58 protein-coding genes, 2 rRNA genes and 1 pseudogene (1 of these 61 running past the window's edge) are annotated in these 57,671 nt (G+C 41.2%); 58 read left to right on the plus strand and 3 right to left on the minus strand.

What is annotated here, in order from left to right:
* The 12 genes from G6554_RS16535 to rsmI all read left to right on the plus strand — a co-directional run.
* Positions 1–109: ribosomal RNA gene (locus G6554_RS16535) — 23S ribosomal RNA — on the plus strand; the annotation flags it as partial.
* A 71-nt stretch (positions 110–180) separates the two neighbouring features.
* Positions 181–297 (plus strand): 5S ribosomal RNA (gene rrf, locus G6554_RS16540).
* 209 nt (positions 298–506) lie between these two features.
* On the plus strand, positions 507–725 hold the full coding sequence (locus G6554_RS16545; RefSeq protein ID WP_166243815.1) for a sigma factor G inhibitor Gin: 219 nt from the start codon (positions 507–509) through the stop codon (positions 723–725).
* Between the two features lie 272 nt (positions 726–997).
* On the plus strand, positions 998–2,437 hold the full coding sequence (locus G6554_RS16550) for an aminotransferase class I/II-fold pyridoxal phosphate-dependent enzyme (protein WP_166243817.1): 1,440 nt from the start codon (positions 998–1,000) through the stop codon (positions 2,435–2,437).
* A gap of 28 nt (positions 2,438–2,465) precedes the next feature.
* Positions 2,466–3,101, plus strand: a complete 636-nt coding sequence (gene tmk, locus G6554_RS16555) for a dTMP kinase (RefSeq protein ID WP_166243819.1) — start codon at positions 2,466–2,468, stop codon at positions 3,099–3,101.
* Positions 3,102–3,201: 100 nt separating this feature from the next.
* Positions 3,202–3,531, plus strand: coding sequence for a cyclic-di-AMP receptor (locus G6554_RS16560; RefSeq protein ID WP_166243821.1), 330 nt, complete (start codon positions 3,202–3,204; stop codon positions 3,529–3,531).
* Positions 3,532–3,567: 36 nt separating this feature from the next.
* Positions 3,568–4,575 carry a DNA polymerase III subunit delta' gene (holB, locus tag G6554_RS16565; RefSeq protein WP_166243823.1) on the plus strand — a complete coding sequence of 336 codons (1,008 nt, stop codon included), beginning with the start codon at positions 3,568–3,570 and terminating at the stop codon, positions 4,573–4,575.
* Positions 4,568–5,395 carry a PSP1 domain-containing protein gene (locus G6554_RS16570; RefSeq protein WP_166243825.1) on the plus strand — a complete coding sequence of 276 codons (828 nt, stop codon included), beginning with the start codon at positions 4,568–4,570 and terminating at the stop codon, positions 5,393–5,395. Before holB ends, G6554_RS16570 begins: the two co-directional genes overlap by 8 nt.
* 12 nt (positions 5,396–5,407) lie before the next feature.
* On the plus strand, positions 5,408–5,791 hold the full coding sequence (gene yabA, locus G6554_RS16575) for a DNA replication initiation control protein YabA (RefSeq protein ID WP_166243827.1): 384 nt from the start codon (positions 5,408–5,410) through the stop codon (positions 5,789–5,791).
* A gap of 56 nt (positions 5,792–5,847) precedes the next feature.
* Positions 5,848–6,591: a methyltransferase gene (locus G6554_RS16580; protein WP_166243829.1), complete on the plus strand. Its 744-nt coding sequence runs from the start codon at positions 5,848–5,850 to the stop codon at positions 6,589–6,591.
* A complete protein-coding gene (locus G6554_RS16585; protein ID WP_166243831.1) occupies positions 6,578–6,865 on the plus strand; it encodes a GIY-YIG nuclease family protein in 288 nt (95 codons plus the stop codon). The genes G6554_RS16580 and G6554_RS16585 overlap by 14 nt, the downstream gene beginning before the upstream one ends.
* The gene (rsmI, locus tag G6554_RS16590) at positions 6,843–7,724 is read left to right on the plus strand and encodes a 16S rRNA (cytidine(1402)-2'-O)-methyltransferase (RefSeq protein WP_166243833.1); all 882 of its coding nucleotides are present in this window, start codon (positions 6,843–6,845) and stop codon (positions 7,722–7,724) included. Before G6554_RS16585 ends, rsmI begins: the two co-directional genes overlap by 23 nt.
* A gap of 37 nt (positions 7,725–7,761) precedes the next feature.
* Here rsmI and G6554_RS16595 read toward each other — a convergent pair whose 3' ends face one another.
* Positions 7,762–8,046: an AbrB/MazE/SpoVT family DNA-binding domain-containing protein gene (locus G6554_RS16595; RefSeq protein WP_166243835.1), complete on the minus strand. Its 285-nt coding sequence runs from the start codon at positions 8,044–8,046 to the stop codon at positions 7,762–7,764.
* Between the two features lie 470 nt (positions 8,047–8,516).
* On the opposite strand from G6554_RS16595, the gene metG reads away from it, so the two are divergent.
* The 19 genes from metG to spoVT all read left to right on the plus strand — a co-directional run bounded on the left by metG (position 8,517) and on the right by spoVT (position 28,117).
* Entirely contained in the window at positions 8,517–10,472 is a 1,956-nt protein-coding gene (gene metG, locus G6554_RS16600; protein WP_166243837.1) for a methionine--tRNA ligase, read from the plus strand.
* 204 nt (positions 10,473–10,676) lie between these two features.
* Positions 10,677–11,447, plus strand: coding sequence for a TatD family hydrolase (locus G6554_RS16605; RefSeq protein ID WP_166243839.1), 771 nt, complete (start codon positions 10,677–10,679; stop codon positions 11,445–11,447).
* A 232-nt stretch (positions 11,448–11,679) separates the two neighbouring features.
* Positions 11,680–12,861 carry a G5 and 3D domain-containing protein gene (locus G6554_RS16610; protein ID WP_166243919.1) on the plus strand — a complete coding sequence of 394 codons (1,182 nt, stop codon included), beginning with the start codon at positions 11,680–11,682 and terminating at the stop codon, positions 12,859–12,861.
* 385 nt (positions 12,862–13,246) lie between these two features.
* Complete coding sequence (gene rnmV, locus G6554_RS16615) at positions 13,247–13,807, plus strand: ribonuclease M5 (RefSeq protein WP_166243842.1); 561 nt, start codon at positions 13,247–13,249, stop codon at positions 13,805–13,807.
* Positions 13,800–14,678, plus strand: coding sequence for a 16S rRNA (adenine(1518)-N(6)/adenine(1519)-N(6))-dimethyltransferase RsmA (gene rsmA, locus G6554_RS16620; RefSeq protein ID WP_166243844.1), 879 nt, complete (start codon positions 13,800–13,802; stop codon positions 14,676–14,678). Before rnmV ends, rsmA begins: the two co-directional genes overlap by 8 nt.
* Before the next feature lie 136 nt (positions 14,679–14,814).
* Positions 14,815–15,714, plus strand: a complete 900-nt coding sequence (yabG, locus tag G6554_RS16625; RefSeq protein ID WP_166243921.1) for a sporulation peptidase YabG — start codon at positions 14,815–14,817, stop codon at positions 15,712–15,714.
* A gap of 204 nt (positions 15,715–15,918) precedes the next feature.
* Positions 15,919–16,182 (plus strand): biofilm formation stimulator Veg, encoded by a 264-nt coding sequence (gene veg / locus G6554_RS16630; RefSeq protein ID WP_007084178.1) that lies wholly within the window; start codon positions 15,919–15,921, stop codon positions 16,180–16,182.
* Positions 16,183–16,310: 128 nt separating this feature from the next.
* A complete protein-coding gene (locus G6554_RS16635; protein WP_166243846.1) occupies positions 16,311–16,496 on the plus strand; it encodes a small, acid-soluble spore protein, alpha/beta type in 186 nt (61 codons plus the stop codon).
* A gap of 250 nt (positions 16,497–16,746) precedes the next feature.
* Complete coding sequence (gene ispE / locus G6554_RS16640) at positions 16,747–17,616, plus strand: 4-(cytidine 5'-diphospho)-2-C-methyl-D-erythritol kinase (RefSeq protein WP_166243848.1); 870 nt, start codon at positions 16,747–16,749, stop codon at positions 17,614–17,616.
* Between the two features lie 55 nt (positions 17,617–17,671).
* Positions 17,672–18,499: a pur operon repressor gene (gene purR, locus G6554_RS16645; protein WP_166243850.1), complete on the plus strand. Its 828-nt coding sequence runs from the start codon at positions 17,672–17,674 to the stop codon at positions 18,497–18,499.
* 1 nt (position 18,500) lies between these two features.
* The gene (gene ridA / locus G6554_RS16650; RefSeq protein WP_166243852.1) at positions 18,501–18,875 is read left to right on the plus strand and encodes a 2-iminobutanoate/2-iminopropanoate deaminase; all 375 of its coding nucleotides are present in this window, start codon (positions 18,501–18,503) and stop codon (positions 18,873–18,875) included.
* A gap of 179 nt (positions 18,876–19,054) precedes the next feature.
* Positions 19,055–19,345, plus strand: a complete 291-nt coding sequence (spoVG, locus tag G6554_RS16655; protein WP_007084183.1) for a septation regulator SpoVG — start codon at positions 19,055–19,057, stop codon at positions 19,343–19,345.
* A gap of 195 nt (positions 19,346–19,540) precedes the next feature.
* Positions 19,541–20,914 (plus strand): bifunctional UDP-N-acetylglucosamine diphosphorylase/glucosamine-1-phosphate N-acetyltransferase GlmU, encoded by a 1,374-nt coding sequence (glmU, locus tag G6554_RS16660; protein WP_166243854.1) that lies wholly within the window; start codon positions 19,541–19,543, stop codon positions 20,912–20,914.
* A 22-nt stretch (positions 20,915–20,936) separates the two neighbouring features.
* Entirely contained in the window at positions 20,937–21,893 is a 957-nt protein-coding gene (locus G6554_RS16665) for a ribose-phosphate diphosphokinase (RefSeq protein WP_166243856.1), read from the plus strand.
* 95 nt (positions 21,894–21,988) lie between these two features.
* On the plus strand, positions 21,989–22,618 hold the full coding sequence (locus tag G6554_RS16670; RefSeq protein WP_166243858.1) for a 50S ribosomal protein L25/general stress protein Ctc: 630 nt from the start codon (positions 21,989–21,991) through the stop codon (positions 22,616–22,618).
* Positions 22,619–22,756: 138 nt separating this feature from the next.
* A complete protein-coding gene (gene pth / locus G6554_RS16675) occupies positions 22,757–23,317 on the plus strand; it encodes an aminoacyl-tRNA hydrolase (protein WP_166243923.1) in 561 nt (186 codons plus the stop codon).
* Between the two features lie 146 nt (positions 23,318–23,463).
* The gene (gene fin, locus G6554_RS16680; protein WP_166243860.1) at positions 23,464–23,694 is read left to right on the plus strand and encodes an anti-sigma-F factor Fin; all 231 of its coding nucleotides are present in this window, start codon (positions 23,464–23,466) and stop codon (positions 23,692–23,694) included.
* A gap of 90 nt (positions 23,695–23,784) precedes the next feature.
* Positions 23,785–27,321 (plus strand): transcription-repair coupling factor, encoded by a 3,537-nt coding sequence (gene mfd / locus G6554_RS16685; RefSeq protein WP_166243862.1) that lies wholly within the window; start codon positions 23,785–23,787, stop codon positions 27,319–27,321.
* A 259-nt stretch (positions 27,322–27,580) separates the two neighbouring features.
* The gene (gene spoVT, locus G6554_RS16690; RefSeq protein ID WP_166243864.1) at positions 27,581–28,117 is read left to right on the plus strand and encodes a stage V sporulation protein T; all 537 of its coding nucleotides are present in this window, start codon (positions 27,581–27,583) and stop codon (positions 28,115–28,117) included.
* 40 nt (positions 28,118–28,157) lie between these two features.
* Here spoVT and G6554_RS16695 read toward each other — a convergent pair whose 3' ends face one another.
* Both G6554_RS16695 and G6554_RS16700 read right to left on the minus strand, forming a co-directional pair.
* Positions 28,158–29,315, minus strand: coding sequence for a pyridoxal-phosphate-dependent aminotransferase family protein (locus G6554_RS16695; protein ID WP_166243866.1), 1,158 nt, complete (start codon positions 29,313–29,315; stop codon positions 28,158–28,160).
* A 141-nt stretch (positions 29,316–29,456) separates the two neighbouring features.
* A complete protein-coding gene (locus G6554_RS16700; protein WP_166243868.1) occupies positions 29,457–31,154 on the minus strand; it encodes an L-lactate permease in 1,698 nt (565 codons plus the stop codon).
* Between the two features lie 300 nt (positions 31,155–31,454).
* Between G6554_RS16700 and G6554_RS16705 the strand changes: the two genes are divergently transcribed.
* From G6554_RS16705 to lysS, 27 genes and pseudogenes are all read left to right on the plus strand, one after another.
* Positions 31,455–32,192, plus strand: coding sequence for a FadR/GntR family transcriptional regulator (locus tag G6554_RS16705; protein WP_166243870.1), 738 nt, complete (start codon positions 31,455–31,457; stop codon positions 32,190–32,192).
* Positions 32,193–32,396: 204 nt separating this feature from the next.
* Positions 32,397–33,113 carry a (Fe-S)-binding protein gene (locus G6554_RS16710; protein ID WP_166243872.1) on the plus strand — a complete coding sequence of 239 codons (717 nt, stop codon included), beginning with the start codon at positions 32,397–32,399 and terminating at the stop codon, positions 33,111–33,113.
* Positions 33,114–33,150: 37 nt separating this feature from the next.
* Positions 33,151–34,588, plus strand: a pseudogene (locus tag G6554_RS16715) (LutB/LldF family L-lactate oxidation iron-sulfur protein); the annotation flags it as partial.
* Positions 34,581–35,300 carry a LutC/YkgG family protein gene (locus G6554_RS16720; protein WP_166243876.1) on the plus strand — a complete coding sequence of 240 codons (720 nt, stop codon included), beginning with the start codon at positions 34,581–34,583 and terminating at the stop codon, positions 35,298–35,300. The pseudogene G6554_RS16715 and the gene G6554_RS16720, both read left to right, overlap by 8 nt.
* A gap of 104 nt (positions 35,301–35,404) precedes the next feature.
* On the plus strand, positions 35,405–37,027 hold the full coding sequence (locus tag G6554_RS16725; RefSeq protein ID WP_347564323.1) for a putative polysaccharide biosynthesis protein: 1,623 nt from the start codon (positions 35,405–35,407) through the stop codon (positions 37,025–37,027).
* 4 nt (positions 37,028–37,031) lie between these two features.
* Positions 37,032–38,507 carry a bifunctional methyltransferase/pyrophosphohydrolase YabN gene (gene yabN, locus G6554_RS16730; protein ID WP_166243878.1) on the plus strand — a complete coding sequence of 492 codons (1,476 nt, stop codon included), beginning with the start codon at positions 37,032–37,034 and terminating at the stop codon, positions 38,505–38,507.
* Positions 38,508–38,606: 99 nt separating this feature from the next.
* Entirely contained in the window at positions 38,607–38,873 is a 267-nt protein-coding gene (locus G6554_RS16735; RefSeq protein WP_166243880.1) for an RNA-binding S4 domain-containing protein, read from the plus strand.
* 72 nt (positions 38,874–38,945) lie between these two features.
* Positions 38,946–39,248 (plus strand): sporulation protein YabP, encoded by a 303-nt coding sequence (gene yabP, locus G6554_RS16740; RefSeq protein ID WP_166243882.1) that lies wholly within the window; start codon positions 38,946–38,948, stop codon positions 39,246–39,248.
* Entirely contained in the window at positions 39,245–39,877 is a 633-nt protein-coding gene (gene yabQ, locus G6554_RS16745; protein ID WP_166243884.1) for a spore cortex biosynthesis protein YabQ, read from the plus strand. The genes yabP and yabQ overlap by 4 nt, the downstream gene beginning before the upstream one ends.
* A 13-nt stretch (positions 39,878–39,890) precedes the next feature.
* Positions 39,891–40,274, plus strand: coding sequence for an FtsB family cell division protein (locus G6554_RS16750; protein ID WP_166243886.1), 384 nt, complete (start codon positions 39,891–39,893; stop codon positions 40,272–40,274).
* A gap of 94 nt (positions 40,275–40,368) precedes the next feature.
* Positions 40,369–40,800, plus strand: coding sequence for a S1 domain-containing RNA-binding protein (locus G6554_RS16755; protein WP_166243888.1), 432 nt, complete (start codon positions 40,369–40,371; stop codon positions 40,798–40,800).
* A gap of 443 nt (positions 40,801–41,243) precedes the next feature.
* The gene (spoIIE, locus tag G6554_RS16760; protein WP_166243890.1) at positions 41,244–43,712 is read left to right on the plus strand and encodes a stage II sporulation protein E; all 2,469 of its coding nucleotides are present in this window, start codon (positions 41,244–41,246) and stop codon (positions 43,710–43,712) included.
* A gap of 100 nt (positions 43,713–43,812) precedes the next feature.
* Positions 43,813–44,550, plus strand: a complete 738-nt coding sequence (locus G6554_RS16765; RefSeq protein ID WP_166243892.1) for a vWA domain-containing protein — start codon at positions 43,813–43,815, stop codon at positions 44,548–44,550.
* A complete protein-coding gene (locus tag G6554_RS16770; protein WP_166243927.1) occupies positions 44,519–45,532 on the plus strand; it encodes a protein kinase domain-containing protein in 1,014 nt (337 codons plus the stop codon). The genes G6554_RS16765 and G6554_RS16770 overlap by 32 nt, the downstream gene beginning before the upstream one ends.
* A gap of 174 nt (positions 45,533–45,706) precedes the next feature.
* A complete protein-coding gene (gene tilS, locus G6554_RS16775; RefSeq protein WP_166243894.1) occupies positions 45,707–47,089 on the plus strand; it encodes a tRNA lysidine(34) synthetase TilS in 1,383 nt (460 codons plus the stop codon).
* Positions 47,090–47,122: 33 nt separating this feature from the next.
* Positions 47,123–47,671: a hypoxanthine phosphoribosyltransferase gene (hpt, locus tag G6554_RS16780; RefSeq protein WP_166243896.1), complete on the plus strand. Its 549-nt coding sequence runs from the start codon at positions 47,123–47,125 to the stop codon at positions 47,669–47,671.
* Positions 47,672–47,800: 129 nt separating this feature from the next.
* On the plus strand, positions 47,801–49,762 hold the full coding sequence (gene ftsH / locus G6554_RS16785; protein ID WP_166243898.1) for an ATP-dependent zinc metalloprotease FtsH: 1,962 nt from the start codon (positions 47,801–47,803) through the stop codon (positions 49,760–49,762).
* Between the two features lie 109 nt (positions 49,763–49,871).
* On the plus strand, positions 49,872–50,639 hold the full coding sequence (locus tag G6554_RS16790; protein WP_166243900.1) for a type III pantothenate kinase: 768 nt from the start codon (positions 49,872–49,874) through the stop codon (positions 50,637–50,639).
* 69 nt (positions 50,640–50,708) lie between these two features.
* Positions 50,709–51,587 (plus strand): Hsp33 family molecular chaperone HslO, encoded by an 879-nt coding sequence (gene hslO / locus G6554_RS16795; RefSeq protein WP_166243902.1) that lies wholly within the window; start codon positions 50,709–50,711, stop codon positions 51,585–51,587.
* A gap of 22 nt (positions 51,588–51,609) precedes the next feature.
* On the plus strand, positions 51,610–52,500 hold the full coding sequence (locus G6554_RS16800) for a peptidyl-prolyl cis-trans isomerase (protein WP_166243904.1): 891 nt from the start codon (positions 51,610–51,612) through the stop codon (positions 52,498–52,500).
* A gap of 141 nt (positions 52,501–52,641) precedes the next feature.
* Positions 52,642–53,571 (plus strand): cysteine synthase A, encoded by a 930-nt coding sequence (cysK, locus tag G6554_RS16805; RefSeq protein WP_166243906.1) that lies wholly within the window; start codon positions 52,642–52,644, stop codon positions 53,569–53,571.
* A gap of 106 nt (positions 53,572–53,677) precedes the next feature.
* Positions 53,678–54,520 carry a dihydropteroate synthase gene (gene folP / locus G6554_RS16810; RefSeq protein WP_166243908.1) on the plus strand — a complete coding sequence of 281 codons (843 nt, stop codon included), beginning with the start codon at positions 53,678–53,680 and terminating at the stop codon, positions 54,518–54,520.
* Positions 54,513–54,872 carry a dihydroneopterin aldolase gene (folB, locus tag G6554_RS16815; RefSeq protein ID WP_166243910.1) on the plus strand — a complete coding sequence of 120 codons (360 nt, stop codon included), beginning with the start codon at positions 54,513–54,515 and terminating at the stop codon, positions 54,870–54,872. The genes folP and folB overlap by 8 nt, the downstream gene beginning before the upstream one ends.
* Before the next feature lie 2 nt (positions 54,873–54,874).
* Positions 54,875–55,402: a 2-amino-4-hydroxy-6-hydroxymethyldihydropteridine diphosphokinase gene (gene folK / locus G6554_RS16820; protein ID WP_166243912.1), complete on the plus strand. Its 528-nt coding sequence runs from the start codon at positions 54,875–54,877 to the stop codon at positions 55,400–55,402.
* Entirely contained in the window at positions 55,354–55,560 is a 207-nt protein-coding gene (locus G6554_RS16825; RefSeq protein ID WP_166243914.1) for a helix-turn-helix domain-containing protein, read from the plus strand. The genes folK and G6554_RS16825 overlap by 49 nt, the downstream gene beginning before the upstream one ends.
* A 107-nt stretch (positions 55,561–55,667) precedes the next feature.
* Positions 55,668–56,669, plus strand: coding sequence for a tRNA dihydrouridine synthase DusB (gene dusB / locus G6554_RS16830; RefSeq protein WP_166243916.1), 1,002 nt, complete (start codon positions 55,668–55,670; stop codon positions 56,667–56,669).
* A 191-nt stretch (positions 56,670–56,860) separates the two neighbouring features.
* On the plus strand, positions 56,861–57,671 hold the 5' portion of the coding sequence (gene lysS, locus G6554_RS16835) for a lysine--tRNA ligase (protein WP_166243918.1). The gene runs 674 nt beyond the window's last position; the window shows 811 of its 1,485 coding nt (coding positions 1–811); it begins with the start codon at positions 56,861–56,863; its stop codon lies off the right edge, out of view.

Consider the following 57,671-nt stretch of genomic DNA (forward strand, 5'->3'; position numbering starts at 1 on the left):
TAGCGCAAGCTAGTAAGAACCCTGAAAGATGATCAGGTTGATAGGTCAGAGGTGGAAGCGTGGCGACATGTGGAGCTGACTGATACTAATCGTTCGAGGACTTAACCATTTGATTATTCGTTTTTACAAACTTCTTCTGCATTATCTAGTTTTGAGAGAACGATCTCTCAATTAAATTAGTCTGGTAATTATGGCGAGAAGGTCACACCCGTTCCCATACCGAACACGGAAGTTAAGCTTCTCAGCGCCGATGGTAGTTGGGGCATGCGCCCCTGTGAGAGTAGGACGTTGCCAGGCACACGAAGAGGACAATCTTTTACAGATTGTCCTCTTTCTTTTTTTTATAAAAGTGAGGGTTTCGGTAAAAAAGTACGAAGTGTTTTGAAAGAAAACACGAATAGACATACACCCAATTGCTACGTACGACATATTATAATAAGGGATGCCCGGGGCAAGATAATTCAAAAAATTGTATACAAATGAGTGAAGAGGGACAGAATGGGTGTATGGAGGTGGAGGAATTGAGTTCATTTTTAGCACATAAACAGTATGTAGAGACATGCGTTATTTGTGAAAATCTAAAACCAAAAGGCATACATCTATATACGTCTTTTATTTGTACAGAATGTGAAAATGATTTAATTCAAACAGATACAAATGACCCAAAATATAAATACTTTTTAAAGCAGCTTAGAAAAATAACAAATCCTGAAATTTTTTCCTAACAAGTCCTTTTGGGCTTTATTTTTTTTGGAAAAGGGGCGGAGCGCCGCAAAAGCGAATCAAAATATCCTGTGTATTTGGAATATACAGGTTTCACTAGAAAGTTAAGTTAAGTCTAGCTCTGCTCACACCGCCTTTATTATGTTAGGTTGGCTCTTTCGGTAAATTTTGTTGTAAAAGTTGGAATGGGGCACTTTAGAAGTTTTCACCAAAAAATAGGAAAGGCTATCGTTTTTTGCTAAAATAGATGAGACTCTTAGAAGGAAGATAAACCATGAAAACTCAATCGAAGAAACCTTTATACGAAGCATTGGTGGAGCATGTAAAAAAGAAGCCTATTTCTTTCCATGTCCCCGGACATAAATATGGCCGTATCAATCAATCAGATGATTGTCGCCTTTTTGAACAAATATTACAAATTGATGCAACGGAGCTAACAGGGTTAGATGACCTGCATTCCCCTGAAGGGGCAATTTTAGAAGCGGAGACGCTTCTGGCTAAGCTTTATCAAACAAAGGAAAGTTTTTTCCTTGTGAATGGATCAACCGTAGGTAATCTCGCGATGATTTTGGCAGTCTGCACAGAAGGGGCACAGGTCCTTGTCCAAAGAAATTGCCATAAGTCCGTCTTAAATGCTCTTAGACTGGTGAAGGCAAGACCTGTTTTTCTTGAACCGGACTATGATCAGGAATGGAAGATAGCTGCGGGTGTTAGTGTAGAGACGGTTAAACAAGCAATGAATCTTTACCCGAATGCCAAAGCAATCATTTTAACGTATCCGAACTACTATGGAATGACCTATGATCTACAAGGAATTATTGATTTGTGCCATCTTCATCAGATTCCGGTATTGGTTGATGAGGCACATGGGGCACATTTAATAGTCGGGGAGCCTTTCCCGCCGTCTGCTGTTCAGTTAGGTGCTGACATTATCGTGCAATCGGCACATAAGACACTCCCAGCCATGACAATGGGTTCTTTTTTACATGTGAATGGCAATTTGATAAGAATGGAAAAGGTTAAGGAGTATCTTGGAATGCTCCAGTCCAGCAGCCCATCATATCCCATTATGGCTTCCTTGGACATAGCCAGACATTACCTAGGTACATATGAACAAACGGATTTATCCTTTTTGCTGGCCGAAATTAGGCACTTTAAAGAGGCGCTAGCCAAAATTCCGGCAATAAAAGTATTAGACTTTCCAAACAGTCACGGTGACTTTTTGAAAATTACTATTCAGACTAGGTGTGAGCTAAATGGATTTGATCTTCAAAGAAGATTTGAAGATGCTGGTATTTATACTGAATTAGCCGATCCATATAATGTGTTGTTTATTCTCCCGTTAGTAAAGGATGGACAGCATTTTCCGTTGGCAGAGGCAGCAAACAAAATAGAGACAGCTCTTCAAGGTTTGTCTAATTATAAGGTTATAGATGAACTCATTATGGATGGTCAAAAGATTTCCCAACTCGCGGTTCCTTATGGTGAAATGGAGGATTTAGCAGAGGAAATGGTATCTATTGGGGAAGCAGCCCGATGTATTTGTGCGGAGATGATTATCCCCTACCCACCAGGGGTTCCATTGCTTTTAAGGGGAGAGAGAATTACGAATGAAAAACTTAATCAACTAAAATGGCTGTTACAATCCGGAGCGAGGTTTCAAGGTAGCTTCGACGTAAAACAGGGGAATATAAAGATTTTAAAGACAACGTAAGTGAAAACATTTTGGAGGTTTTAGTTACATGAGCAACGGAACATTTATTACATTTGAGGGCCCGGATGGTGCGGGAAAAACAACCATTCTTACTATGGTGGCAAAACAGTTTTCGGACGCTTTAGTAACTAGGGAGCCAGGCGGTATTGAAATAGCGGAGCAAATCCGCCGAGTTATTTTAGATAAAGGAAATACGGCAATGGATCCGCGAACGGAAGCGCTGCTTTACGCGGCTGCACGGAGGCAGCATTTAATAGAAAAGGTAAAACCTGCATTAGACGCGGGTAAAGTAGTTCTATGTGACCGGTTTGTGGATAGTTCATTAGCCTATCAAGGCTATGCACGCGGTTTAGGAATGGATGAGGTATTGACAATTAATCAATTTGCCATTGAAGACTTAATGCCTGAGCTGACCATCTATTTCGACATTGACCCCGAGTTAGGTCTGAAGCGGATTAATAGAAATAAAGGAAGAGAAATTAATCGGCTGGATTTAGAGGATCTTGATTTCCACCAAAAGGTAAGAGAAGGATACCATTTATTAATGGAGCGCTTCCCTAATAGAATTGTTCGGATTGATGCCTCAGGAACTGTTGAGGAGGTCTATCAAAAAACGCTGCAGCTAGTAGAAGGGAAATTAGCAGAAAAAAGGCCTTCCATCTAAGGCCCTTTTTAATTTTGCTCTGTTTAAAAAGGTATGCCGTACAATAACCTGTTATAATAAAGATAGAGTTGTACAAACAAAAGGGAGAGGGTGTTTTCAAATGAAACTCATTATTGCCGTTGTTCAAGACCAGGATAGCAATCGTTTATCTAAAGCGTTAGTCGATTATAATTTTAGAGCGACCAAATTAGCTAGTACAGGTGGATTTTTGAAGTCGGGAAACACCACGTTTATGATTGGAACTGAAGATATCCGGGTTGACCGGGCTCTCCAAATTATTAAGGAAAACTGTAAGTCGAGAGATCAGCTTGTAGCCCCTGTTTCACCAATGGGTGGTAATGCTGACTCGTATGTCCCATATCCGGTTGAAGTCGAAGTGGGCGGAGCAACAGTATTTGTCTTACCAATTGAGCAATATATGCATTTTTAGTATTGCTGATATTCCTATAGATGGTGAGTGAGGAACATGGTAAAAACATGGGATCAACTAGAAGAGCTGCAGTGGACAGTATTGAAAATGTTAAAAAACAGCTTACTGAAAAATAGAGTGGCCCATGCGTACCTTTTTGAAGGCATAAGAGGGACAGGGAAAAAGGAAGTTAGTCTATTACTGACAAAAGCACTTTTTTGCGAGTCGTTACTTGCAGGCTATAAACCGTGTGAGTCATGTACTAATTGCCGACGCATCAATAATGGAAATCATCCTGATGTTCATATCGTTGAACCTGATGGGTTATCGATTAAGGTTGACCAAATTAGAAATCTACAAGCGGAGTTTTCCAAAAAGGGTGTCGAATCCTCAAGAAAAGTGTATGTCATAGTCCATGCAGATAAAATGAGTGTGAGTGCATCAAATAGTTTGCTAAAGTTTTTGGAGGAACCAAGTCCTGGGACAGTTGCCTTCCTATTAACAGAACAACTGCAGCAAATATTGCCAACCATACTTTCTAGATGCCAAGTATTGGCATTTCGTCCGTTAGCTCCCCAGGTAATGGTGAAACAGCTACAAGAAAATGGCGTTGAACCGGCTAAGGCACCACTGCTGGCACAGTTAACGAATAATCTGGATGAGGCCCTCAAATTAAATGTCGATGAATGGTTTGCACAAGCCCAAAAAATAGTGGTAAAATTATATGAGGTGTTGAGAAAAAACCCCCTTGAGGCAATGGTAACACTCCAGGGTGATTGGTTTCTGCACTTTAAGGATAAAGAACAGATTCAACGTGGTTTAGACCTTTTACTTCTTATTTTTAAGGATTTACTTTATATACAATTAGATAAGCAGGAGCAAATTGTTTTCATAGAAGAAAGAGAGCGGTTAAAACAATTTGCCTTGCAAACATCTGGACGGCGCTTATCGGATCAAATGTCAGCTATTCTTGATGCAAAAAGGAAGCTGCAGGCAAATATGAATCCTCAGCTGATGATGGAACAGCTTGTGTTAAAAATTCAGGAGGGATCTTCATTTGTATGATGTTGTAGGAGTTCGCTTTAAAAAAGCGGGGAAAATCTATTATTTTGATCCTGGAGACCTCTCAATCGAAAAGGATGACTTTGTGATTGTTGAAACGGTCCGCGGCGTTGAATACGGGAGGGCAGTTATCGCCTGTAAACAGGTAGAGGAGCATGATGTGGTTCTTCCATTAAAAAAGGTGGTTAGAATTGCTGACCAGAAGGATCGCATGATTGTCGAAGAAAATAAGCAGGCAGCCCAAGAGGCATATGAGGTTTGTAATGAAAAGGTGAATGAACATCAGCTGGATATGAAGCTAGTGGATGTTGAATATACATTTGATCGAAATAAGATTATCTTCTACTTTACTGCTGATGGAAGAGTTGATTTCCGTGAGTTGGTCAAAGATTTAGCAGCTATTTTTCGGACACGCATTGAATTACGCCAGATTGGCGTCCGTGATGAAGCGAAGATGCTTGGTGGTATTGGCCCATGCGGCCGAATGCTATGTTGTTCAACCTTCTTAGGTGATTTCGATCCTGTCTCTATTAAAATGGCGAAGGATCAAAACCTTTCATTAAATCCTACAAAAATATCCGGTTTATGTGGCAGATTGATGTGCTGCTTAAAATATGAAAATGATGAATATGAAGCCGCAAAAGAAGCTTTGCCTGATTTAGGGGAAATCATTGAAACACCGCAGGGTGCAGGAAAAGTGGTAGGACTAAATATATTAGAGCGGGTACTTCAAGTGGAACTTAAGGAACAAGACCGAGTTCTGGAGTATACCTTGGAAGAAATTATTAAAGAAGGTGCCTTTTCTATACAGTCCACAGATTAAGAGGTGTGCGCCGTGGATAAAAAGGAAATATTTGAATCAGTGAGTAATATGGAAACGCAAATTGGCCATCTTTACCAAAAACTCGGAGAATTAAAGCAGCATTTAGCTGAAATACTCGAAGAGAATCATTATTTAAAGCTGGAAAATGAACATCTGAGACGCCGTTTAGATGTATCAATTAAAGAAGAAAAGAAAAAAACAGAGAATAAAAAAGCCGAAGGGGGCCCTGCCCATCAGGAGGCTTCTCCAGGGGAAAAGCTCTTTGATATTGGAGAAGGGTACGACAACCTTGCCCGTCTTTATCATGAAGGGTTTCATATTTGTAATCTTCATTTTGGAAGTTTGCGAAAGGAAGGAGACTGTTTATTCTGCCTTTCTTTTCTTAATAAGAAATAACCTAAAGGGGCTGATAAAATCAGCCCTTATTTTCATATTAGAATAGGATGGTTTTAGTGGTAAATTTGAAAGATGATGAACGACTCGATTATTTGCTTGCCGAGGATTTGAGGATTATTCAAAGCCCATCCGTTTTTTCCTTTTCACTCGATGCTGTATTATTGGCCCGGTTTGTATACGTACCCATTCAAAAGGGGAATTTAATTGATCTCTGCAGCGGTAATGGGGTAATTCCCTTATTTTTAAGCGCCCGCACAAGAGGGACTATAATTGGCGTTGAAATACAAGAGCGTTTATATGATATGGCAATCCGAAGTATTGAATATAACGGGCTTCAACAGCAGTTACAGATGATTCACGGTGATATTAAAGAGATGTCCAAACAATTAGGCTTTGGCAAGTTCGATGTGGTTACTTGTAATCCACCCTATTTTACGACTCCTTCAAGGGACGAAATCAATCCTAATGAACATCTGGCTATCGCGCGCCACGAAATCCTGTGTACACTTGAGGATACGATTAAGGCTTCAAGTCAATTGGTGCGGCAGGGTGGAAAAGTGGCCTTTGTCCATCGCCCGGGCCGGCTTATCGATATCATTACATTGATGAGGCAGTACAGGCTCGAACCAAAGCGGATTCAGTTTGTTTATCCAAAGCTAGGTAAGGAAAGCAACACGGTTTTAGTTGAAGCAATAAAGGACGGCAGTCCAGATTTAAAAATCCTGCCACCACTCATTGTTTATAATGATGCAGATGAATATACACCTGAAATCAGAGGGATTTTATATGGAGAAGAGTGAACACTTTTTTTATGTGGTAACATGCAGGGACGGGAGTCTTTACGCGGGTTATACAAATAATCTTGAACGCCGCATTATGCTTCATAATAAGGGGAAAGGGGCGAAATACACACGTAGCAGGGGTCCTGTAGCGCTTACCTTTTATAAAGGGTATGACAATAAAAGTGATGCGATGAGTGCGGAATATTATTTTAAAAAGTTATCTCGTAAGCAGAAAATAGAGTTTTTAATGGAAGAAATGGGTGGATATCATGTGGCAGCAGAAAAGTTTTGAAAATGAGGAGCATAAAGGAATTCTTTATTTAGTTCCAACTCCCATTGGGAACCTTGAAGATATGAGCTTTCGAGCAATAAGAATCTTAAAAGAGGCAGATGTAATTGCTGCTGAAGATACAAGAAATACAAAAAAACTCTGCAATTATTTCGAGATTGATACCCCTGTTGTTAGCTATCATGAGCATAATAAGGAATCAAGTGGGGAGAAACTGATTCAAAAAGTGAAGGAAGGCCAAAAGGTGGCTGTTGTTAGTGACGCTGGCATGCCTGCGATTTCTGATCCCGGCTATGAGCTTGTGATGGAAGCGATTAGTGAAAAAATGACAGTTGTCCCATTACCGGGTGCAAATGCGGCACTCACAGCCTTAATTGCCTCGGGAATCTCCTGCCAGCCTTTTTATTTTTATGGATTTCTTAATCGCAGTAAGAAAGACAAACGAGCGGAATTGGAAGTTTTGAAAAAGCAAATGGCGACGCTTATCTTTTATGAATCTCCGCATCGATTAAAAGAAACCTTATCGATTATGCTGGAAATCCTCGGTAACAGAAAAATAGCAATTTGCAGAGAATTAACCAAAAAATATGAAGAGTTTATTCGCGGAACCCTGGAGGAAGTTATTGCTTGGGCGCAAAAGGATGAAATCCGCGGGGAATTTTGTATTCTTATTGAAGGGTCTGATGTACCGGCAGAAGAGGACAGCAATACCTGGTGGCAGCAGCTGTCACTTGAGGAACACATCAACCACTACATATCGGTAAAATGCTTATCATCGAAAGATGCGATCAAACAAACTGCAAAGGACCGCGGGTTAAGTAAGCGGGAAGTTTATCAAGCGTATCATATAGACAATAACTAAAAAAACTCCAGCACATGATCAGTGCTGGAGTTTGTTATTATTTCGCTAGTTCAAAATTCTTTTGAATTTCTTCAATTAATTGTTCTGCACCTTCGCGGCTTAAAATTAATTTACCGCCGGCAAGTGACAAATTATCGTCAGAAACTTCACCAGTTACTTGGCAAGTCATGTTTGGCTTATATTTTTTTAAGATGATGCGCTCATCATCCACATAGATTTCAAGAGCGTCCTTTTCAGCAATTCCAAGAGTACGTCTTAATTCAATCGGAATAACCACACGACCTAATTCATCAACTTTACGAACAATACCTGTAGACTTCATAATTTGATCTCCTCTCGTATACACACATATTAGTAATCTATTTTTTTCATTCGTCATTATTCGACAAATTTCTTATAAATTTATAATACCAGTACTTCCCATATTCGTTAATTATTTTATTTTGAAAAATAACAAGAAAATATTACCAATAAGCGTTTGCTGATTTAATAGGGTTTACCCTAATGCTGAGCCAATCAAACTAGTATAATAATACTATTGTAGAATGAATTTTCAGCAACAGCATTTTGGGGAAAATTCGACAAAATTCTACATTCAGCACCTTTGTCCCTTATAGACTTCGATGGTTCCTTCCTCTTTATGGGTGTATTAGGAAGAAATTTATAGAAATTGGAAATACGCTAAAGACACTTTCTTGCACAAAAGTTCATTTTTCGGTATATTTTGATGATAGAAGCAGCAAAAAGAGGCAATAATGTTTGAATGGGGCTTGCCTATTGGAGGGAAAAGAAATGGCGGAAAAATTAAGGACATTTTATCTGACAACACCGATTTACTATCCAAGTGGAAATTTACATATTGGTCATGCTTACACCACCGTTGCCGGTGATGCTATGGCTCGTTATAAGCGGATGCGCGGTTTTGACGTTATGTATTTAACGGGAACAGATGAGCACGGACAAAAGATTCAGCGTAAAGCGGAAGAGAAGGGAATTACTCCGCAGCAGTATGTTGATGAAATTGTTGCCGGTATTAAAGAACTTTGGAATAAGCTTGATATTTCTTATGATGATTTTATCCGGACTACGGATGAGAGACATAAACAAGCGGTAGAGAAGATTTTTGCAAGACTGCTTGAGCAGGGGGATATTTACCTTGACCAGTATGAAGGCTGGTATTGTACGCCGTGTGAATCCTTTTTTACAGACCGTCAGTTAGTAGATGGAAAGTGTCCGGATTGTGGCCGTCCGGTTGAAAAGGTAAAAGAAGAATCCTACTTTTTTAGAATGAGTAAATATGTTGATCGTCTATTAAAGTACTATGAGGAAAACCCTGACTTCATCCAGCCGGAATCGCGAAAAAATGAAATGATTAATAATTTTATCAAGCCTGGCTTGGAAGATTTAGCGGTATCTAGAACAACGTTTGATTGGGGCATTAAAGTCCCTGGAGATCCGAAGCATGTTATCTATGTTTGGATTGATGCCCTTTCAAATTATATAACGGCGCTTGGCTATGGAACCGAAAATGAAGATAAATATTTAAATTACTGGCCGGCAGATGTGCACCTTGTAGGCAAGGAAATTGTCCGTTTCCATACGATCTATTGGCCAATTATGTTGATGGCATTGGATGTACCACTTCCTAAAAAAGTGTTTGCTCATGGCTGGCTGCTGATGAAGGATGGGAAAATGTCCAAATCAAAAGGGAATGTCGTAGATCCTGTCACCTTGATCGACCGCTATGGTCTCGATGCGCTCCGTTATTATTTATTACGGGAAGTACCTTTTGGAGCAGATGGCGTATTTACACCGGAGGGCTTTGTCGAAAGAATTAATTTTGACTTAGCCAACGATCTTGGAAACTTGTTAAATCGAACAGTTGCGATGATCGAAAAATATTTTAATGGCGTGATTCCGGACTATGTAGGTTCTGTCGGTGAATTTGATGAGTCACTCCTTCAAATCAATCGTGAAACTGTTGTAAAATACGAAGAAGCCATGGAAAAAATGGAATTTTCAGTGGCGCTTACTTCCATTTGGCAATTGGTCAGCCGAACAAATAAATATATTGATGAAACAAAACCGTGGGCCTTGGCTAAAGATGAGGAACGTAAAGGGGAACTTGCAAGTGTTATGGTTCATTTGGCAGAATCATTGCGTCAAACTGCTATCCTTTTACAGCCGTTTTTAACCCGTACACCTAACGGGATTTTTAAACAACTGGGCATACAGGATGAGAACCTTAAAACATGGGATAGTCTTGAACGCTTTGGTGTGATTTCAAGTGGAATAATGGTAGAAAAGGATGCACCGCTATTCCCAAGACTTGAAATTGCTGACGAAGTGGCATTCATCAAAGAAAAAATGCAGGGGTCAGCACCCGTTGTAGAAGAAAAGAATGAAGAAAAACCAGAGGAAATCGATGAAATTGCTATTGATGATTTCATGAAAATTGATTTGCGGGTAGCTGAGGTTATTCAGGCAGAGCCGGTTAAAAAGACGGATAAGCTGCTAAAGCTGCAACTTGATCTTGGTTACGAAAAGCGCCAAGTTGTATCGGGAATTGCCCAGTATTATAAACCGGAAGAACTGGTCGGCCGGAAGGTTATTTGTATTACTAATTTAAAGCCAGTTAAATTACGTGGTGAATTGTCACAAGGAATGATCTTAGCGGGATCAAAGGACGGTCAGCTCTCCGTAGCAACTGTTGATCAAACATTGCCAAACGGTTCGAAGGTAAAATAATTTTTTAAAAAGCGTCTAAATAAGACGCTTTTTCCTTTGAGAGGTGTCTAGTTCCGGCGCCCCTGGGCAAGGTGCTTCCACTTTTCATTGTTCCACGTGAAACAAATTACGTGGTATTTCCCTTTTTTTGTTTGAATTTTGACATTAGAAGGCAGTACATGCACAATTTAAAGAAAAAAATAGAAATGAGGGTTTGATCATCATATGTTATTCGACACACATGTCCATTTAAACGATGAACAATTTAACGAAGATTTAGAAGAGGTCATTTTAAGGGCACAAAATGAAGGTGTTGCCAATATGGTTGTCGTTGGATTTGATCGTCCCACGATCCAAAGAGCGATGGAGCTTACGGAAAAATATGCGTTTATTTATGCCTGTGTTGGCTGGCATCCAGTTGATGCCATTGATATGACGGATGAAGATTTAGTATGGATTGAGGAACTCGCATCACATCCAAAGGTAGTGGCCATCGGTGAAATGGGCCTGGATTATCATTGGGACAAGTCTCCAAAAGAAATCCAAAAGGAGGTTTTCCGCAGACAAATCAGACTGGCTAAAAAAGTAAAGCTACCAATTGTGATTCATAACCGTGAGGCAACAGCAGATATCATGGAAATCTTAGAGGACGAGGGGGCGGCGGAGGTAGGCGGCATTATGCATTGCTTTAGCGGCAGCCCTGAAATAGCAAGGAAATGTGTGGAGATGAACTTTTATATTTCTCTTGGCGGCCCTGTTACCTTTAAAAATGCAAAAAAGCCAAAGGAAGTAGCGGCAGAAATTCCATTAGATAAACTGTTAATTGAAACGGATTGCCCGTACTTAGCCCCCCACCCATACCGTGGAAAACGAAATGAACCCGGGTATGTAAAATTAGTTGCTGAGGAAATTGCCGAAATAAAAGGATTGACATTTGCGGAAGTAGCGGAGGCAACGACACGAAATGCTAAAAAATGTTTCGCCATAAACTGCTAAAGGATTTTGTCGAAGACACAAGAAGCTTGTCCAAATCTTTTCAGATAACAAAAAGTTCTACACGTCTCCTTTTCAACATAGGATAACCATGTCGATAAGTTTTTCTTTGCAAAATTTCTAGGTTTGTGCATAATTAGAAATACCTTTACAGGGTATGCAAGGATTGACAGCCGACAGCATGGTACTAAATCTCTCTCTAGAAAAGGAGGCGTTTTTCATCGTATTCAAACACATGAAAAACCTGGTTTCCGAGTCTTTGAGCAGAAGGGCATTGACCATTGCTTTTGCTAGTTTTGTAGTTTTGCTAACAGCTCTAGGCGTTCTTTTATTTGAAGGATCAAAGAACACAGTGGCGATTACACTTAATGGCAAGCCTGAGGTCGTAAAAACGCATGCAGATACCATCAAGGAACTATTAGATGATCTGGATGTGCCCATCCGCTCACAAGATCACTTGTCTCCAAAGGCAGATACGAAGGTGAAGGATCACCTTAAAGTTGTTTGGAAGCAGGCAAACAAGGTTCACATTGTAAAGAACAACGAGAAAAAAACGATCTGGACGACAGCCGGAACAGTGGCTGAGCTTTTAAAGGAGCAGAAAATTGTATTAAAGGAACAGGATGAAATTACACCAAGACCACAAACGGCAATCAAAAATAAGATGAATATTGAAATAGATCCCGCATTTCATCTTACATATGTGGACGGAGGCAAGGAGCAACAAGTGTGGACCACTTCGGCTACGGTCGCTGACTTTTTAACACAGCAGGGCATCAAACTAAATGAATTAGACCGAGTTGAACCATCATTAACAGAAGCCGTTCCAGAGAATGGTGTTGTTAACGTCATTCGCGTAGAAAAAGTCACCGATGTAGTGGAAGAACCAGTTCAATTTGCCGTGGTAACAAAAAAGGATGAAAGTTTAGAAAAAGGGAAAGAGAAAATTGTCACCCCCGGCAAGCATGGCAGGGTATCTAAAGAATATGAAGTCATGCTTGAAAATGGCAAGGAAATATCAAGAAAATTGCTCAATGAGCAAAGTATTACGGCAAAACAAGATAAAGTTGTGGCTGTCGGAACGAAGGAATTAGCGATGCAGGTTTCACGTGGTGCAGAGGAAACAGGAACAGAGTTTTACGTCACGGCAACTGCCTATACAGCGTATTGCAACGGTTGTTCTGGTCATACGGCAACGGGTCTTAATCTCCGCTCAAATCCGAATATGAAAGTCATAGCGGTTGACCCAAGAGTGATCCCTCTTGGAACAAAGGTGTATGTGGAAGGCTATGGCTATGCTGTAGCTGCCGACACAGGCGGAGCGATTAAAGGGTATATCATTGATTTATTGATGCCTTCCAATGCGGAAGCATACCGCTGGGGACGGAAGAAAGTAAAGATAAAAATCTTGCAATAATTCATGTAAGTGCAGAGGGATATTTCCTCTGCATTTTGCTTTTTTTAAGATTTTCTTTATACTTACTATCGAAACATCATTTGTTTTTCTTTAAAAATAAGAAGGTATAAATCTCGGCTTTGAGAATTGTCCAGCTCCAGCACCCTAGCGGCTAGTGTCCTTCGCCCTCCGCCCTACGATAAGTCAACATCGATTCGCCTCCGGCTCATCGTGTTTCCTTTATCTCAGTTGGAGCGCTCCAGGCCATACGCCGCTGAACAGGGCGCTTCCGCTTTTCTTTACATTGTATGAATTCATTTAATAATATAGACGATGGACATTACAAAAATGTTTCAGTTATTTTTCATTTTTTACTACTTTTATTACGGAGGATTTCAGTTTTAATATGAAGATTAAAGAAATAATCGTCGTAGAGGGAAAAGATGATACGACAGCGATTAAACGATCAGTGAATGCAGACACGATTGAGACGAACGGCTCTGCAGTTAATCAGAGTACCATTGAAAGCGTAAGGCGAGCCTTAGAAACACGAGGCGTCATTATTTTTACCGATCCTGACTATCCGGGTGAAAAGATTAGGAAGACGATTGCTGCAGCAGTTCCAGGCTGTAAGCACGCTTTTCTAACAAAAGAGGCGGCTATTGCTAAAAACGGCAGGGGTCTTGGCGTGGAGCATGCCAGTCCAGATGCGATAAGAGAAGCCTTAAAGGATGCTCAAATCATGCATGAAAACATATCAGAGGAAATTACGCAGGAGGATTTACTCACAGCTGGCCTCATCGGTGGTGACGGGGCAAAGGAAAGAAGAATCCTGTTGGGGGAATTTTTAAAAATTGGTTATACAAACGGAAAACAATTACATAAGCGTTTAATGATGTTTCAAATCAGCAAACAGGAATTTGCAGAAGCACTAGGCGCTGTATGCCAGGAGGAACACAATGAATAAAGACATCGCTACCCCTGTACGAACAAGGGCCATTCTCGAAAAATATGGGTTTTCTTTCAAAAAAAGCCTTGGTCAAAATTTCTTGATTGATACGAATATATTAAAAAAAATCGTAAGCTTCGCTAATCTTGATGAGAATGCCGGAGCAATAGAAATCGGCCCGGGAATAGGTGCTCTAACCGAGCAGCTTGCCCGCACAAGTAAGAAGGTTGTTGCGTTTGAAATTGATCAAAGATTATTACCAATCTTGCAGGATACGCTGTCACCCTATGAAAATGTGAAGATTATTCATAAAGATGTACTAGAGGCAGACGTTCAAGTGGTGATGGATGAAGAATTTACAGGAATGGATGATGTCATGGTTGTGGCAAATCTACCCTATTATGTGACAACGCCCATCATCATGAAGTTGCTTGAGGACCACCTACCGATTCGCGGGATTGTTTGTATGCTGCAAAAAGAGGTTGCTGACCGGATTTCAGCCAAGCCTGGTACAAAAGACTATGGCTCGCTTTCGATTGCCATCCAATACTACACTGAAGCTGAAACGGTAATGATTGTCCCTAAGACCGTCTTTGTCCCTCAGCCAAATGTTGATTCAGCCGTCATTAGGCTGACCAAGCGTGAGCGGCCAGCTGTGTCGGTTAAAGATGAGGCATTCTTTTTTCAAGTGACAAGATCCTCCTTTGCGCAACGGAGAAAAACGATACTCAACAACCTAACAAGTCAGCTTCCTAATGGGAAACAAAAGAAAGAGGAAATCCTTGCCGCCTTAGATGCGAGTGGAGTCGAACCTTCCAGAAGAGGCGAGACCCTTTCTCTAGAGGAATTTGGCCGGTTAGCTGACGAACTATATCCACATTTCCATTAGACCCCTTTTTAGGGTCTATTTTTTGTCTTTCTCCAGCACCGAACAAGGCAATGGAGCTTTTTTTATTCACATGGACACCTCTGTTTGCATAGCCTATGAGGGAAATCCTAAACAAAAGGCCTCATTTGCTGGTCTTATGGGAGTGACGGCAGTGGGAATTAAAATAAATGATATTGTCGGAAGAAAATCATATAATTGTGACCTTCTCTTTCGTGTGATCGATATGCGGCAAATTAATAACAAGAAATTTGCTATTCTTTATGGGGAGGATTTTCGACTTGTTGCTGATGCACCTTACACTGATTTGGTGGTAGTGAACCAACATGAACGGGTAAAACTAAGCCAAGAGTATAGAACACTAGAAGAACAATCGTTGCGGCTCTTTACCCAGGATGTTGATTTGTTAAAATCCAGACAGGAATATGAAGCAACGGGCGGCTATGTAAAACCGAGCAACTACTTTCAAATCCCAGGGAGGGTGCTCCATTTAGATGGTGACCCGGCCTATTTGAAGAAATGTATGACATTATATGAAAAAATCGGGATACCGGTTTTAGGAATTCATTGCAACGAAAAGGAGATGCCGGATAAAATTGCTGGATTGATTGACCTCTATCGTCCGGATATTCTTGTCATTACCGGGCATGATGCCTATTCAAAGGCAAAGGGGAAGATGACGGATATTAATGCGTACCGTCATTCTAAACATTTCGTTCTTACCGTCAGAGAGGCACGAAAGAAAATTCCTCATTTAGATCAACTGGTCATCTTTGCCGGGGCCTGCCAATCCCATTTTGAATCACTCATTCATGCAGGGGCAAATTTCGCCAGTTCTCCTTCAAGGATCAATATTCATGCACTAGACCCAGTCTATATTGTCGCAAAAATAAGCTTTACCCCGTTTATGGAAAGAATTAACGTTTGGGATGTACTAAGGAATACATTAACAGGGGAGAAGGGCCTTGGAGGCATTGAAACAAGAGGTGTGTTACGAACAGGAATGCCTTACAAGCCAGTACAAGATGAAGAAGAATAAGCCTGCGCATTTTCGGTCGGCTTATTTTTTTTGATACGATACATATTCTGCCACTAACAAGGTAAGGCTAAGAAATGTTGAAAATTAGAAGAAAAAGTAGAATAAAAATTATTGACAAACTTTTTGTCGGACTGATATAATTTATATTTTTGTTTGACAAAAACTATGTCAGTGTGTTACACTTTACACAGTGAGGTGGATTGAATGCCGAAAACCTTAGCCGATATCAAAAAGGCTCTTGACACAAATTTAGGGAAAAGATTACTGCTAAAAGCAAACGGAGGACGCAGGAAAACAATTGAACGTTCTGGTGTTTTAGCTGAAACTTACCCATCTGTTTTTGTTATTGAATTAGATCAAGACGAAAATTCATTCGAGCGTGTTTCTTACAGCTATGCGGATGTGTTAACAGAAACAGTACAAATTACTTTCTACGATGATGCAGCAGGACATGTAGCTTTAAGCTAGAATATAAGCAATGGATGGCAGTAAACAAAGGTTTGCTGCTTTTTGCTGTTTACAGAATCATTTGGTTATCATGAAAATCCACGATTACCCCATACTAAGAACACTGTGGTACGAAAGGGGTTGTTTAGATGGGCAGAAGAAAAGGAATTATGTCCGAAGGCTTTAAAGAGGAACTTGCAAAAGAACTTGGGTTTTATGATGTCGTTCAAAAAGAGGGATGGGGCGGCATCAAGGCAAGGGATGCGGGAAACATGGTGAAACGGGCCGTTGAGCTTGCTCAAGAACAGCTGATTCATCGGGGACCGAAGTCTTAACTCTAGCTGCAGGTGCCTTTCGCTTTTTTGTTTAAACAAATCTTAACCACAGCAAGGCCGGTACCAGGAGGCAAAATGTCCTGTGCCGGTCTTTTTTTCTTTTTTTGTGTCTGTTTTCTATAAAAAAGTCATGATAAAATATTTTATTTGACAAGATTTATCATATCTCACGTCTTACATTTATCATTTTGTGGTAAAATAGGACAAAATGTGGATTTCGGAATGGATTATACAGAAGTAGGTGGAAGTAGTGAAGTTGTTAGTCAAAGCACCGGCTAAAATAAACTTAGCATTAGATGTGTTACATAAACGCTCCGATGGTTATCATGAGGTGGAAATGATTATGACCACCATTGATTTAGCAGATCGAGTAGAATTAACTTTATTAAATCAAGATAAAATACATATTCTTTCCCATAATCGATATGTTCCAGATGACCAGCGGAACCTTGCCTTTCAAGCAGCGCAGTTGTTGAAGGATCGATTTGATGTGAAAAAAGGTGTACTAATCACAATTGAAAAGACCATTCCGGTTGCTGCTGGACTAGCTGGGGGCAGCAGTGATGCTGCTGCAACGTTAAGGGGCCTGAATAGGCTTTGGGACCTTGGTTTAACCCTGGATGAATTAGCGGAGCTTGGGAGTGAGATTGGGTCGGATGTTTCCTTTTGTGTTTATGGAGGAACGGCATTAGCAACAGGAAGAGGGGAACTAATCACCGAGTTACCTGCACCACCTACCTGCTGGGTGATCCTTGCAAAGCCCTTCATTGGCGTATCAACAGCCGAGGTTTATCGCCGGCTTGATGTAAATGAAACGAAGCACCCTGAAATTGGCGGCATGATTGAGGCAATCCACAATCATGATTATCAAGAGGTATGCAGCAAGGTTGGAAACGTTCTTGAGGATGTAACCTTACATCTACACCCAGAAGTGGCTCAAATAAAGGAGCAAATGAAGCGCTTTGGTGCTGATGCTGTTTTAATGAGCGGAAGCGGACCCACCGTGTTTGGAATTGTTCAGCATGATTCAAGAATGCACCGAATCTATAATGGATTAAGGGGTTTCTGTGATCAGGTTTTCGCCGTTCGCATGCTTGGAGAACGGCACTCACTTGATTAAGGGCGTACAATAATGATATTCTTAACTAAGAATATTCGGTTTTTGGGGGTTTATTATGAAATTTCGCCGCAGCGAACGTTTGATAGATATGACAAATTATTTACTGGATCATCCACGTCAGCTTGTACCGCTCACCTTTTTTGCCGACCGATATTCGTCTGCTAAGTCTTCTATTAGTGAAGATCTGGCGATTATCAAAGAGACGTTTGAGCAAAGAGGAATCGGGACGCTGCAAACAGTACCAGGGGCTGCCGGTGGAGTTAAATTTTTCGTAAAGGTAAGCCGCGAAGAAGTGGAGCCGTTTATAAATGAATTATGTCATTTAATTGGAGATTCGGAACGACTATTACCTGGAGGCTATTTATACTTAACTGATATTTTGGGAAATCCGCAGGTGGTGCAAAAGGCAGGCCGCATTATTGCCTCAGCCTATGCCGACGCTAAAATTGATGTAGTTATGACGGTGGCGACGAAAGGGATCCCCCTTGCCTATGCAGTCGCTAGTCAGTTAAATGCCCCGGTCGTGATTGTCCGTCGGGATAGTAAGGTAACAGAAGGTCCAACCGTAAGCATTAATTATGTTTCCGGGTCTGCTAAAAGAATCCAAACGATGGTGCTTTCAAAAAGAAGCATGAAGCAGGATTCGCGTGTCCTCATTGTCGACGACTTTATGAAGGCTGGCGGGACCGTCATGGGGATGATTAGCATGCTTGAAGAGTTTAATTCCCATCTAGCGGGCATTGCTGTATTAGTTGAGGCCGAAAAAATTCAAGAACGGTTAGTGGATGAATATTTATCCCTCGTCCAATTATCTAATGTTGATGAAAAGGAAAAAAAGATTAGTGTACATGAGGGAAACTATTTTAATATATGGAGGGGTTAACATGAAAGTAGTTCAAACTAATGAAGCACCCGCAGCTATCGGGCCTTACTCACAAGGAATTGTTGTGAATAATCTGTTTTATAGTTCCGGTCAAATTCCATTAACGGCTGAGGGGATAATGGTAACGGGTGATATAAAAGAGCAAACCCATCAGGTTTTTCGTAATTTACAGGCAGTATTAAATGAAGCTGGTGCATCGCTTGAAACCGTTGTAAAGGCCACCGTCTTTATTAAAAATATGGATGAATTTGCTGCGGTAAATGAAGTGTATGGTGAGTATTTCTCCACACATAAACCAGCTCGTTCCTGTGTAGAGGTTGCTCGTCTGCCAAAGGATGCCTTAGTTGAAATTGAAGTTGTTGCGCTCGTAAAGTAAACGAGCGTTTTTTTTTGTCTTACTCCCAGCCTATCATATATATAAATGCCCATTTCTTACAAAAGTTCACTATTTTGCCCTAATTTTTCAAAAGAATTTTAAAATTTAAGAAGGAATTCAGAATTTATTGTTGAATTTTATTAACTAGCATTTTATTTTAACAAAAAGGGTGTGAGCACATGGAAGTAACTGACGTAAGATTACGCCGGGTTAACACGGACGGTCGAATGAGAGCGATTGCATCTATCACGTTGGACAATGAATTTGTTGTTCATGATATTCGTGTTATCGACGGAAATAACGGTTTATTTGTAGCTATGCCAAGTAAACGTACTCCAGATGGAGAATTTCGTGACATTGCGCATCCAATCAATTCGGGAACACGCGGTAAAATCCAAGAAGCGGTTTTGGCTGAGTACCACCGTTTAGGTGAAATGGAAGTAGAATTTGAAGAAGCCGGAGCTTCCTAAGGATTTTTACAACTAGGGCCTTTCTTCTGAGTAAGGCTCTTTTTATTGTCTTAAGAAACTCCCACTATCCCCTACATCATTCCCCCTAATAAACTTAATATTACAAAATTAGACACTTTCCTTACACTTCTTGAAAAGCGAGCCCATTTACGTTAATATTTTTAATGGATAAAAAGGTAAATTGGAGGACTGTCCATGTCTAATCGTTATGCTGTGATTTTGGCCGCAGGGCAAGGAACGCGGATGAAATCAAAGCTGTATAAAGTATTACACCCAGTATGCGGCAAACCGATGGTACAACATGTTGTTGATCAAGTCACAAAGCTATGCGTTCAGGAAATGGTGACCATTATTGGCCATGGAGCTGAAAAGGTGCAAGCACAATTAGGAAATGCCAGCCACTATGCCTTGCAGGAAGAGCAATTGGGAACTGCCCATGCCGTGATGCAGGCCCAAGCAATTCTGGATGGAAAAGACGGTATAACTATTGTTGTCTGCGGTGACACTCCATTAATTAAAGCCGAGACAATGGAGTCTCTTTTTAAACATCATGAGCTGTCAGCTGCAAAAGCCACAATCCTCACAGCAAGAATCGAAGACCCAACAGGATACGGCAGAATCATTCGTAATGGAAACGGTCTTGTTGAAAAGATCGTTGAGCACAAGGATGCAACAGAAGCGGAACGGGGGATAAATGAAATCAATACAGGAACGTATTGTTTTGATAACCGTGCCTTATTCGAAGCATTACGGCAGGTCTCCAATGACAATGTTCAAGGCGAATACTATTTACCAGATGTCATCGAAATCCTGAAAAACCAGGGAGAAGTGGTCACAGCCTTCCAAACAGATGAATTCGAAGAAACTTTGGGTGTAAACGATCGTGTTGCTTTAGCGGAAGCCGAGCGAATTATGCGTAAACGGACGAATGAAACTCATATGCGTAATGGGGTTACCATTATTGATCCTGCTAACACATATATAGAAACAGCTGTTGAAATCGGACAGGATACTGTTATCTATCCAGGAACGATTATAAAAGGCAGGACAACCATTGGAACAGAATGTCATATTGGCCCAAATTCAGAAATTGATGCATGCGAAATTGGCAATGAAACGGTTATTCGCCAATCGGCTGCACATAAAAGCTCAATTGGTTCCCATGTTAACATTGGTCCCTTTGCCCATATTCGTCCTGATTCCAATATAAGTGATGAGGTAAAAATCGGAAACTTCGTCGAAATTAAGAAAGCTGTTTTTGGAAAAGGAAGCAAGGCCTCGCATCTTAGCTATATCGGGGATGCCGAGGTGGGTAGTGATGTCAACATCGGCTGTGGTTCGATAACCGTGAATTATGACGGTAAAAATAAGTTTTTAACAAAAATTGAAGATGGGGTCTTTATTGGCTGTAATTCTAACCTTGTTGCCCCTGTTACAATTGGTAAAGGTGCCTATGTGGCAGCTGGATCTACCATCACAAAGAATGTTCCAGGTGATGCGTTGTCCATTGCACGAGCACGACAGGTAAATAAAGAAAACTACGTTCAAAAGCTTAATCTTAAGAAATAGCAATGATAATGGGAGGCCCATCATGTCAAATCAATATTTAGATCCAAATTTAAAGGTGTTTAGTTTAAATTCAAATCTGCCCCTTGCACAAGAAATCGCTAAGGTTATTGGTGTGGAACTCGGAAAATGTTCAGTCTCAAAGTTTAGTGATGGAGAAATCCAAATTAATATTGAAGAAAGTATCCGTGGTTGTGATGTCTATGTTATTCAATCAACTAGTTTACCTGTAAATGATAATATTATGGAATTATTAATCATGATTGATGCTTTAAAGCGTGCTTCAGCAAAGACAATCAATATTGTTATGCCATACTATGGCTATGCACGTCAGGATCGTAAAGCACGAGCTCGTGAACCGATTACAGCTAAACTTGTGGCAAACCTGTTAGAGACTGCCGGTGCAACCCGTGTTATTTGTTTGGATCTCCATGCACCGCAAATTCAAGGATTCTTTGATATTCCAATTGATCATCTTATGGGTGTACCAATTTTATCAGAGTACTTTAAAAACAAGGAATTGCTTGGTGACATTGTCATTGTTTCCCCAGACCATGGCGGGGTAACAAGAGCACGAAAAATGGCAGAGCGTTTAAAAGCACCCATTGCCATTATCGATAAACGCCGTCCAAGACCGAATGTGGCTGAAGTGATGAATATTGTTGGTAATATTGAAGGGAAAGTAGCGATCTTGATTGATGACATCATTGATACAGCAGGAACAATCACTCTTGCTGCCAATGCTTTAGTAGAGAATGGGGCTGCCGAGGTGTATGCGTGCTGTACACATCCAGTATTATCAGGTCCAGCGATTGAACGTATTGAAAACTCGAAAATAAAAGAATTAGTTGTTACCAACTCGATTTCTCTTCCAGAAGAGAAAAGAAGAGGAAAAATTGTCAATCTATCTGTCGCTCCATTACTTGGTGAAGCAATCATTCGTGTCCACGAAGAGCAGTCTGTAAGTACACTGTTTGATTGATATAAAAAGCGGTAGCGTTGGAAAATAAACATGTTTAGTCCTTCCTGTTTTGGGGTATTTTAAATAGATACTAAAGTAGGAAGGTGACGAAACATATGAGTACTGTTTTACAAGCAAAGGAACGGAAGGAACTCAAGTCTTCTGCTCTAAGGAAAATCAGGGAGGCTGGAAGCATCCCCGCCATTATTTACGGTGCTAGGTTTGAGAGTAAACCGGTATATGTGAGCTCGGCAGATTTAACAAAAACACTTCGAACGGTTGGCAGGAATGGAGTCATTTCCCTTGATGTGGATGGCAGCAAGCATGATGTGGTGTTAACCGACTATCAAGAGGATGCTTTTAAAAAAGGAATTCTCCATGTAGATTTTCTAGCCGTGGATAAATCTTCAAAGATTAATGTTGAAGTCAAGCTTGTCCTTGTTGGAGAGGCAGTAGGTGTAAAAGATGGTGGTGTCCTACAGCAGCCTGTTCACCAATTATCGATTACGTCTACTCCTGACAATATTCCGGCGCAAATTGAAGTAGATATAACGAATCTGCAGGTAGGAGAAACCGTTTTGGCTGGTGATATTCCATCTGCCGGTGCCTTTACGATCAACCATGAGGATGATGAAGTGATCGCCTCTATCCTACCTCCAAGACAGGAAGAGGAAATTAATGCTGGCGAGCAACAGGACGGCGGGCATCCAGATCAAGAAGAAGGTAGAGAAACGACTCCCGCCTAAAGCTGAATAAGAGAAAAGACGTAACCTTAAATGGTTACGTCTTTTAACGCATAATCAAAAGAATTATTATATAATGGGAGAATAGCGATGTTTCGAAAAATTTTTAACAGGTTTGCTGAACCGAAAGAGGTGGGACCCATGAAATGTATTGTTGGTTTAGGTAATCCTGGGAAGCAGTATGAACAAACAAGACATAATATCGGCTTTGAAGTCATTGATGCCTTGGCTAATCTATTTTCGATCCCGTTAAATCAATCAAAATTTAAAGGTATGTATGGGATTGGTACTTATAATGGGGAAAAGATATTACTTTTAAAACCATTAACCTATATGAATTTGTCGGGAGAATCAATCAGAGCGGTCATGGATTACTATCAAATAGAGTTAGAGGATTTAGTAATCATTTATGATGATCTTGATCTGCCAGTCGGGAAGATACGGCTTCGGCAAAAAGGGAGCCCTGGCGGCCACAATGGAATTAAGTCTACTGTTGCCCATCTTGGTACGCAGGAATTTAACCGTATTCGAATCGGCATTGACCGTCCTAAAACAGGAATGAGTGTACCTGACTACGTTCTTGGGCGTTTCCGCCCCGATGAAATGCCATTTACAAAGGAAGCCGTGAAAAGAAGTGCGGATGCCTGTGCGTCCTGGCTTGAAAAACCGTTTTTGCAAGTCATGAATGAATATAATCAGTAATTGTTCATGATACAAGTCTTTCTTTCATACAATAAAGCAAAACTGTGGAAAGTAGAATGCAGGGCTATGTTAGCCTAAACTAGGTGAATAAGTTCCTCCTATCAGGTTAATACTATGAAGGAATCGTAGATTAGGGAGGGACCCGTGTGACCATCCATTACCATTGTCGTCATTGTGGTACAAAACTTGGTTCCATTGATAAAGCATCGGTACACTCAGAAACCCTTGGTCTTCATAAATTAACGGATCAAGAAAGACAGGAAATGGTTGCTTATGACGCATCTGGTGATATTCATATTACAGCCATTTGCGAGGACTGCCAAGAGGCATTAGAGCGGAACCCAGATTACCATCAATACGATTTCCTTATTCACTAACCAGCTTTGGAAGCCCTCCAAAGCGTTTTTCTATTTATTATTTTTACTATATAAATGCTAGTAATATGAAATAAGAAGGGGGGAGAAACCTTGAACGGTTTAAAGTCATTATTCCTGCATCAGGAAGATATTCACTCGATGATTGCCGGGATTGAGGGAGGATTAAAGGAACAGCTTGCAGCCGGTTTATCTGGATCGTCAAGAACGGTACTGACCGCTTGTATTTACGAGCAGATGAAACGGCCAATCATGCTTGTTACCCATAATCTATTACAAGCGCAAAAACTCTATGATGATATTGTCAATCTATTAAGTGAGAGGGAAGTATTTCTTTTTCCTGCCAATGAGGTAATCGCGGCTGAGCTTAGCATTGCGAGTCCGGAATTAAAAGCGCAAAGAATAGAGGCCTTAAATCATTGGAGCAGGTCAGATCAAGGAATTATAATTGTCCCAATTGCCGGCTTAAAGAAAATCATTCCTCCGAAGTCCTTATGGAACTCTTATCAGCTGAAGTTAGCAGTTGGCCAGGATATCGATATTGATAAATCGCTCCATACCTTTGTTAAAATGGGTTATGTCCGTGTTGAAATGGTGACCACGCCAGGGGAATTCAGTGTCAGAGGCGGGATCATTGATATTTATCCGCTTACGGAGGCAGATCCGCTACGGATAGAGCTATTTGATACAGAAATCGACTCAATCCGTTATTTCTCTCTTGATGATCAACGCTCCAAAGGAAAAATCAAGGAAGTGTTGATTGGGCCCGCAACAGAAATTCTGTTAGAGGCAGAGGATTATAGCCGAATGATTTCAAAGCTTGAAACTGGATTAGCGCATAGCTTAAAGAAGTTAAAAGACGATAAAGCGAAAATACAGCTCAACCAGAATATCAGCCATGATCTTGAACAGTTAAAGCATGGGCAAAAACCTGACCAAGTCTATAAATACTTATCACTCGCATACGACCAACCTGCTAGTTTACTAGACTACCTTCCACGGAATGGTCTTGTGTTTATTGATGAAATCAGCCGGGTTCAAGAGATGAATGATTCCCTTGTGAAAGAGGAAGCCGAGTGGTATACAGGGTTACTTGGTGAGGGACAAATCATCCATGATTTACATATTTCCCATGACTTACAAGCGATGCTGCAGAAAAAGGAATTCCCTATTCTTTATATGTCCTTATTCTTACGTCATGTAGCCAATACGAGCCCGCAAAATATCATTAATATTTCCTGTAAGCAAATGCAAAATTTCCATGGGCAAATGCATCTATTAAAAGCAGAAGTTGACAGATGGAAAAAGGGGAATTATTCAGTTGTCTTTTTAGGCCAGGACGAAGAGCGGGTTAAAAAGTTAGAGCGTGTGCTCGAAGACTATGAAATTGATGCCACTATCGTTAAAGATGGCCAACAGATTTTACCTGGCAGAATTCAGATTATGAAAGGAAACCTGCAATCAGGGTTTGAACTTTCTATCCAGAAAATGGCCATTATCACGGAAGAAGAATTATTTAATAAACGGGTGAAGAAATCTAAAAGCCGGCAAAAATTATCGAATGCAGAACGGATTAAGAGTTATTCTGAACTTAAGATTGGCGATTATGTAGTTCACGTCAATCACGGGATTGGGAAATATCTTGGAATTGAAACCCTTGTCATTAACGGGGTTCATAAGGATTACCTGCACATCCGCTACCAGGGAACAGATAAGCTGTATGTTCCAGTGGAACAAATCGACCTTGTCCAGAAATATGTTGGTTCGGAAGGGAAAGAGCCCAAAGTATACAAGCTGGGCGGCAGTGATTGGAAGAAAGTTAAGAAAAAGGTTGAATCCTCTGTCCAGGATATTGCCGACGATTTAATTAAATTATATGCAGAACGTGAAGCGGCTGTAGGCTACGGGTTTTCACCGGACGGTGATATGCAGCGGGAATTTGAAACATCCTTTGCCTACCAGGAAACAGAAGACCAGCTTCGTTCTATCGTTGAAATCAAAAGGGATATGGAAAGAGCACGCCCAATGGATCGTCTCTTGTGCGGTGATGTCGGTTATGGCAAAACAGAGGTTGCGATTCGCGCCGCCTTTAAGGCGATTGCTGATGGGAAGCAAGTAGCCTTTCTCGTGCCGACGACTATTTTGGCACAACAGCATTTTGAAACATTAAGGGAGCGCTTTCAGGATTATCCGATTAATATTGGGTTATTAAGCCGTTTCCGCTCGAAGAAGCAGCAGACGGAAACCATGAAGGGTTTAAAAGCGGGGACGGTCGACATTGTGGTCGGTACCCACCGTCTGCTCTCAAAGGATATTGTCTATCGTGATTTAGGACTGTTAATTATTGATGAAGAGCAACGATTTGGGGTTACCCATAAAGAAAAGATTAAGAAGTTAAAGACGAATGTCGATGTATTAACCTTAACGGCAACGCCCATCCCAAGGACACTCCATATGTCGATGCTTGGTGTCAGAGATTTATCCGTTATTGAAACACCGCCAGAGAATCGGTTCCCGGTGCAGACCTATGTCATGGAATATAATGGCTCGTTAGTGCGGGAAGCGATTGAACGGGAGCTAGCCCGCGACGGACAAGTCTACTTTTTATATAACAGGGTTGAAGATATTGAACGGAAAGCTGAGGAAATATCGATGCTAGTCCCTGATGCACGGGTTACCTGTGCCCATGGGCAGATGACGGAAAATGAATTGGAATCTGTCATGATTAGCTTCCTTGCTGGTGAATTTGATGTTCTTGTCAGCACGACCATTATTGAAACTGGTGTGGATATACCGAATGTGAATACCTTGATCGTTTTTGATGCCGACCGTATGGGACTTTCCCAGCTTTATCAGCTCCGCGGCCGTGTTGGAAGATCCAATCGCGTCGCCTATGCGTATTTTACCTATCGTAAGGATAAGGTGTTAACAGAGGTGGCGGAAAAACGCCTCCAGGCCATTAAAGAGTTTACGGAGTTAGGTTCCGGCTTTAAAATTGCGATGCGTGATTTATCGATTCGCGGCGCTGGAAATTTATTGGGTGCCCAACAGCATGGTTTTATTGACTCAGTCGGTTTTGATCTTTATTCGCAAATGCTAAAAGAGGCAATTGAAGCCAGAAGGGGAGAACTCGGTGCAGAAGTAAAGAAATCAGTTGAAATTGACTTGGAAATTGATGCGTATATTCCGGATACGTACATTAAAGATGGCCATCAAAAGATTGAGATGTATAAGCGGTTTAGGGGGCTTGAATCCATTGAGGAAATGGAGGAACTCCAGGAAGAGATGCATGACCGCTTTGGTGAATATCCAGCAGAGGTGGACTACCTTTTCCAAATTGCTGAAATAAAAGTGTATGCTCTTGAAAATGGAGTCGACCAAATTAAACAAGCGAAACAAGAGGTGACCATTTTTATCAATGATCAGGTTACTAACACCATTGATGGCGCAAAAATATTCCATATTGGCAGTAAATTTGGCCGTAATGTAAATCCAGGGATGGAAGGCACCAAATTAAAAATTGTGATCAAAACAAAAGAATATGATACTGCACAATGGCTTCACATTGTCAGAGAGATGGTGAAAGGTATTCCGCTAGCTAAACGGGAACGGGAAAACCCTGTTAAGTAATAAAAAATAATTCGATTGTGTATAGAACTTTCCAGATGAAAGATACTAAGTTCAAAGTTGGTAAATGAGGATTATTATCTTAAAAAGATAACGGTCTAGCTGCAGCGCCTAGGGGCTCTGAGGTCTAAGCCAATCAGTCAAGAAGGCTAAAGAACAGCCTTCTCGCCTGCTCGTCTAGACTCACGCCCCTGGTCAAGGCGCTTCCGCTTTTCTGATTACCAAGTTGAAAAATCATCAGATGAAAGTGAGGCAACATTGGATGAAAGCAACTGGAATAGTTCGTCGAATCGATGATTTGGGTCGTGTCGTCATTCCCAAAGAAATACGCAGAACCTTGCGTATTCGTGAAGGGGACCCGTTAGAGATTTTTGTGGATCGAGACGGGGAAGTCATTTTAAAGAAGTATTCACCAATCAGCGAATTAAGCGATTTTGCCAAAGAATATGCAGAAGCCCTATTTGATAGCCTCGGTAACCCTGTTTTAATCTGTGATAGAGATACTTATATTGCTCTTGCTGGTAGTTCTAAAAAAGATTACTTAAATAAGAATATCAGTGATTTAGTGGAAAAAACAATGGAAGAGCGGAACTCGGTGATCCAAACACAGCAAGGCGATATTGCACTAGCTGATGGTAATGATGAAACCGTATCCTCCTATACTATTGGACCGATTATTGCCAATGGTGACCCTATTGGTGCCGTTATTATTTTTTCTAGAGAAGGTACACTTGGAGAAGTAGAACAAAAGGCAGTTGAAACAGCTGCAGGTTTCCTGGCAAGACAGATGGAGTCATAATTAACATGAAAAAAGGCAGCCGAGGCTGTCCTTTTTTATGTTATTTCCGGTGGGCTGTCAGAAATACGTTCTGTGCAGCGCTCACTCCGGCTCCTGGTTCAAAGGAATAGGAGAAGTCTTGTAGGCCTGCCTCCATGAGTGAAACAGCTTCAAGGATGTCGCTAGGAAAACAGTAACCCATATGGCCAAATCGGAACAGCTTTCCTTGCAAGGACCCTAGCCCGCCAGCAAAATCAAGGTGATATTTTTGCTTTAAATGGCCAATAAATGAAGAAAGATCCAATCCCTCAGGTGTACGTATAGCCGTAATCGTTGGGGAAGCGTACTCGTCACTCGTCAACAACCCGATAGAAAGGGACTTCATTGCCGCACGAACCATGTCTTTCATAAGCTCATGTCTTGCAACCGTTTGCGAAAAACCACCTTCCGCATCAATTAAATCGCATACCGCAGAAAGCCCGTAAATGAGGGAAACAGCAGGGGTGTTAGGTGTCATACCCTTCACGGCCCAATCACGATAACTAAGTAAATTCAAATAATAAGATGCTGTCTGATTTTCCTCGATTACTTTCCATGCCTTTTCACTAATGCTCAACAGGGCAAGTCCAGGTGGAAGCATCATCGCTTTTTGTGACCCGGTTACTAAAATATCAATCCCCCATTGATCCATTTCAGCAGGTGCACCGCCAATACAACTGACTCCATCAACAATAAATAGTGCATCCGAACAAGTATGGACGACATGTGCTAATTTATCGATAGGGTTTAAAATCCCCGTTGATGTTTCGTTATAGGTGGCAAAGACTGCCTTAATGTTTGATAAAGGTTTAAGAAACTCAGTAAGATCCTCCTCACTACATGCCTCGCCCCAAGTCTTTTCAAGCTTATGTACATGGAAACCATATTTCTCACAAATAGAGACAAAATAGTCGCCAAAGGCGCCAACTGTGATGACCACAACTTCTTCTCCTCGAGAAACCGTGTTGACCGCTGCGGCTTCCAATGCAGCCGTACCACCTGACGGCAACAGCAGAATATCCTGTTTCGTACCGAAAATAGGTTTCACACGATTTGTGGTTTCTTGATATAAATGGACGAATTCCTCGCTGCGATGACTGATCATATCCTGATTCATTGCTTGCAGCACTTTCTTAGGGATTGGGGTAGGTCCGGGATGTCTTAAAATATTTGGATACATACGTTTCCCTCCAATTGTTTTTTGCGAATTTTAGTTATGCTACTTAAATTATAGCCCATTTTTATCGGCAATAGGAAAAGTTTCCCGAATAAAAAGGGCTCTATCCAGAAAAGGACTGAGCCTAAGTAAGACATTCAAATTTTACGGAATCATAAAAGTTAGGACAGTGTTTTGCAGCCAAACGATGACTCCAACTATAATAACTAAGAAAATGCTGTGTTTTATTGTAAAACGAAAGAGCTCTGATTCTTTTCCGACTAGCCCAACTGCGGCACAGGCAACAGCAATTGATTGCGGCGAAATCATTTTACCGGTAACACCACCTGAAGAGTTTGCTGCAAGTGCTAGGATTGGATTCATACCAATTGATTCCGCTGTGACCTTTTGTAAGTTGGCGAACAAAACATTTGCTGAAGTATCGGATCCTGTTACAAATACTCCTAGCCAGCCAAGGAAAGGTGAGAAGAATGGGAAAAAGGTTGATCCTGTTTTAGCTAGGGCTAGTCCAAGCGTCGTACTCATTCCGGCCACGTTGATGACATAGGCAAAACCCACCACTGAGGCGATGGTCATGAGTGGGAATTTCACTTCGTTCAATGTTTCGCTAAACGTTACAACCCATGTTTTCCAAGACATTTTTACAATAAACTTTGTGATGATGGCTGCGATTAAAATGGCTGTACCAGCAGCCGCTAAAAGCTCAACCTTATAAAATGCCGCGATTGGCTCGGCACCTGCTTTACTAAATACTTTGTTATGGACCAATGGAACCTCAGGTATAAAGGTTAAGACATGTCCGACTGAATTAACGGCTTTTAGGATGGCATTAGCCCCTTGATAGTGACCGCCTAAAGCAAGTTTAATGGCAGGAATTCCCCAAAGTGTGATCGTTGCCGTTAGCAGAACAAAGGGTGACCATGCTTTAAATATTTGTCCGCCTGTGTAATGTACTTCTTTTGATGTGTTATTTTTGACGGCAGCAGTTGCTGCAAGTTCTTGTTCGGCAGAAAAGCGGAAAATGGTTTTCGGCTTCCAGAAATTTAGGAATATAGCCAGGGCGACTAAAGATACTAATGATGATAAAATATCGGGAAGCTCTGGTCCTAAAAAGTTTGATGATAAATACTGTGTAACGGCAAAGGAAATACCTGATACCAGAACGGCAGGCAAAACTTCCATCGTTTTTTTGAAACCAGCCATAATGAAAACAAGGTAAAAGGGAATAAATACAGATAAAAATGGCAGCTGACGGCCGATCATTTTTGAAATTTCAGTTGCCGGAATCCCCGAAGGCCCTTCCATTGCAATAACAGGTGCACCAATGGCGCCAAAAGCAACCGGTGCGGTATTGGCAATCAGGCATATACCGGCAGCATAAAGCGGGTTAAATCCTAATCCAACTAATAATGCGGCTGAAATAGCTACCGGCGCACCAAATCCTGCAGCCCCTTCCAAAAAGGCCCCAAAAGAGAACGCTACCAATAATGCTTGTAATCGACGGTCCTCCGTAATAGATAACACAGAGTGACGAATGATATCAAATTGCCCTGATTTTACAGTCAGCTTGTATAAAAAAACTGAGGCAATAATGATCCAGCCAATCGGTAAAACTCCATATACAGCCCCCTGTGTTGCCGACATGACGGCCATTCCAGCCGGTACTTTATAGGCAATAACGGCAATAATAATAGCAAGGATTAATGTTGTAAGACCAGCAATATGCCCCTTCATTCTTTTTATAGCTAATGCCCAAAAAAAGTAAAGGATGGGTATTAGTGCAACAATTGCGGTAAGTCCAAGATTGTTCCCAACTGCGGTAAAGTTTTGAGTAAATGTCATTCGCAAATTTCCTCCCAAATAGATTTGTTTGTTGAATCTTCCCCTGATTCATTGTTCGTTCTCCTTTAATGGAGTAATCGCTTACAAATGTTGGTGACTAGGTCATCAGATGATTGGATGTTTACCAAGGTGATAAGATGAATTATATGGATATTAAAATAAAATTACAATAGAAAATTTATATTTTTCCGTAATTTATGTTTAGCTTTTAAATGACCAATTCATTTTCTCGATAATTTTTTGAAAAAGGGTATAATTAGATTTACGATAACCTGACGTATTGTTAAAGGGGCTCAGTGAATGGAATACAAAAAGATCAAACCGAAAAAGATTTATGAAGAGGTTGCCGAAGCGATCTATGAGATGATTCGGGCAGGAAAGCTAAAACCGGGTGAAAAAATAGACTCTGTTCAACAACTCGCTGAAAACTTTCAGGTAGGACGTTCTGCGATTCGTGAGGCATTAACGTCATTGCGTGCAATGGGACTAATAGAAATGAAGCAAGGGGAAGGAACCTTTGTGAAGGAATTTGAAAAAGACCAAATTACTTTCCCACTGTCAACAGCCATTTTAATGAATAAGGAAGATATTGCTGAGTTAGTAGAGGTACGAAAGATTATTGAAAGCGGGACAGCAGCAGCCGCCGCCAAACGAAGAACGGAACAGCATCTAGCTATGATGGAGGCTGCACTTGAGGCAATGAATGGGGCAAAAGGGAATGAAGAACTAGGTGAAAAAGCCGATTTACAGTTTCACCTGGCACTAGCTGATGCCGCACAAAATCAGTTGCTGGCGAGTTTAATGAATCATGTTTCCGATTTAATGGTGGAGACCATGCGAGAAACACGCAGGGTATGGTTATTTTCAAAACAAACAACATTAGAGCGGTTATATCATGAGCATTTGGCGATATATGAGGCAATTAAGAATCAAGATGAAACTGAAGCGCGAAATAGGATGCTGATTCATCTTGGAAATGTGGATAAGATCCTGAAAGAATATTTCCAGCATACGTCGATGTTTAATCATGAGAAATAGGATAGAAAGGGAGTTCTCACACATTGAGAGCTCTTTTTCTATCCCTTAACAAGGTGGAAAATCATCTTTTTTGATGAAAACCCTTTCTCCTCTTGTGATTTTTGATGTAGAATATAGAATATTAACATTGTTAGGTCATCGGATGACCAGTTTACCAGTTTGCTATGTTTGAAAATTTTAAAAAAGTGAGAGAGGGAGAAAAAAATGAAGGTTTCTCTTTTTGCAACATGTATCGTCGATATGTTCCAGAGCAATGTAGGAAGGGCGACAGTTGAACTACTTGAAAGACTTGGGTGTGAGGTTGAATTCCCAGAGTCTCAAGTATGCTGCGGCCAGCCAGCTTATAATAGCGGTTATGTCAAGGAATCAAAAGAAGCGATGAAGAGAATGATTGAAACGTTTAATCATGCCGAATACGTTGTTTCACCATCCGGCTCATGTGCGTTTATGTTTCACGAATATCCTCATATTTTTGCAGGAGATCCTGTCTGGGAGCCAAAGGCAAAACAATTAGCGGAAAAGACTTACGAACTGACGCAATTTATCGTGGAGGTTTTAAAAATTGAAGATGTTGGCGCTACTTTAGAGGGAACGGCTACCTACCATACTTCTTGTCACATGACACGATTATTAGGGGTAAAAGAACCGCCAATGATTCTATTAAAAAATGTGAAAGGATTGAAGTTCACAGAATTACCAGGTAAAGAACAGTGCTGTGGCTTTGGTGGAACCTTCTCCGTAAAAAACGCTCAAATATCAGAGCAAATGGTCGATGAAAAGGTTCGTCATGTCGAAGAGACAGGGGCTGAGTACCTGATCGGAGCCGATGGTGCCTGCTTAATGAATATTGGCGGCCGAATGGAAAGGGTAGGCAAACAGGTAAAAGTCATGCATATTGCTGAAGTATTAAATAGCCACTAATGGGTCACTGCTTTTTATAGACTGGGGGGAAATTCAAATGGCAATGAAGATTAGTACGGAAAAGTTTAAAGATCGTGTTGATCATGGCATTCATGATCAATTTATGCGTGGTGCTGTCGCCGGTGCCCAAGATGGTATGGGGATTAAACGAAAAGTTGTCACAACTGATGAATTAGATAATTGGGAGGATTGGCGCAATCATGGCGAGGAAATCCGCCAGCATGTGCTTGAGCACCTCGATTATTATTTGGAGCAGTTAAGCGAAAACATTGCTGCGCGCGGCGGCCATGTCTTTTTTGCGCAAACGAAGGAAGAGGCCAATGATTATATTAGAGGTGTTGTACAGCGGAAAAACGCCAAAAAGGTCGTTAAGGCGAAATCAATGGTAACAGAGGAAATCAGCTTAAATGGGATGCTGGAAGAAGAAGGATGCGAGGTAGTCGAGACGGATCTCGGGGAATATATTCTCCAACTCGATGAGCATGATCCGCCATCACATATTGTGGTACCTGCACTTCATAAAAACAAAGAACAAATTCGTGATGTCTTTGCGAAAAAACTTGGTTATACGAAAACGTCAAAACCCGAGGAGCTTGCCTACCAAGCACGTGTGACGTTGCGTGAAAAATTCCTTGAAGCCGATATTGGGATTACTGGCTGTAATTTTGCAGTGGCTGAAACGGGTTCCTTTAGCTTAGTGACGAACGAAGGAAATGCTGACTTAGTCACGGCATTGCCAAAAACACAAATCACTGTTATGGGAATGGAACGAATTGTTCCTACTTTTGAGGAAATGGAAGTCCTTGTTAGTATGTTGACGCGCAGTGCGGTTGGACAGAAGCTAACCAGTTATATTACCGTTTTAACTGGTCCGCGTGAAGAATTGGATGTGGACGGCCCGGAGGAATTTCACCTTGTCATTGTTGATAACGGCAGATCAGAAATTCTGGGAAGCGAGTTCCAATCCATCCTTCAATGTATCCGCTGCGGGGCCTGTATTAATGTATGCCCTGTTTATCGTCATATTGGCGGTCATTCCTACGGCTCCATCTATCCAGGGCCGGTAGGTGCGGTTCTTTCACCATTACTAGGGGGATATGATGAATATAAAGAGCTTCCATATGCCTCTACCCTTTGTGGTGCATGTACGGAAGTCTGTCCAGTGAAAATCCCATTGCATAATTTGCTTCATCAACACCGGGTAAACATTGTTGAAAAGGAAGGGAAAGCACCTGTTTCTGAAAAACTATTAATGAAGGCATTTGGGCTTGGCGCTTCTTCACCTGCTTTGTATAAATTTGGTTCAAAAATTGCTCCTGCTGCCATGACGCCATTTACGTCGGGCGATAAAATCTCCAAAGGGCCGGGGCCACTTAAGGCTTGGACGGATATACGGGAATTCCCTGCTCCAAATAAAGAGAGATTCAGAGATTGGTTTAAACATCGCGAGAAAGGAGACAACTAAACATGAACGGCACCATCCAAAACCAAGATCAATTTTTAAATCAACTTGCCAGCCGTCTGAACCGGCCGCGAATTTCGACTCCAATAGAAAAGCCGAACTGGAAGTTTCAGCCACAATATGAAGTATTAAAGGATGCAACACAGGATGATCTTTTAGCTGTCTTTGAGGAACATTGCAAAAAGATCCATACAAAGATGTTTACAACTGACTTAAAAGATTTGTCAGCTGTCGTAAATGATGTGGTCCTTGACTATGGCGGCGGCCCAGTTGTGACGTGGAAAGATGACAGGTTCTCTGAGTGGGGGCTAGATTCCCTATTTAAACAAAAATGGCCGACGCAAAAGATCGATATGTTTGAGTGGGACTATACCTTAGGTGAAGAGAACATTCATCATGCAGAAAAGGCGAATGTCGGCATCACAATCAGTGAAATAACCCTTGCTGAATCGGGTACAGTGGTCCTTTTTAGTAATAAAAATAAGGGCAGAACGGTCAGCTTCTTACCGGCAACATCGATAATGTTGATTCCGAAAAGCACTCTTGTTCCGAGAATGACTCAGGCAGCAGTGAAGATGCGGGAAATTTACGAAGAGACCGGACACGTTGCCTCCTGCATCAATTTTATTACCGGTCCAAGTAACTCGGCTGATATTGAGCTGAACCTTGTCGTTGGCGTACATGGCCCTATAAAGGCAAGTTATATTGTCATTAATGATTTATAATAAGAATGTAAGGTATGAGAACCAGGTATTTGCCTGGTTTTTTTAATTGTCAATTACCACAATGTGCTATAATTACCTTCTTAGTTCAATTAGTAGGTGAAGCAATGAATACAATGAATCAATCAAAATCCCTATTTAAAGGGGCTTTTATTTTAACAATCGCTGCGATCTTGACTAAAATTTTAAGTGCCTTTTACAGGATTCCTTTTCAAAATATTGTCGGCGATATTGGCTTTTACATTTATCAACAGGTGTACCCGTTTTATGGGATGGCAATCGTCTTGGCGACAACAGGATTTCCTGTTGTCATCTCCAAACTTTATGCAGAACAAAGGGAAACAGGCAACGATTCAAAATCGCGACTACTTCTACTGGTGGCCTTTGTTTTTTTACAAGTAGTTGGCATTATTTGTTTTTTAGTGCTCTATATCGGTGCAAAAGGAATAGCCAACTGGATGAATGACCCCCAGTTAGCTATTCTTTTAAGGGTTGTTTCAATTGTGTTTTTAACCTTTCCGCTTGTTTCGATATTAAGGGGATATTATCAAGGGATTGGAAATATGGTTCCTACAGCTCTCTCTCAGGTTGGTGAACAATCGATTCGGGTGCTGACAATATTGTTCCTATCGTGTCTTCTTATGCAAAAGGGCTATTCCCTTTATTTAGTGGGTGGCGGGGCAATGTTTGGCTCCATTACCGGGAGTATTGTAGCCGCCGTTATTTTGTTTATGTTTTTATTGATTCGTAAAGAATGGAAAGAGATCAAACCGGAACAGAGAATGTCTCAAAATAGCTGGACGGAGGTCAAAGGGATTGTAAAGGCTTTGATTTTCCAAGGGCTGATGATTTGTTTAAGCGGGATGCTGATGATATTTATTCAATTAGCAGATTCCTTAACGCTCTATCCTTTACTTGTTGCTGGTGGCATGGAAGCGGATCTGGCGAAAAGCATGAAGGGGATCTTTGATCGCGGCCAGCCGTTAATTCAGTTAGGAACTGTTGCGGCTACCTCCATGGCGTTAACCCTTGTGCCGCTTATTAGCCGGGCACGCTTGGCGGAAAAGTCGGATGAACTGCATGATAAGGTCCAATTGGCGCTTAAAGTTAGTACGGTGATCGGGTTAGGTGCATCTGCTGGTTTATGGGCCATTATCGAGCAAACGAATACCATGCTATTTGAAAACCAATTGGGGTCATCTGTACTGGGAGTACTCGGGTTTGTCATTCTTTTCACCTCGATCATCTCAACAGTGATTGCCATCATGCAGGGACTTGGCAGCCTACTATTTCCGGCATTTGCTGTGGTAGTCTCTTTTCCACTAAAATATAGTTTAAATAGTATCTTTATTCCGTTATATGGAACCATGGGTGCTGCTATTTCATCCCTGCTTTCATTAGGTTTGGTCTCGTGCTTGTTGTTCCTTAAATTTAGAAAAATGACTATACGACCGCTTTTCGATTGGCGTTTTATCAGAATTGTTCTGATGGCAGCCGTTTTGCTGGTTCTGTTCTTAAAAGGTTTTATAGTTGTGACAGATTATGTGGTGAACCTCTTCGTATGGCATCGTTTAGGTGCTGCTATGCAAGCTATAAGTGCTGTGGGACTTGGCGGCCTGCTCTTTTTATTGGTGATCATTCGCGGAAACGTCTTTCGTGAGGAAGAATTGGCCTTATTCCCGTTCGGAAGTAAATTAATACATCTACTAGCACGAAAGGATAGGAGATAATCAAATGGAAAAAAGAATTGAAATAGTGGGCTTAGGAGCTGGAGACTTGGAGCAGTTGCCAGTTGGTGTTTATAAAAAATTACTTCATGCAGGCGGTGGCTTATTTTTACGAACAAAAGAGCATCCGGTGGTGGCGGATTTAGAAAAGGAAGGGCTGATGTATATTTCCTTTGATACTGTTTACGTGAAACACGAACAGTTTGAGGCGGTTTATGAGGAAATTGCCCAGACACTGTTGCAAAAGGCAAAAAGTGAGGCGATTATTTATGCTGTTCCGGGACACCCGCTTGTGGCCGAGCGTACGGTACAACTTCTTTTGGAGTATGCGCCAAAAGAAGGGGTTGAGGTAATCATTGGCGGAGGGCAAAGTTTTATTGATCCACTATTCTCTGCCTTAAAAATAGACCCTATTGAGGGGTTCCAACTACTGGACGGGACGTCGCTTCTGTCAAGCCAGCTGCAAATCGAGCAGCATATCTTTATTAGCCAGGTGTACGATCAATTTGTGGCATCCAACGTAAAGTTAACCTTAATGGAAAAGTTACCTGATGATTACGAGATCTATATTGTAACAGCAGCCGGAAGTAATCAAGAGGTCATCGAAAAAGTACCATTGTATGAGTTGGATCGGAATGTCTCGATTAACAACCTAACCACTGTTTATATCCCGCCGGTTAAGGAAGAACAAATCCTATTGAAGAATTTCTCTAAGTTAAGGGAGATTATTTCTGTTTTGCGAGGACCAAATGGCTGTCCGTGGGATAAGGAACAAACACATGAATCATTAAAGAAATATTTAATAGAAGAAACCTATGAGGTTATCGAGGCTATTAATGACGGCGATATTGACCATTTAATAGAAGAACTAGGGGATGTGCTGCTGCAGGTGATGCTCCATGCACAAATTGGCGAGGATGATGGCTATTTTTCCATTGATGACATTATTGAGGTATTGTCAGCGAAAATGATCCGCCGCCATCCGCATGTGTTTGGTACAGGGAAGGCAGAAAGTGCGGAAGAAGTAGTGCAGAACTGGCAGGAAATAAAGCAACAGGAAAAGGGCGGAGTGGAACCAACTACATCCATGCTTGCGGGTGTCTCAAAAGTACAGCCCAATTTACTACGGGCGTATGAGCTGCAAAAGTTAGCGGCAAAGGTTGGCTTTGATTGGCAGGAAATTACCCCTGCCTTGGCGAAAGTGAAAGAAGAGCTCGATGAATTTGTGGCAGAATTAGACGGTACGGCGGAAGGTCTACTGCTTGCTAAAAAGGAATTTGGAGATTTGGTATTTGCCTTTGTCAATGTCGCCAGGTTTTTAAAGATTCATCCGGAGGAAGCCTTATTTGAAACAAACGAAAAGTTTATCCGTAGGTTTCAATACGTGGAGGAAAGCGTAAAGAGAAGTGGCAGATCGTTTGAGGAGCATACACTTGAGGAGCTTGACCACTATTGGGACAAGGCAAAGGGTAAAGGATTATAAGAAAAGCGCAAACGCCCTGTTCAGCGGGCGTTAGAGCTGGGCATTTCTCAAAGCCCCATGATATACATTCTGATACTGTAAAATAGGAGGATTGGCAATATGCGTTTAGATAAGTTTTTAAAAGTATCAAGATTAATTAAAAGAAGAACGTTGGCAAAAGAAGTTTCTGACCAAGGTAGAATTGAGGTTAACGGGAAAGAGGCAAAAGCCAGCACAACTGTTAAGGTCGGTGATGAATTAACCATTCGTCTTGGAAATCGCAAGGTGACGGCAAGAATAGATCGGATTCAGGAAACATCACGCAAAGATGAAGCGGCGGAGATGTATACGATTTTAACTGAAGAGAGACTTGGCTCAAACGACTAAAGCTGTTCTATTTTTACTGCCCTGCACATACATTTTACCAAAGGTTGTACAAATGATTGTGGGGGATGTAGAGTGAGCCAATATTATGATAACCAGCCGACGAAGAGTAGTGTGCCGGATCATGATGTCATTATGAGAGGAAGAAAGCTTCTCGATATTACCGGTGTCAAGCAAGTAGAAAGCTTTGATAATGAAGAATTTTTATTGGAAACGTCAATGGGGTTCTTAGCGATAAAGGGACAAAACTTAACAATGAAAAACCTTGATGTTGAAAAAGGGATTGTCTCCATTAAAGGTAAGATATTTGATTTAGTCTACTTAGATGAGCAGCATGGGGAGAAAGCTAAAGGTTTCTTTAGCAAGTTATTTCGATGACCCTTTCGACGCAATTTTTAACAATGCTTTCAATGGTTGGCATGGGGTCGTTATTTGGCGCTATGTTTGATACGTACCAGCGGTTTTTAAAACGACCAAAACAACGAGCTTGGATTGTTTTCCTTAATGATATCTTATTTTGGATCATTCAGGCTTTGATTGTTTTTTATACGTTATTCTTAGTGAATAATGGGGAATTGCGATTTTATATCTTTATTGCCCTTGTTTGCGGGTTTGCGGCCTACCAGAGCTTGTTTAAAGGGTTTTATCTACGTTTATTAGAGATCGTGATTCAAACAGTTATCTCCATCGTGACGTTTTTGAAGAAAACCTTCCAGCTCTTGATCTATAAACCTGTCGTGGGTCTTATTCAACTTGTGATTACGATCATTCTTGCACTTGGCAGGGGACTATTAACCCTTGTCAAATTTGTTTTTAAGCTTGTATTATTGGTATTGAAGATCATTTATGTGCCATTAAAAACAATTGTGTCATTATTTTGGAAATTTATGCCGAAAGGTATTAAAAATTCCGTCGAGAAGTTATATAATAAAACGGCAGGAATTTTTGAAAAAATAAGGAATTATAGTAGTAAGTGGATAGATAAATGGAAAAGTAGAAAAGAGTGAGGAGGGAAGGGAAGTGGGCGCAGATCGAAAAAAAAATGTGTCAAAAATCCAGACAACCTATGTTGAGCAAAAAGAATATGCTGAAATTGCCTCTGCTAGAAAAAGAAAACTATTACTAAGGCGATTATCCTTATTTTTTGTTTTTGCTAGCTTACTATCGTATCTGATGATTTCCAGCTATATTTCCCAGACCGCAAAACTCCAGGAAAAAGTTGCCCAAAAGAAGAAGTCTGACCATGAACTTTCTGAATTAAAGAAGCAGCAAGAAGTTCTGAAAGAGGACATTATTAAATTGAATGATGATGATTACATTGGGAAGCTGGCTAGAAAAGAGTACTTTTTCTCGGAACCAAATGAAACAATCTTTAACCTTCCTGATGAAAAGAAAGAAAATTGACCCATTGTCGCGTGTTATTGACACTGAATTTTTCTGTTTTGTATAATATAGAGTAATCTTGATTTTTATACTTTTAAGGAGGAACGTTCTTTTTATGTCAATTGAAGTAGGCAGCAAGTTACAAGGAAAGGTAACAGGGATTACAAATTTCGGTGCGTTTGTGGAGCTGCCAGATGGCTCAACAGGACTCGTTCACATTAGTGAGGTTGCTGATAACTATGTGAAGGACATCAATGATCACCTAAAGGTTGGCGATCAGGTTGAGGTAAAAGTCATCAATGTTGAGAAGGACGGAAAAATTGGTTTATCGATTAAAAAGGCAAAGGATAGACCCGAACCTGAAAGAAGACAACATTCACATTCGCAACGTCCTCGTCAAGGCCGGTCAAACGATCGTAACAACAACAAAGGGGAAACCTTCGAGTCAAAGATGTCAAAGTTCCTAAAAGACAGTGAGGATCGTTTATCTTCCCTGAAGCGGCACACGGAATCCAAGCGTGGAGGAAGAGGAGCTAAGCGGGGGTAGCTTGCTGCTGTTTAATTGAATAATGCAGGTTTTCACCTTACAGATATAGTAAAAGACAAGTCAAAAGCGACTTGTCTTTTTTATTGTCAAGGAAATTATAGATTCATACTAGTATGGATAACTTGGAATAGTTATCTGAATCCAGCTCCAGCACCCTAGCGGCTAGTGTCCTTCGCTCTCCGCCCTACGATAAGTCAACATCGAATCGCTGACGCTCTTCGTGTTTCCTTTATCTCAGTTGGAGCGCTCCAGGCCATACGCCGCTGACCAGGGCGCTTGCGCTTTTTGTATTATTCCTTTATACGACATGATTATGTTGTTTGGGTAATTTTAGTTGAATTGCGTCGAACGATTATTTTATCTTGTTCACTATTTTGACAAACTTTTAAGTCTATTAATTTTATAATAGTGGGCAACGATGAAAGTATAGGGAGAGTGATTTAATGGAAAAGACAAACGTGAGTTTTATAGAGCCGGTCGGAGAAGTCAGCCTTCATTCATCTAAATGGGATCCGGGAAGATTCTTTAGGAAAATTCAATTCGCGCTTGAATCCTTTTTTATCAAAAAGGGTTATCTCTTATTATTAGTGGGATTTTTGCTTGGACGAGCCTTAATTTTGGCGAAGCTCACCCCGTTCAGTCTTCCTTTCTTTGCTTCTGTTTATTTAATTAAAAGAGATCGGGCACCGCTTGCCCTGATTGGACTGATTGTGGGGGCCGCAACGGTTTCATTATCCAATGCCGCTTTCACCTTCAGCGTCACCATTGTCTTTTTGATTATATTTCGCATCAGTCAAAAGTGGCTGACAAATGAAATGCGATCACTGCCTTTTTTTGTCGGCATTATTCTTGGAGTAGGGAAATTTGCCGAAGCCTTCATTATAACGAAACAATTAACGCTATATGATGTCATGATGGTGGGTGTGCAGGCAAGCCTTGCGTTTATCTTAACACTTATTTTTTTACAGAGTATTCCGTTGTTAACTTTGAATAAACGCCGGCAATTGTTAAAAACGGAAGAAATCGTTTGCTTGATCATCATGCTGGCCTCCATTTTATCCGGAACAATTGGCTGGAAGGTGTACGATATGTCGGTTGAACATATCATGTCGAGATATTTAGTTTTGGTCTTTTCGTTTATTGCCGGCGCAACCGTTGGCTCTACTGTTGGTGTCGTGACGGGCTTAATATTTAGTCTCGCAAGTGTATCAAGCTTCTATCATATGAGTCTTTTAGCCTTTTCGGGTGTGCTAGGAGGCTTGTTGAAGGAAGGGAAAAAAATAGGTGTCTCCATCGGCTTATTTATTGCTACCCTGCTCATCGGAATGTATGGTGAGGGCGGCAGTTCTATCCTAAAGACGGTTATGGAATCCAGTGCCGCTGTTCTTTTATTCCTCTTAACACCACAAGCGTTTACTTCAAGATTAGCAAAATATATCCCTGGGACACCGGAATACACAGCAGAGCAACAAAAGTATATGCGTAAAATGCGCGATGTGACTGCACAACGGGTTTCACAGTTTTCAGGTGTCTTCCATGCCCTTTCACAGAGTTTCTCACAAATGGAAATATTGTCAGAGGATGATGAACAGGACAGAGAAATGGATTTCTTCATGAGCAATGTCACGGAAAAGACATGCCAGACATGCTTTAAAAAAGAACAATGCTGGGCAAAGAATTTTAATACAACCTATGCTTATATGGAGGAAATTATTCACGAAATGGATCAAAACGCGGGGAATGTTTCTCCGAGGCTGTCAAGGGAATGGGAAAAGCATTGCTCCCGTTCCAAGAAGGTCTATGAAACCATCGGCCAAGAATTAACCTTTTTTCAGGCCAATTTAAAATTAAAAAAACAAGTACGGGAAAGCCGCAAACTGGTGGCTGACCAATTACTTGGTGTTTCTGAAGTAATGGAAAACTTCGCAAAGGAAATTCAACGGGAAAGGGAAAATCATCATAAGCAAGAAGAACAAATCATGGAGGCGATTCAAGAGTTTGGGATCCATATCGAACAGGTTGAGATCTACAGTCTTGAACAAGGGAATATTGATATTGAAATGGCAGTCCCATTTTGTAATGGCCATGGAGAGTGTGAAAAACTGATTGCACCGATGTTGTCCGATATTCTTGGTGAAACGATTATCGTAAACAAGGAGGAGTGTGCGACAAACCCTAGCGGCTTCTGTCATGTCACCTTTAGATCGTCGAAGGCCTTTACAGTGGAAACAGGGGTAGCCCATGCCGCTAAGGATGGCGGGTTAATATCAGGTGATAGTTATTCCACCATTGAGCTGGGGCTTGGAAAGTATGCCATTGCCATTAGTGATGGCATGGGCAACGGGGAGAGAGCTCATTATGAAAGTAATGAAACCCTGCAGCTTTTGCAAAAAATCCTCCAATCCGGGATTGAAGAAAAGACAGCAATTAAATCGATTAATTCGATTCTATCATTGCGGACAACCGACGAGGTTTTTTCTACGTTAGATTTGGCAATGATCGATTTGAAAAATGCTTCAGCGAAATTTTTGAAGATTGGCTCCACACCTAGTTTTATCAAAAGGGGAAATAAAGTTATTAAAATCCAAGCGAGCAATTTGCCAATAGGGATCCTACAGGAATTTGAGGTTGATGTCGTTAGCGAACAATTAAAAGCAGGTGATTTATTAATCATGATGAGCGACGGGGTATTCGAGGGTCCGAAACATGTAGAAAATTATGATCTATGGATGAAACGAAAAGTACAGGAATTGGAGACAGATGATCCGCAAGCGGTAGCTGATTTAATTATGGAGGATGTAATCAGGTCAAGATCGGGATTAATAGAAGATGATATGACGGTGACGGTGGCAAGAATCAAACATAATACACCGAAATGGGCATCGATTCCCGTTTATAAAAAACAAGCCTAAGTCTAATCGATTATTTTACTCTCTCCTCGATTAAAATATGTATAAATCACCCTGTTCCCGTCGAAAATGGTACAAATACGTTTCGTGGAGGGAGAAGGTTATGTATACAGGGAAGATCCGGCAAATATTATTGATTACCGATGGTTGCTCGAACCAAGGAGAAGATCCGATTGCCATGGCGGCACTCGCGAAGGAACAAGGAATAACTGTGAATGTAATCGGTGTCATCGAAAAGGATGTGATTGATGAAAAGGGAATGACTGAAATCGATGGCATTGCGATGTCAGGCGGTGGTGTCAGTCAGATTGTTTATGCTGAGGCACTTTCTCAAACCGTGCAAATGGTCACCCGTAAAGCGATGAACCAAACCATTCAAGGTGTGGTGAATTCCCAATTACAACAAATATTAGGTCGCTCGCAAACGATGGAGGACTTGCCGCCAGATAAACGCGGCGAGGTTATGGAGGTTGTTGATGAATTAGGAGAAACTGTCGAATTGGAAGTGTTGATTCTTGTCGATACAAGCGCAAGCATGAAACAAAAGCTGCCAACCGTAAAAGAGGCACTTCTCGACCTGTCCCTAAGCCTGAATGCTCGAACAGGCGAAAATCAATTTTCCGTTTATGTATTTCCCGGGAAAAAGAATGATGTCGAAAAATTGCTGGATTGGACACCGAAGCTGCAAGTTTTGACGAGTGTATTTTCCCAACTGTCAACAGGAGGGATTACACCGACTGGCCCGGCATTACGGACGGCGTTAACCGCCTTCAATCAAAAACAATCACTAAGGAGCCTGCTTTCACGTGATGATGAATCATACTTTGAAGAATCAATGTAAGGTTAGTCCGGGAACCATCATTTCTGGGAAATGGCATTCACAAAACTATACCATTATAAAAGAGTTAGGATTTGGTGCAAACGGGGTGGTCTACCTTGCAAAACACAAAGACACTCGTGTAGCCTTAAAAATGAGTGATAACGGTATGTCCATCACCTCTGAGGTGAATGTGTTGAAATCCTTTGCAAAGGTCCAGGGGCCCGGAGCCCTCGGGCCTTCTTTACTTGATGTTGATGATTGGTTATCACCTCGCGGCCGAGTATCCTTTTACGTCATGGAATATATTCAAGGCCCTGACTTCCTCTCCTTTTTGCAGGAGAAAGGGAAATCGTGGACAAGTGTGTTATTTTTGCAGCTGCTTAATGATTTGGATCAGCTTCATGAAAATGGCTGGGTATTTGGTGATTTAAAACCAGAGAATCTAATTGTTACCGGACCGCCCCCGAAAATAAGATGTATAGATGTGGGAGGCACGACTATTCGAGGTAGAGCAATTAAGGAATTCACGGAGTTTTATGACCGGGGGTATTGGGGGTTAGGCTCTAGAAAAGCAGAGCCATCCTATGATTTATTTGCCGTTGCAATGATCATGATTAACACTGCCTATCCAAAACGATTGACTAAAACAACTGGGGGTATTTCTCAGCTCCGAGAGGCAGTAAGGCAAAAGCCGGAACTATTGAAGTTTGAAAACGTAATCGTAAAAGCGTTGCAAGGGCATTACAAAAGTGCTAAGCAAATGCGGGCTGATTTATTTGACAGTCTAGTGGAGCAAAACGCTCCTGCTCCCCCGTTGCGTACACCTGCAGCCGCTAGGCATACTTCAGCCCAAACACTAAGGAATACTACCCAGGGCAGTCAAGCGCCTTCAAGGCGTGCCTATCGACGAAAAAAGAAAAAAAGCGGATGGCTGGAGTTTTTATTTATAGTCGTTGTCCTGGGCATTTTATATGCATGGTATACATTTAATAATTTACCTTAATATTTGAAACCAATTGGTCCTTTGTCCGTAAATAAAGGAGTAACATTTTAGAATGACGTTTCATTCATAAAATGGAAAAATTTCAACTTGGTTTGTAGCACCTATGTTTTGATAGTTAATAATGATTAGTGGTAAGCTATTGTTAAAACTTTGTATTAGAAAGAGTGCGATCATATGTTGGAATCAAAGGTTGAGGCCTTCCTTAACCGCCACTCGTTCAAACTTGAAAACAAAAAGGTCATTGTAGGTGTCTCAGGGGGGCCTGATTCTTTAGCACTGCTTCATTACTTATTGAAGGAAAAGGAAAAAGGAAACCTGTCTATTGTTGTCGCCCATGTAGACCATATGTTTCGTGGAGAGGAATCCTACCAAGATGCCATGTTTGTAAAAAGCTTTTGTGAACTGCATGGGGTTCCTTTTGAAATGGCGCGAATTGATGTGACAAAAATCATGAAGGCAACGGGAAAGAGTTCGCAAATTGCAGCAAGAGAAGTAAGATATGATTTTTACTTAAAAATGATGGAAAAATATGAACACCCCTATTTAGCGTTGGGTCACCATGGTGATGATCAGATGGAGACCATACTTATGCGGCTAACGAGGGGCAGCACTGGGAAGGCAAGAGCCGGAATTCCGTTTTCCCGACCCTTTCATCATGGTACTATTTTCCGCCCTTTCTTATGTGTAACAAAGGTTGAGCTCCAAGATTATTGTAAACAACACCAGCTGACACCGAGGATAGACCCGAGTAATGAGAAAGGCGTTTATAGTAGGAATCGTTTTCGTAAACAAGTTCTGCCTTTTTTAAAAGGAGAAAACAGTCATGCCCATGAGCAATTTCAGCGATTCAGTGAAGAACTGCAGAGTGATGAAGCATTTTTACAGGAATTAACGGTCAAACGGCTGAATTCAGTTCTGGCAAAAAAGGAAGAGGACCATATTACTATTGACATACAAGGGTTTCTTGAAATGCCTTTACCTTTACAAAGGAGAGGGATTCAACTAATATTAAACTATCTTTACAAAGAAAAGCCTGCTTCTCTTTCTGCTATACATATCGATCAAGTATTTTTCTTAATACACCATCATGAACCATCAGTAAAACTGGATTTACCAAATGGAATGAAGGTCATTCGCTCTTATTTACAGTTATCTTTCCAATTTCAGCAAGTGACAGCAGAACCATATGCTTATGAACTACATGAGCCTGGGATGATTAAACTGCCAAATGGTCGAAGTATTAGAATAGACTATATAGAAGGGGAAATACCAGCCGCAAAGGAGAATATAGCCCTTTTTAATGCAGATCTTATTAAGTGGCCCATTTTTATCCGTACGAGGGAAAAAGGCGATCGAATGACAGTAAAGGGAATACAAGGGACGAAAAAGTTAAAGACTATTTTTATTGATCAAAAGGTTCGGGTACAGGATCGAGATAGTTGGCCTGTGGTTACGGATAAAGAAGGTTTTATTATTTGGCTTCCAAATTTAAAAAAATCTTCGATAGAAGGTATAGATTACGCAGCAAAACAATATATACAACTCACATATCATTAGTAATTAGTAATGATCTTCTAGGAGGCACAATTTATGATGAATCAGGATATTGAAAAGGTGTTAGTTTCAGAAGAGGAAATTCAAGAGAAAATAAAGGTGTTAGCGGCAGGGTTAACAGAAGAGTATAAAGATCGCTTTCCGCTTGCTATTGGGGTTTTAAAAGGAGCAATGCCTTTTATGGCTGATTTATTAAAACGGATGGATTGTTATCTTGAAATGGACTTTATGGATGTTTCTAGCTATGGAACAGGTTTAGTTTCTTCTGGAGAGGTGAAAATTTTAAAGGATTTAGATACTTCTGTTGAAGGAAGGGACATATTAATAATTGAAGACATTATTGATAGTGGTTTAACTCTTAGTTACTTAGTGGATTTATTCCGTTATCGTAAAGCAAAATCAATTAAGATCGTCACTTTACTTGATAAGCCAACCGGCAGAAAAAGTGCGATCAAGGCAGATTATGTAGGATTTATTGTTCCAGATGAATTTGTTGTCGGTTATGGGTTGGATTATATTGAAAAATATCGCAACCTTCCATATATTGGTGTGCTAAAACCGGAAGTTTATAGCAATAATCTATAATTATATTCCTGCCTAAGAAGGCCTTCATTTTGGTTTTTTACCCCTTGCTAATGAGAGCTATTCCTTGAATTAGTAAGTTTTTCTATGATACTATTTATTATAGTTTTTACCCGCGGGAGGAGGTAAGAGATGAATCGGATTTTCCGTAATACCATCTTTTATTTATTGATATTTTTAGTCATTATTGGCGTGGTTAGTTTCTTTAATGGAAGCAATGAGCCTACAGATCATATTTCATATGATACGTTTGTGACCCAATTAGAAAAAGGTGAGGTCAAAAAGTTTTCAATGCAGCCTGAACGAGGAGTCTTTGAGGTTCGCGGTGAGCTAGAAGCAAAGGATAAAAAGTTCATCACCTATGTTCCAAACAGCGAAAAGATTCTTGATCGTATTGATAAGGCAGCAGATACAAAAGTGGAGGTAATGCCAGCAAAAGAAACTAGTGGCTGGGTAACCTTCTTTACTTCGATCATTCCGTTTGTGATCATCTTTATCTTATTTTTCTTCTTATTAAACCAAGCGCAAGGCGGCGGCAGCCGTGTCATGAACTTTGGTAAATCGAAGGCGAAGCTTTATAATGATGATAAGAAAAAGGTTCGTTTTAGAGATGTAGCGGGTGCTGATGAGGAAAAGGCTGAATTAGTTGAGGTTGTTGAGTTTTTAAAAGATCCGCGTAAATTTGCTGAACTTGGGGCCCGTATTCCCAAAGGTGTTTTGCTTGTAGGACCTCCAGGAACCGGTAAAACATTGTTAGCGCGAGCAACTGCCGGTGAAGCAGGCGTACCGTTCTTCTCCATTAGTGGTTCGGATTTTGTTGAAATGTTTGTCGGGGTCGGTGCCTCCCGTGTTCGTGACTTATTTGAAAATGCTAAGAAAAATGCTCCTTGTATCATTTTTATCGATGAAATTGATGCGGTTGGACGCCAGCGTGGTGCCGGTTTAGGCGGTGGACACGATGAGCGTGAGCAAACCTTGAATCAATTGCTCGTTGAAATGGATGGCTTTGGTGCAAATGAGGGAATTATTATCATTGCGGCAACAAACCGTGCTGATATTCTTGATCCTGCATTATTACGTCCGGGACGTTTTGATCGTCAAATTACCGTTGACCGCCCAGATGTAGTTGGACGTGAGGCTGTACTAAAAGTTCATGCACGCAATAAACCATTAGATGAGTCAGTAAACTTGAAAAACATAGCGATGCGTACACCTGGTTTTTCTGGTGCGGATTTAGAAAACTTATTGAATGAAGCGGCGCTGGTAGCGGCGAGAAGCAGTAAGAAGAAAATCGATATGGAAGATATTGATGAAGCGACAGACCGTGTTATTGCCGGTCCTGCCAAGAAGAGCAGAGTTATTTCCGAGAAGGAACGCAGAATTGTTGCTTTCCACGAGGGTGGCCATACGGTGATTGGCTTAGTACTTGATGAAGCTGATATGGTTCATAAAGTTACCATCGTTCCACGTGGTCAAGCTGGTGGTTATGCGGTCATGCTTCCTAGGGAAGACCGTTACTTTATGACAAAGCCGGAATTGCTTGATAAAATTGTTGGCTTGTTAGGCGGCCGTGTCGCCGAGGAAATCGTATTTGGCGAAGTAAGTACGGGTGCACATAACGACTTCCAACGTGCTACAGGCATTGCTCGTAAAATGGTAACAGAATACGGGATGAGTGATAAGCTTGGACCGTTACAGTTCGGTCAACCGCAAGGCGGTCAAGTTTTCTTAGGCCGTGACCTTCATAATGAGCAAAATTACTCTGATGCAATTGCCTATGAAATTGACTTGGAAATTCAAACCATTATTAAAGAATGTTACGAGAGAGCTAGAAAAATCCTTACTGAAAATCGCGATAAGTTAAATTTAATTGCGACTACACTTCTTGAGGTTGAAACGCTCGTTGCGGAACAAATCAAATATTTGGTTGAGCATGGTCATATGCCGGATCCAGCGGTTCACTTAGATGCTGTGAAGATCGGACCGAAAAAATCAGATGATGTGAAGGTAAACATCAATACCAAGAAGGATGAAGGCGAGAAAAAGGAAGAATCCTTTTTAGATAAACCTTCGGATGAGATTGATTACAAATAATTTAACTAGGGCGCTTCCTATGAAGCGCTCTTTTTTTTTTACACAAATACTATTTATGGTATGATGTTGGGAAGTAAAAAAAGAAAAATTGATAAAGCGAGTGATAGATTTGATTTTCGTATTTGATGTAGGGAATACAAATGTTGTCTTAGGTGTTTATCAGGAGGATGAACTTAAGTATCATTGGCGGATTGAAACAAATCGGAATCGTACAGAAGATGAATTTGGGATGAATATCAAAGCATTATTTGATCATTCAGGATTGTCCTTTTCAGATATTGATGGAATTATCATTTCCTCAGTTGTTCCGCCCATCATGTTTGCTTTGGAGAGAATGTGTCAAAAATACTTTCATCTTAAGCCGCTTGTTGTTGGACCAGGGATAAAAACAGGACTCAATATTAAATATGAAAATCCCAGAGAAGTGGGGGCTGACCGAATTGTTAATGCTGTTGCGGCCATCCATGAGTACGGAAGTCCTCTGATTATTGTTGATTTTGGAACAGCAACTACTTATTGTTATGTGAATGAGGAACGCCAATATATGGGGGGGGCAATTGCTCCGGGGGTTGGGATCTCCACAGAGGCACTTTATTCACGGGCGGCGAAATTACCGCGAATAGAAATTGCCCGCCCAGAAGGGGTCATCGGTAAAAATACTGTTGCTGCGATGCAAGCGGGCATTGTCTACGGATATGTGGGACAAGTGGAGGGCATTGTCAAACGGATGACGGAGCAAAGCGGGAAGAAACCAACCGTGATTGCGACAGGCGGCCTTGCCCCATTAATTGCTAAGGAATCAACCGTAATCGATGTAGTTGATCCATATTTAACATTAAAAGGTCTGCAGCTTATCTATAAGCGAAATATGGGATAACATAATTAGAAAAGCGGCCTCTAGGCGCTGCAGCTAGACGATTTGAAACAGCAAGAAGGGAGTTTTACAATGAAGGATTATTTAGTTAAGGCACTTGCCTATGATGGAAATGTACGCGCATATGCCGTTCGCACGACTGAGACGGTTAGTGAGGCGCAGCGGCGTCACCAAACATGGCGGACTGCATCGGCAGCGCTTGGCCGCACGATGACCGCAGGGCTCATGATGGGCGCGATGCTTAAAGGTGAAGATAAACTGACGATAAAAATTAATGGAGGAGGCCCGATTGGTCCCATTGTGGTTGATAGTAATGCCAAAGGTGAGGTTCGAGGGTATGTGACCAATCCTGAGGTTGACTTTGAATCGACAGAGAATGGTAAGCTTGATGTCCGCCGCGCGGTCGGTACAGACGGGATGCTTGCAGTTGTGAAGGACATCGGGTTGCGTGACTTTTTTTCCGGCCAGGTTCCACTTGTATCCGGTGAATTAGGTGAGGACTTTACCTATTATTTCGCAACATCTGAGCAGGTACCTTCTTCGGTTGGAGTTGGTGTTTTGGTTAACCCGGATGACTCCATTTTGGCTGCAGGCGGGTTTATTTTTCAATTAATGCCAGGGACGCCAGAGTCAATTATTGAAAAACTCGAAGAACGGTTAAAAACAATTGAGCCGATTTCTGTTTTAATTGAACGAGGTTTGACACCTGAGCAGATTTTAGAAGAATTATTTGGAAAAGAACAAGTAAAGGTGTTAGAAACAATGGAGGTAAGTTTCCAATGCAATTGCTCTAAAGAGCGTTTTGCAAATGCCATTGTAGGGCTAGGTGCAGCTGAAATTAATGCTATGATTGAAGAAGATGGACAGGCCGAGGCCCACTGCCATTTTTGCAATGAAAAATATCTATTTACTAAGGAAGAACTAGAGGAACTTAAAAAAGAAGCTAAATAACTGTTATCGTGAGGGGAAAAGCTTGGGAAAGAAGCAGCTTTGGATGGTTATTGCAGGCCTCATTATGCTTAATTGCTTAACGGTGGCCTTTTTCCTCACCAGGGCAAATGAGGTCGGCGGTGCGGCAAGTAATGATGAGACAGTGGCAACCGTGGGGAAAAAATCAATTTCAAGACAAGAATGGCTGAATGAACTGGAAGCGAGATATGGAAAAGACGTTTTAAAGGAAATGATTGATCATAAGGTCGTGGTGGAAATGGCGGCGACTTACAAAATAAAAGTATCTGATCAAGATGTTGAGCGGGAATTTAGCATGCTGCAGTCCACTAATAATTCTTTCGGGTCTAAAAACATTCAAAATGAAAAGAAGTGGAAAGAACAAATTCGAAACACGCTCCTTTTAGAAGAACTGTTAACAAAGGACGTAAAGGTTTCGGAGAAAGAATTAAAAGGCTATTATGATAAAAATAAAACCCTATTTAATGTTCCGGATGCCTATCATTTATCACAAATAATCGTGAAAACAAAGAAGGAAGCTGTAAAGGCCGCAAAAGAACTGGCAAATGGGTCAAGCTTTTCCGCATTAGCAATGGAACGGTCCATTGAGGAGTTTTCCGCAAATGAAGGCGGCGATATCGGTTATATTAGCGGTGATGATGAGCGGTATCCGCGTTCCTATATAGAAACGGCTAAAAAGCTAAAGAAAGGTGCGTACAGTAAACCGCTGAAGGTTAAGGAAGGGTATGCACTTGTAAGGCTTGAAGGAAAATTGAAGGGAAAAAAATATACGTATAATGATGTGAAAGAACAAATTCGCAGGCAAATTGCCCTAGAGCAGATGAAATCGCCGGCTACAGCAGCACCCTTTTGGGATGAGGCAAAGGTGGAATGGTTTTACGGCAGTGATAAATAGTCAAATTAAAACACAGGATCATACCTGTGTTTTAATTTACGAAAAATTTTGAAAAACCCCGTGTAAAACGGTTGACAAAACCAGTATAAAACTGGTAAATTCTATATATCCAATAAAAATACTCGGAATAGGGGTGCCATTATGGTTCGTGTAGCAAATTCAGTTTCCGAATTAGTCGGCCAAACACCGATTGTGAAGTTAAACAGATTAGTTGATGAAAATAGTGCAGATGTCTATTTGAAGCTTGAATATTTTAATCCTGGCAGCAGCGTAAAGGATCGGATTGCCTTAGCGATGATCGAAGCAGCGGAGGAAAAGGGACTAATTAAGCCAGGTGTCGATACGATTATTGAGCCGACAAGCGGTAATACAGGAATTGGACTCGCGATGATTGCCGCAGCGAAGGGGTATAAAGCAGTCTTTGTTATGCCTGAGACGATGAGTTTGGAAAGAAGAAACCTGCTTAAAGCATATGGAGCAGAGCTTGTGCTAACACCAGGTCCTGAGGGGATGAAAGGTGCAATTGCAAAGGCAGAAGAGCTTGTGAAAGAGCATGGATATTATTTGCCGCAGCAATTTGAAAACGAGGCCAATCCAGAGGTTCATAGGAGAACGACAGGCAGGGAAATTGCGGAGCAAATGGATACGCTTGATGCATTTGTTTCAGGGATTGGAACTGGCGGAACCATTTCCGGTGCTGGTAGTCTCTTACGTGAAAAGTTCCCGGAAGTGAAGATTTATGCAGTAGAGCCAAAGGATTCAGCGATCCTTTCAGGCGGCAAACCTGGTCCACATAAGCTGCAAGGACTTGGTGCAGGATTTATTCCGGGTACATTAGATACAAGTATTTATGATGAAGTGATTCAAATTACGACAGAAGAGGCATTTGAGGCATCTCGCCGTGCGGCAAGGGAAGAGGGTATTCTTGGCGGGATTTCTTCAGGAGCAGCCATTTCCGCAGCCTTAAAGGTGGCGAGTGAGTTAGGAAAAGGTAAAAAGGTGCTCGCGATTATTCCAGATAACGGAGAACGGTATCTAAGTACTGCACTATACCAATATGATGTTGAATAAGAAACATAGGGGTGTTGGCGAAAGCCGATACCTTATTTTTTTGTAAACCATTCCATTTTTCCTGTATGATAAAAGAAGTGAAAAAATGAGTGTAGGGAGATATGGAATGATAACAGCTCAAGAACAAATTCAGTGCGGCCCATATACCTTGGACTATTCGAAAAAAACCATGGTTATGGGAATATTAAATGCCACCCCGGATTCCTTTTCGGACGGAGGTAAATTTAATGGAATCGAACGTGCCATTGAACACGCGAAGGAAATGGAAGCGAATGGAGCGGATATCATTGATGTTGGCGGTGAATCCACACGCCCGGGCTTTGCGGCAGTTTCTTTGGAGGAAGAGCTAGAACGGGTAATCCCCGTGATAAAAGCCATTTCTGAACATGTGCAGATTCCTATATCGATTGATACGTATAAAGCAGAGGTGGCAAAGCAGGCTATTGAGGCAGGTGCCCATATCATCAATGATGTATGGGGTGCAAAGGCAGACGAGCAAATGGGAAAAGTGGCGGCTGAATATAGTGTGCCAATTATCTTAATGCATAACCGACGTGACCGAAATTATCAGGTTTTCATGCGAGATGTAATCAATGACCTTTACGAAAGCATCACAATGGTGAAAAATACAGGTGTGAAGGATGAGAAAATTATCCTTGATCCTGGGATTGGCTTTGCAAAGGACTATCAAGAAAACCTGTTGATGATGCAAAACTTAGATAAGCTCGTCATGCTTGGCTATCCTGTACTTTTAGCAACCTCCCGGAAAAGGATGATTGGCGAAGCGTTAGATCTCCCTGTCCATGAAAGACTGGAAGGTACAGGTGCAACGGTATGCTATGGTATTCAAAAGGGATGTCAGCTTGTCAGGGTTCATGATGTGAAGGAAATAAGCCGAATGGCGAAAATGATGGATGCGATGATGGGAAAGGGTGTCAGGATTGGATAAAATCTATGTTAATCGGATGGAGTTTTATGGCTATCATGGTGTTTTCCCGGAGGAAACTAAACTTGGCCAAAGATTTGCTGTTGATTTAGCCGTTTCTGTTGATTTGAAAAAGGCAGGAGAAACGGATGAACTCGAATACTCTGTTAATTACGGTGAACTATATGAAGTTTGCAAAGAGATTATGGAAGGCAAGCCCTATAAATTAGTGGAGGCTGTTGCTGAGAATATGGCTGCAACTCTTTTAAAGCGATTTTCCCTTATATACGATGTTACCGTTAAGGTGATAAAGCCGGATCCGCCAATTCCAGGTCATTACCAGTCTGTGGCAGTAGAAATCACAAGGAGTAGATAAAAGTGGAAAATAGAGCATTTATTGCCCTTGGTTCAAATATCGGAAACCGTTATGATAATATAACGAGTGCGATTAACTGTTTAACAAATCATTCTGAAATTAAACTAGCAAATTATTCCTCTGTTTACGAAACAGATCCTGTCGGTTATGAAGATCAGGATTTATTTTTAAATATGGTAATTGAGATTATGACGGACTTAAGTGCCCTGGAGTTGCTAGAATTTTGCCTTAAGACAGAATTGGAGCTTGGAAGAAAGAGGGAAATAAGGTGGGGTCCAAGGACAATAGACCTTGACATTCTTACCTTTAACCAAGAGAATATTGAAACGGAGAAGCTTACCGTTCCACATCCAAGAATGGTAGAGCGGTCGTTTGTCATGGTACCGCTAGCAGAAATAAACCCCTATCAGAGTATCCCAGGGGTGGATAAACCTCTTAACATATTGTTGAATGAACTACATGATAAAGAAGGAGTCCGAATATGGAAGCGGAAAAATGGGGAAGACGTATTCGAGCCTATCGAAAGCTAAAGGGATATACACAGGAAGGCTTTTCGAGGGAATTAGGTGTATCGGTATCAATTTTGGGAGAGATTGAAAGAGGGAATCGTCTGCCGGCAGGCGATTTACTTGAGAGAATCGCGCACTCCTTGAGAATAAGTATAGAAGATTTAAAGCCAAAAGAATAAAGAAACGTGCAAGTGCCCAGGTCAGCGGCGAATGGCCTAGAGTGGGCACTAAAAAGTGCAGGTCCCGATGGATTACCCGGGTGCTGGATTAGGAGGAAGATAGTTGGATGTTGAAAATTGGTAATATCGAAATAAAGAATCCAGTTGTCCTGGCACCGATGGCAGGAGTCTGTAACTCTGCATTTCGCCTTACGGTAAAAGAGTTTGGCGCAGGTCTAGTTTGTGCTGAAATGGTCAGTGATAAAGGTATTGTTCTTAAAAATGAAAAAACAATGAATATGCTCTATATCGATGAACAGGAAAAACCGTTAAGTTTGCAAATTTTTGGCGGTGAAAAAGAAACATTGGTGGAAGCGGCTAAATTTGTCGATCAAAATACCAATGCCGATATCATTGATATCAATATGGGCTGCCCGGTACCGAAAATCACCAAATGTGATGCTGGAGCCAAATGGCTGCTAGATCCAAATAAAATCTACGAAATGGTCTCAGCGGTTGTTGCGGAGGTTGAAAAGCCTGTAACGGTCAAAATGCGGATGGGCTGGGATGAAGACCATATTTTTGCTATAAAAAATGCCCAGGCTGTTGAACGTGCGGGCGGAAAAGCAGTTGCTCTACATGGCCGTACCCGTGTGCAAATGTATGAAGGAAAGGCTGATTGGGATATTATTCGTGAAGTGAAGCAGTCCATTACCATTCCTTTGATTGGTAACGGGGATGTACAGACACCGCAGGATGCGAAGAGAATGCTGGATGAAACAGGTGTTGATGGGGTTATGATTGGCAGAGCTGCTTTAGGGAACCCGTGGATGATATACCGTACGGTGCAATATTTAGAAACCGGGAAGTTAATGGCAGAGCCGTCTGTTCGTGAAAAAATGGATGTTTGTATCCTTCATCTTGATCGTTTGATTGCTTTGAAAAGTGAGTACATCGCCGTCCGTGAGATGCGTAAGCATGCGGCATGGTATTTAAAAGGTGTTCGCGGCAATGGACGGGTCCGAAATGCAATTAATGAATGTCAGACGAGAGAAGATCTCGTTACATTGTTAACTGGATTGGCTGTAGAGGCTGAGGAAATGGAACAAAACGAAGCAATTGTTGGCTAGTTTGACTTTCCCAGGTTCATTTTCTATAATTACGTTGTTATTAAGTGCTGCCAGTAGAATAACTGGCAGTTTTTATTCTATATAAATACTTTTTTGATGTCTGAACTGTCAAGTTTGTGTAAAATAATAAAGTATGTAAAAAAATCGGTGAGTATTTACATAAAAACAAGAGCAATGGAGTTGAATTAGTCATGAGTCAGGAAGAATTAAATGATCAATTGTTGGTCAGGCGTGAAAAAATGAACAGCATGCGTGAAAATGGATTAGATCCTTTTGGTACAAGATTCAATCGCACTCATTCTTCAAAGGAATTATTCGAACAGTATGGTGAATTGGAAAATGAAGAATTAGAGGAAAAAAATATTGCTGTCTCAATTGCGGGCCGCATTATGACCAAGCGTGGAAAGGGAAAAGCTGGTTTTGCCCATATCCAAGACTTATCAGGACAAATTCAAGTCTACGTGAGAAAAGATGCCATAGGGGATGAGCAATATAATATTTTTAATTCTGCAGATCTAGGTGACATTGTTGGGATTGAGGGAACATTATTTAAAACAAAAACGGGTGAGTTCTCGATAAAAGTAGCAAACTTTGTATTTCTAACAAAAGCTCTTCGCCCGCTGCCCGATAAATTTCACGGCTTAAAGGATGTTGAACAGCGCTACCGTCAACGTTATTTAGATTTAATCATGAGTCAGGAGAGTAAGGAAACCTTTATAGCTAGAAGCCGCATTATTCAATCGATGCGCCGTTACTTAGATAATCACGGTTATTTAGAAGTGGAAACGCCAATGATGCATTCCATTGCTGGGGGTGCATCAGCACGTCCATTTATTACACATCATAATGCGTTGGATATGCCATTATTTATGCGGATCGCCATCGAGCTCCATTTGAAACGATTGATTGTGGGTGGTCTTGAAAAGGTATATGAAATTGGCCGTGTATTTAGGAATGAGGGTGTATCTACTCGTCATAATCCTGAGTTTACAATGATTGAAC

Origin of the sequence: Bacillus sp. MM2020_4 (assembly GCF_011250555.1) — a bacterium.
GTDB lineage: Bacteria > Bacillota > Bacilli > Bacillales > Cytobacillaceae > Neobacillus.

Coding starts and splice junctions, on each gene's coding strand:
- tilS (WP_166243894.1), top strand. CDS start 45,707: ATGTTGGAATCAAAGGTTGAGGCCTTCCTTAACCGCCACTCGTTCAAA.
- dusB (WP_166243916.1), top strand. CDS start 55,668: ATGTTGAAAATTGGTAATATCGAAATAAAGAATCCAGTTGTCCTGGCA.
- G6554_RS16755 (WP_166243888.1), top strand. CDS start 40,369: ATGTCAATTGAAGTAGGCAGCAAGTTACAAGGAAAGGTAACAGGGATT.
- G6554_RS16695 (WP_166243866.1), bottom strand. CDS start 29,315: ATGTATCCAAATATTTTAAGACATCCCGGACCTACCCCAATCCCTAAG.
- purR (WP_166243850.1), top strand. CDS start 17,672: ATGAAATTTCGCCGCAGCGAACGTTTGATAGATATGACAAATTATTTA.
- spoVG (WP_007084183.1), top strand. CDS start 19,055: ATGGAAGTAACTGACGTAAGATTACGCCGGGTTAACACGGACGGTCGA.
- rnmV (WP_166243842.1), top strand. CDS start 13,247: ATGAAGATTAAAGAAATAATCGTCGTAGAGGGAAAAGATGATACGACA.
- spoVT (WP_166243864.1), top strand. CDS start 27,581: ATGAAAGCAACTGGAATAGTTCGTCGAATCGATGATTTGGGTCGTGTC.
- G6554_RS16720 (WP_166243876.1), top strand. CDS start 34,581: ATGAACGGCACCATCCAAAACCAAGATCAATTTTTAAATCAACTTGCC.
- pth (WP_166243923.1), top strand. CDS start 22,757: ATGAAATGTATTGTTGGTTTAGGTAATCCTGGGAAGCAGTATGAACAA.
- cysK (WP_166243906.1), top strand. CDS start 52,642: ATGGTTCGTGTAGCAAATTCAGTTTCCGAATTAGTCGGCCAAACACCG.
- rsmI (WP_166243833.1), top strand. CDS start 6,843: ATGTGGCAGCAGAAAAGTTTTGAAAATGAGGAGCATAAAGGAATTCTT.
- G6554_RS16725 (WP_347564323.1), top strand. CDS start 35,405: ATGAATACAATGAATCAATCAAAATCCCTATTTAAAGGGGCTTTTATT.
- yabN (WP_166243878.1), top strand. CDS start 37,032: ATGGAAAAAAGAATTGAAATAGTGGGCTTAGGAGCTGGAGACTTGGAG.
- yabQ (WP_166243884.1), top strand. CDS start 39,245: ATGACCCTTTCGACGCAATTTTTAACAATGCTTTCAATGGTTGGCATG.
- rsmA (WP_166243844.1), top strand. CDS start 13,800: ATGAATAAAGACATCGCTACCCCTGTACGAACAAGGGCCATTCTCGAA.
- holB (WP_166243823.1), top strand. CDS start 3,568: ATGGTAAAAACATGGGATCAACTAGAAGAGCTGCAGTGGACAGTATTG.
- veg (WP_007084178.1), top strand. CDS start 15,919: ATGCCGAAAACCTTAGCCGATATCAAAAAGGCTCTTGACACAAATTTA.
- G6554_RS16665 (WP_166243856.1), top strand. CDS start 20,937: ATGTCAAATCAATATTTAGATCCAAATTTAAAGGTGTTTAGTTTAAAT.
- spoIIE (WP_166243890.1), top strand. CDS start 41,244: ATGGAAAAGACAAACGTGAGTTTTATAGAGCCGGTCGGAGAAGTCAGC.
- G6554_RS16550 (WP_166243817.1), top strand. CDS start 998: ATGAAAACTCAATCGAAGAAACCTTTATACGAAGCATTGGTGGAGCAT.
- G6554_RS16595 (WP_166243835.1), bottom strand. CDS start 8,046: ATGAAGTCTACAGGTATTGTTCGTAAAGTTGATGAATTAGGTCGTGTG.
- G6554_RS16765 (WP_166243892.1), top strand. CDS start 43,813: ATGTATACAGGGAAGATCCGGCAAATATTATTGATTACCGATGGTTGC.
- G6554_RS16585 (WP_166243831.1), top strand. CDS start 6,578: ATGGAGAAGAGTGAACACTTTTTTTATGTGGTAACATGCAGGGACGGG.
- G6554_RS16700 (WP_166243868.1), bottom strand. CDS start 31,154: ATGACATTTACTCAAAACTTTACCGCAGTTGGGAACAATCTTGGACTT.
- folP (WP_166243908.1), top strand. CDS start 53,678: ATGATAACAGCTCAAGAACAAATTCAGTGCGGCCCATATACCTTGGAC.
- metG (WP_166243837.1), top strand. CDS start 8,517: ATGGCGGAAAAATTAAGGACATTTTATCTGACAACACCGATTTACTAT.
- G6554_RS16825 (WP_166243914.1), top strand. CDS start 55,354: ATGGAAGCGGAAAAATGGGGAAGACGTATTCGAGCCTATCGAAAGCTA.
- G6554_RS16770 (WP_166243927.1), top strand. CDS start 44,519: ATGATGAATCATACTTTGAAGAATCAATGTAAGGTTAGTCCGGGAACC.
- hslO (WP_166243902.1), top strand. CDS start 50,709: ATGAAGGATTATTTAGTTAAGGCACTTGCCTATGATGGAAATGTACGC.
- G6554_RS16670 (WP_166243858.1), top strand. CDS start 21,989: ATGAGTACTGTTTTACAAGCAAAGGAACGGAAGGAACTCAAGTCTTCT.
- ridA (WP_166243852.1), top strand. CDS start 18,501: ATGAAAGTAGTTCAAACTAATGAAGCACCCGCAGCTATCGGGCCTTAC.
- hpt (WP_166243896.1), top strand. CDS start 47,123: ATGATGAATCAGGATATTGAAAAGGTGTTAGTTTCAGAAGAGGAAATT.
- G6554_RS16710 (WP_166243872.1), top strand. CDS start 32,397: ATGAAGGTTTCTCTTTTTGCAACATGTATCGTCGATATGTTCCAGAGC.
- G6554_RS16545 (WP_166243815.1), top strand. CDS start 507: ATGGAGGTGGAGGAATTGAGTTCATTTTTAGCACATAAACAGTATGTA.
- ftsH (WP_166243898.1), top strand. CDS start 47,801: ATGAATCGGATTTTCCGTAATACCATCTTTTATTTATTGATATTTTTA.
- G6554_RS16635 (WP_166243846.1), top strand. CDS start 16,311: ATGGGCAGAAGAAAAGGAATTATGTCCGAAGGCTTTAAAGAGGAACTT.
- tmk (WP_166243819.1), top strand. CDS start 2,466: ATGAGCAACGGAACATTTATTACATTTGAGGGCCCGGATGGTGCGGGA.
- G6554_RS16605 (WP_166243839.1), top strand. CDS start 10,677: ATGTTATTCGACACACATGTCCATTTAAACGATGAACAATTTAACGAA.
- G6554_RS16735 (WP_166243880.1), top strand. CDS start 38,607: ATGCGTTTAGATAAGTTTTTAAAAGTATCAAGATTAATTAAAAGAAGA.
- G6554_RS16610 (WP_166243919.1), top strand. CDS start 11,680: ATGAAAAACCTGGTTTCCGAGTCTTTGAGCAGAAGGGCATTGACCATT.
- glmU (WP_166243854.1), top strand. CDS start 19,541: ATGTCTAATCGTTATGCTGTGATTTTGGCCGCAGGGCAAGGAACGCGG.
- yabG (WP_166243921.1), top strand. CDS start 14,815: ATGGGAGTGACGGCAGTGGGAATTAAAATAAATGATATTGTCGGAAGA.
- G6554_RS16705 (WP_166243870.1), top strand. CDS start 31,455: ATGGAATACAAAAAGATCAAACCGAAAAAGATTTATGAAGAGGTTGCC.
- G6554_RS16560 (WP_166243821.1), top strand. CDS start 3,202: ATGAAACTCATTATTGCCGTTGTTCAAGACCAGGATAGCAATCGTTTA.